Genomic DNA, 57,671 nt, shown 5'->3' with positions numbered 1-57,671 from the left:
AGCACGGTCAAAAATCAACTTCAAAAACAACCCGATAAAACAGAAAATAGGCAGTAGGAACCACCATTTAAAGTAGTACGGTGTGTCAATTTTGAAAGCATATTTTGCAGCAGGGCTTTTTACGTTTCCGAGTTTATCAACTAATCGGACCTGAAAGGTATAATCACCGTATTTTAAATTGGAGTAGGTCACTTCAGTCGATTCGGACGGTGGCGACCAATTTTCATCGGCTCCTTTTAAGAGGAACGAATAAAGGGTTTCTCCGTCTGCAGCAAAATTAAGTACACCAAAACTGAAAGTAAGCTGGTTTTCCTGGGGATTAAAAACATAACCCTGTCTGGGAATATTGAACCAGTAATCGTCTGAAGCTTCCGGGGTGTTCCAATCTTTTGATTGCTTGAAGACATCGATATTGGTGATCATCAATATCGGATCGGACTTTCTTTTTGGCGTGTAATTGGTCAGGTAGATGTAAAGCCCGTTAGCGGTTCCGAAAAATAGATTTCCGTCCTGATCTTTAGTTTGTGCTCTCGCATTAGTTTCCAATCCACTGAATCCATTGTCTGAATTGTAGTTCAGAATGTTCTTTAGTAATCCGTTTTCGTCTACCGTGATCTTTGAGATTCCAAGATTATGTCCGAGATAGATAGCTGATTTTTTATCAGCTGAAAGCGTAAAGATAAAGGTGGATGCAAGACCATTTTTTTTATTGTATCTTTTTATTAGCTTTTTGTTGATGTAATAAAGTCCGTCACCGGTAGCGAACCAGAAATTGCCGTAGCTGTCTGTACAGGAGGTGTTTATCGTTGCATCAATGACTTTGACAGTGGAAAAAATATTCGTGCCGGTTTCTGAAAGTTTGTATAGCCCCGAATTTGTGCCAATGTACCATTGCTTGTCGTTTATCCGCTCTATGGTGGTAACATTGTGACCTTCGAATTCGTTAAAGGTTTTTATAAACTTTTCGTTCTCGTCTAAAAGTACTAGTCCTTTTGAATAGCCTATGAAGTAGCGCTTTTGACTGTCCTGAAAAAAGAACCGCACTGATTTTTCTTCAGGAAGTTTACTGTTTACGGATAACGGAATGAGTTGGCGGTTTTTGATTTTGAATAGGCCTTCACGCGCTCCTACGAACACTTCCTTCTTGTGATTTTCAAAAAGAGCCGTCACCCGTTCCAGGTTTGGGTATTTTTGCTTTAACTGCAGATCGCCGTTTGCATTGGATTCAAAATAAAATAAACCGTCATTAACCGTTCCGGTATAAATCCCTTTTTCAGTGGTTACGATGGAAAATATGTAAGGCGTGTTAAGTTCAGGGATATTATTATAACTGTAGAAGCTCTGGGAGCGTGTTCGGTACAGTCCATTCCCGTAGGTGCCTAAATAAAGCTGTCCGTTTTTGTCCTGAAACATGCACAGAACATTTTCACCGGTGAACCCATTGGCACTATTGATGAAACTGAGGTTGTTGGTCTTGTACATCGCCAGCCCCTGCTTTTTGTTTCCGGCCATCCAGACAAACCCACTTCTTCCGTGAAGCATCTTTTTGATGAAAAACGGTTCTTTGTTGGGCAGCACAATTTTGGTTTCCAGATGAGCATTGCAGTCTGTCGCTGTGGGACATACAAGCCGCCATACTTCGCCTTTGTAGTTACCGATCAGTGCTTCATCTTTAGTAATGGATACAATGGAAGTGTACCCTGAAAACTGGCCCGGACTGAATTTGGTGACCGTATTTTCTTCAATTTTCAAAAGACCTTCATCGGTCCCCACATACAGGCAGGAACGACTGTCCGAAAAGACTGAGTTTACATTGGTTGTTTTATCGAATTTGGCAAAAGGTATGACTGTATAGTCTTTTTTTAAAAGGAAGACCCCTTGGTCCGTAAAGCAGTAGACGCCGTTTTCGGTTGCGAAAAGACGCTGTACATAATCCCCTTTTATTGGAGAATTACGACCGTTGAGATCTTTAATGAAATCTTTTCCATTATAAACTAATAAGCCGCTGTATTTTGTTGCAATAACGATATTTCCATTACTGTCTTCCGCTAAATCGGTTACGAAAAATCCTTCAGTTTTGTTGGATTTGTCAATAATTGTAAAATTTTTGCCATCATAACGAACCAAACCGGCGCCGTCTGTCCCAATCCAAATCAGGTTGCGACTGTCCTGAATTACAGAAAAAATCGTAGACGAAGGCAGGCCGTTTTTTTGATTAAGTATTTCATAATCAAAAACTTGCCCAAAGGAAAGTTGGAGGGTAAACAGAAGAAAAATGCAAAACGCCGCTTTTTTAATCATAATCCCAAATAAGGTTTGTGGTTCGAAGGTTTAATTTAAGAATAAAATGATTAAGTTAGGATAAATCCTGTTTCTAATTTTCTGATAGGATTTTTTTGTCGATGAAACGTTAAAATAATCGGTTAACAACAAAGGGCTAAAAAGTGTTATTTTTTCCTTTTAACAAAATAAATTGTACTCAATTGACAAATTTTCACTAAAATTGGGAGTTTTTTTACCATCAAATTTATGAAAAATACTTTTAAATGCTTGTTTTTGTTGGTGTTAACGTCGTTTACAGCGATGGCACAGCAAAAAGTAACCCTTGAAGAAATTTGGGGCGGGGCTTTCAGAACGCAGGGAATGACTGCCTTGGAAGCAATGAAGAATACCAACCAGTACACGGTGCTTAATTTTGATCGTGCAACAAAGTCATCACAGATTGATTTGTATGATTTTGCTACGCTGGAAAAGGTGTCCACATTACTTGACTCAAAAAATTTCAAGGAATTGGAAGGGATTGACAGTTATACCTTCAGTAAAGACGAAAAGAAAATTCTGATTGCGAATCATTCCAACCCAATTTTCCGTCATTCTTTTGTTGCAGATTATTTCATCTACGACATCGCAACTAAATCACTTACAAAATTAGCAGATTATAAAGTACAAGAGCCGACTTTTTCTCCTGACGGTAGTAAAATCGGATACGTGTATCAGAATAACTTATATGTATATGACCTGACTGGAAAGAAACACACTCAGGTTACTACAGACGGAAAGAAAAATGCCGTAATTAACGGGGTTACCGATTGGGTTTACGAAGAAGAGTTCTCTTTCGTACGCGCTTTCGACTGGAATGCATCCGGTGATAAATTAGCATTTATCCGTTTTGACGAATCTCAGGTTCCGGAATTTTCAATGGATATGTACCTTCAGGGATTATACCCAGCTCAAAATGTTTTTAAATACCCGAAAGCAGGTGAGAAAAATGCTTTGGTTTCATTGCATGTGTACGACTTGAAATCAGCAGCTACCAAAAAAATCAACTTAGATAAATACAATGATTTTTATATCGCAAGAATCCAGTGGACTAACGATGCGAACACTTTAAGTGCTCAGGTACTGAACCGCCATCAGGATAATTTGGATTTATTGTTCGTTGATGGAAATTCAGGTACGACTAAAGTGGTTTTGAATGAAAAAGACAAAGCATATGTTGATGTGACGGATAATTTAACATTCTTAAACGACAACAGTTTTATCTGGACCAGCGAAAAAGACGGTTTCAACCATATTTATCATTACGATAAAAACGGTAAACTGAAAAACCAGATTACAAAAGGTAAATGGGAAGTAACACATTACTATGGTTTTGACCAGAAAAATGGAGTGATCTTCTTCCAATCTACAGAAAACGGTTCCATTAACCGTGACGTATACAGTGTTAAATTAAACGGATCTTCAAAAACACGTTTGACTACACAAACAGGTACTAACGGAGCTACTTTCAGCCCGAATTTCCAATATTTTATCAATTCGTTTTCAAGTGCAAAAAATGCGCCTAAGCACACACTTTGCGAAGTGAAAACAGGGAAAGTGATCAAAACCATTGTGTCAAACGAAGCTTTGGAGACGAAACTGGCGAAATACGATTTGCCTTCAAAAGAGTTCTTTGAATTGACGACTGAAAAAGGGCATAAGTTAAATGCCTGGATGATTAAACCGAAAGATTTCGATGCAACTAAAAAATATCCGGTATTCATGTATCAGTATTCGGGTCCCGGGTCTCAGCAGGTGAATAACGACTGGAACGGTTCGGATGACTATTGGTTTATGATGTTGGCGCAACAAGGCTACATCGTTGCTTGTGTGGACGGTCGCGGAACAGGTTTTAAAGGTGCGGAATTCAAAAAATGTACTCAGAAAGAATTAGGGAAATTTGAAGTAGAAGATCAAATCGACGCAGCTAAGGTTTTTGGATCTTATGCTTATGTTGACAAATCAAGAATCGGTATTTTTGGCTGGTCCTACGGAGGTTTTATGGCTTCTAACTGTATTTTCCAAGGGGCAGATGTGTTCAAAACAGCTATTGCTGTAGCGCCGGTAACAAGCTGGAGAAATTACGACTCTATCTACACAGAAAGATACATGCAGACACCTCAGGAAAATGCAAGTGGTTATGACAATAATTCACCGATTACTCACGTAAGTAAATTGAAAGGTAATTTACTTTTAGTTCACGGAACAGGAGACGATAACGTTCACGTTCAGAATACCATGAAGATGATCGAAGCACTGGTACAGGCAAACAAACAATTTGATTTGATGCTTTACCCGGACAAAAATCACGGAATCTACGGTGGAAAAACTCGTTTACAATTGTACACGAAAATGACCAACTTTATCAAAGAGAAACTATAAACAGTAAATATTAAGCTAAAATACCAAAAACAAAAATGAGCGAAATTACAGCTAAACAAGGACATCCTAAAGGGCTTTGGGTATTATTTGGAACCGAGATGTGGGAGCGTTTCAATTTCTACGGAATGCGGGCGTTATTGACACTTTTCATGGTGAATTCACTATTGATTAAAGAGGCTGATGCGGCTATTATTTATGGAGGATTCTTGGCATTGTGCTATTTAACACCACTTTTGGGTGGATTTATTTCCGATAAGTACTTAGGAAACAGAAATTGTATTTTAGTTGGGGGTACCTTAATGGCAATTGGTCAGTTTTTGTTGTTCCTTAGCGCTTCAACATTTACTTCAAATATGGGGGGGGCTAAAACAATTATGTGGTTGGCTTTATTCATCATCATTTTTGGGAATGGGTTTTTTAAACCGAATATTTCTTCCATGGTTGGGAGTTTGTATCCTAAGCAAGAGAAAAGTAAATTGGATTCGGCCTTTACTATTTTCTATATGGGAATCAATATGGGCGCCTTTTTAGGGCAGTTTATTTGTCCTTTTTTAGGAGATGTTAAAAATGATGAAGGAGTTAGGGATATTTTCGCTTTCAAGTGGGGTTTTTTAGCAGCTTCGATTGCGATGATTATAGGAACGATTACATTCTTTGTTCTTAAAAATAAGTATGTTGTTACTCCGGAAGGAAGGCCAATTGGAGGTCTGCCAAAACACAATACACACCATGATTTTGAAGAAGGTGAAACGCAAACTGCGAATTTCACAGGAAAATCAATAGGTATTGCTATCGGAATATTTGCGGTATTATTTTTTGTGTTTCGATTTTTATTAGTGGGTGAATTTGGTTTTACTTCAGTAGAAATGGGGCAATTAATTAAAGGAATCATTTATCCGTTTATTTATTCTGCGGGCATTTCATTAGCATTCTTAATTATGAGTTCTGCAGAGAATAAAATAGAAAGACAAAGAATTTGGGTGATTTATATTGTTTCTTTCTTTATTATCTTCTTCTGGGCAGCCTTTGAACAAGCAGGATCATCCTTGACGTTCATTGCGGATAATCAAACGGACAGACATATTTTTGGTTGGGATATGCCACCATCAATGGTTCAGATTTTCAACGGTCTTTTTGTAGTGGCATTGGCTTTACCGTTCAGTTTGCTTTGGGATAAATTAAGATCTAAAGGAAAAGAGCCGGTTTCACCAATGAAACAAGCTATTGGTTTGGCTTTAATTGCGTTGAGTTATTTTATTATTGCTCACAATGTAAAAGATTTAGGTAATTCGGGTTTATTAGCCATCAAATGGTTAATGTTATTATACTTAATTCAAACTATGGGAGAGCTTTGTTTATCTCCAATTGGGCTATCTTTAGTTGGTAAATTAGCGCCAAAGAGATTTGCGTCATTATTGTATGGAGTTTTCTTTATTGCTAATGCTGCCGGGTATGCTTTAGCAGGTTCGTTAGGGGCAATTATGCCAGCAACTGGTGATAAATTCGTAATTGCTAATGAGCAAAATATAGATTTACAAAAAGTATTAGATAAAACGTATCAACCAAATTCAAAAGAATTATTCTTGTTAGCGCAATCAAACTTAGCAGTAGCTGATTTTGGTAAAAATGTAGAATTGAAAAAAGAATTTGAAAAATTACAATCTGAAAATGCAAAAATAATTGATTCTCAAAGGAAAGAATTTAATACTAAACAAGAAGAATTAAAAAAATTAAAACAAGAATCAAAAGAGAAATTTAAAATTGACATATCGAAATTAAAATTTCTTTCTGATGAAAATTTAAGTAAAATTGAAAATGAAAACTTAATCAAATGTGAACACAAAACATTTGCTGGATTTACAATTCATAACTTATTTGAATTCTTCATGGTGTTTGTGATACTTTGTGGTATTGCGGCAGTTATTTTAGCTTTTTTATCACCGAGTTTAAAGAAAATGATGCACGGCGTGTAATAAGCCAATTCAAAAATATTTTATACCTTTCAAGCCCGTAGGAAAACCTGCGGGCTTTTTTTAATATAACTTCTATGAGAAATAAACATCCGAAAGGATTGCTCTTTTTGTTTTTTACCGAAATGTGGGAACGTTTCGGATACTATTTAATCATCGGGATTTTTGTTTTATACATGATTGACCCTGCCGCAACCGGCGGTTTGGCTTTTTCTGATAAATACGCCGATGACATCTTCGGAACCTACATCGCCTTAACTTATCTGACTCCGTTTTTGGGCGGTTATCTGGCGGACCGCGTACTCGGTTATTTTAAAGCAATTTATCTGGGAGGTTTCCTGATGGGATTGGGCTACATCGGATTAGGATTTCATGATATCACTGCCTTTTATGTTTCAATGGCACTGATAATCATCGGTAACGGATTCTTTAAGCCGAGTATTTCAACGCTGGTTGGGAATTTATATTCAACCGAAGAATACAAAGCCAATAAAGATGCCGGGTACAATATTTTCTATATGGGAATCAATATCGGTGCCTTCATTTGTAATATCATCGCTGCTTTTATGCGTAACCAATACGGCTGGAGTGCTGCGTTTATAACGGCAGGTGTGGGAATGTTCATTGGTCTGATCATTTTTACTTTAGGCAGAAAACATCTGCAGAGTGCCAATGTGATGAAGCCGGTGCAGGAAGGGGATATCAGTTTAGGCCGAATTCTTGGAATGGTTTTTTTACCTGCGATCATTTGCGGAGCCATAGGATGGATGATTCCGGACAATATTTTCAAAAGTGACTCTACTGATGCATTCATTTTTGCCTGTATCCCGATTATCGTTTTTTATGTTCGCCTGTATCTGAAAGCGAATCACGAAGACAAACGTCCCTTGGGAGCGCTTTTGGCTATTTTTGCGGTCGGGATGTTGTTTTGGGCGGTCTTCAAACAAAACGGGACGGCTTTAACCCGTTGGGCTAATTATTACACCGACAGACAGGTAACAGGATCTACTGAAAAAGCTTTGACCGGAATTTATCTGGTGGATCAAAAAGATTTTCAGACCAAGGAAGTTCAGAAATATGATAACCAGTTCCAAGCCGTAAAAGATGATGCAGGTGAGCCGGTTAAGGAGCAGGGGAAAGATGTGTATTTTACCAATGTCTCTGACAAACAACGCGCCGAACTGGAAAAAAATCCGGAACAGACCGTTTCTTTAATTAACACTGAATTATTCCAATCGGTGAATCCGGGCTGGATCATTTTACTGACTCCTGTGGTGGTGGGCTTCTTTATGTTTATGCGAAAGAGAGGCAAAGAACCAACCACCCCTTCTAAAATTGTTTTGGGTCTTTTCATATCAGCGTTATCCTGTTTAGTTATGGTCGCAGCGGTTTATATAGGAAGTAACGGAGCTGTTAAGGTATCACCACTTTGGCTAGTGGGAACCTACGGAGTAATTACCATAGGGGAATTGTGTTTGTCGCCAATGGGACTTTCCATCGTTTCGAAACTTAGTCCGCCGCGATTAACGGCCCTGATGATGGGAGGGTTCTTCCTGTCGATTTCCATAGGAAACAAATTGTCTGGAGTATTGGCGAGTATGTGGTATGATTATGAAAATAAAGCGAACTTTTTCCTAGTAAATTGTTTACTTCTATTGTTTGCCACGTTATTGGGATTGTCAATCCTGAAACGATTGAATGCAGTTATGAAAGAAAAGGGATTAAATTAAAAATAACAATAAATTACAATGAGTTCAACTATAGATGAAATTCAGGATTTCAAGGGAATAAAGATAAACGATATCCAGAATTTTGAAGGGAAATACCCGAAACAGCTTTGGTATTTATTTTTTAGCGAGATGTGGGAGCGTTTCAGTTTCTACGGTATGCGCGGGATGCTGTACTTTTTTATGGTGCATCAGCTGATGATGGACGATACCATTGCAAATTTACAATACGGCGCTACACAGGCATGGGTTTACGCATTCACTTTTATTGGCGGACTTTTCGCAGATAAGATTTTTGGTTTTAGAAAGTCACTTTTTTGGGGTGGACTTTTGATGATCGTAGGAAGTGTAATCTTGTCAATCGATCCCAAGCAGTTTTTCTTTATTGGGGTTAGTTTTACTATAGTGGGAACCGGTTTTTTTAAACCGAACATTTCATCTATGGTAGGTAAACTTTATAGAGATGATGATAACAGAAGGGATGCCGGATTTTCTTTGTTTTATGCCGGTGTTAATTTAGGAGCGCTTATTGGAGGTTACATTTGCGTGGCTGTTGGAAAAGGCGAATTATGGAGTGGTTTGGTCCCTGAAGGTTTACGATGGAACGCTGCTTTTGGGTTTGCGGCAATAGTAATGATCATTAGTTTGTTAACATTTACACAGACGCAGAAGAGTTTGGGCGCGATAGGTTTATCACCATTGGCTCATATTGATAAGTCGAAACGACGACTGTATGAAATTTTGACTTATGTCGGCTCAATTCTAATCATTCCCATAATAATGGTCATGGTTTCAAATACGGTATATACGGATTGGTTCATGTACATCATTGGTCCGGTTTCAATATTGTACTTGTTTTATGAAATGAAGGATTTCTCCGCTTCACAAAACAAAAAATTGATAGCAGCTGTGATTTTTATGTTGTTTTCCATTGTGTTTTGGGCCTTTTTTGAACAGAGTGGAGGTTCATTAAGTGCATTCGCCGCAAATAATTTGGATAACCGTTTATTAGGTGTAAGGTTAGATCCTAACGGAGTTAACAATGCGGTGAACTCTTTATTCGTAATCGCTTTTGCTGCTTTGATCGGAATGGTTTGGTTATGGATGCACAAAAGAAAAATTGAACCTAATACCGTGGTGAAATTCGGTTTAGGATTCTTATTCCTGGCTGGTGGTTTCTGGGTTTTCTACTATACTAAATTCTTTGCCGATGCGTCTGGTAAAACATCTTTGGACTTGTTTACCTTCGGTTGGTTCATCATCACATTCGGTGAATTATGTCTTTCGCCAATCGGAATGAGCGCGATGACCAAATTATCGCCTCAGAAAACGCAGGCGGTAATTATGGGAATGTGGTTCCTCGCAAGTGCTTACGGACAGTACTTTGCCGGTTTGTTAGGGGCTAATATCGCAGAAGCTTCCGAAAATGCCACTAATCTTGAAAAATTAAATGTATACGCCGATGGCTACGAGCAATTAGCTATCTATGCTTTGGTTGCTGGAATCGCATTAATAGCCATTTCTCCAATGGTGAAAAAATTAATGCAGGACGTTAAGTAATAATCGGCATTATTTTTGTTATTTAGTAGCTGATTAAAAAGAAAATAAGATGAAGAAATTACTTTTAGGATTGTTCATTTGTTTGAACTCTTTGGTGCTTTCTGCTCAGGAAGGGGAGTTGACATGGCATACAAGTATCGATAAAGCCATGGAAATTTCGAAAAAAGAACACAAACCGCTGATGTTGTTTTTTACCGGAAGTGATTGGTGCGGCTGGTGCATTCGTTTGCAGAAAGAAGTTTTTTTCAAAGAAGAATTTGTCAAATGGGCCAAAGATAATGTGGTACTTGTAGAATTGGATTTTCCAAGAAAGAAACAATTGGATCCGACATTGCAACAACAAAATTACTCTTTGCAAAGTGCATTTAAAATTCAGGGGTATCCTACCATTTGGTTTGTAAATGCAGACACGAAAGACGGAAAAACCAATTTCACGCAATTGGGCAGCACGGGATATGTTGCCGGTGGACCGGAAGCCTGGATTTCAGGAGCTAATCAAATTTTGAATAATAATAAAAAAGGATAATAAGATGAAAAAGATACTATTTGCCGTATTGTTTGTTTTAGGAAATCTGGCAGTACAAGCGCAACAGACAGATGCTAAAGAAATCAAATGGATGACATTGGATGAGGCTTTGAAACTTCAGAAAGATAAGCCGAAAAAGGCAAAACCAATTTTCATGGATGTATACACGGATTGGTGTGGCCCTTGCAAAATGCTGGACAAAAACACCTTTCATGATCCTAAATTTGTAGAGTACATCAGCGCAAATTACTATCCGGTTAAATTTAACGGAGAAGGTAATTTTGAAGTGACTTATAAGGATAAAAAATATGCGAATCCAGGATATGACCCGAATAGAAAAGGGCGTAATTCGGCTCATGAGTTTACCAATTTCTTACAGGTTCAGGGCTATCCTTCGATGTATGTTTTTGATAAAACAGGTGAAGTGAAAGCGCCAATAGTCGGATACATGACCGCCGATCAGGTAATCGAAGAACTTAAAAAAATGAATTAATTTTCAATCCTATAGAATCCCTTTTCCGAAGTAGCGTGAAAAGGGATTTTTTCTTTTTCGCAAGTCGTCTCCCATCGCTTTACGTAACTTTTGTAATTCGTTCCGTCGGCAATTATCAGTTTTGGATGAATCATTGTGATCGCCCGGACCAGATTTATTTTTGGAGATTGGGTTAATAACAGGATGTCTGGCTTTTGTTTGAGGGAGTAAATGCCGAGACTGTCAATAATCAATATTTTTTCTTGCTTGTAGTAAATGACATTTTGCAAAGGACGAATTTCAAAATCCTGATTGAAATTGCCGAGATTGTAAGTTTTCAGATTTGCATTTTCACGAGGTAAAGTGTCGTTGGTGTAGACTTTTACTTTGCCATTCCGTTTTTCTGTCAGCAGGGTGTTTTTTCTACTGTTGAAAATGACAAACTCACTCCCTTGTTTGGTTTCCCATATCGCAAATAGAAGCATAACTTCAAAAGTCAGCGCACTGCTTAAAAACAGAACAAGTTTCGAATATTTTTTTTCATAAAACCAAAGCACCAAAGCCGTTAGAACAAGATAGGAAATCAGCAATAGAGAGAATGAGAAGGGAATATCTTTGATCGCAAATTTTTCAAAAGAAGCAATCCACGCAATGTATTGATTCATCAGGTCAATTGAGATTTCCAACACTTTTCCAAACACGATTGCAATTGTGGGGGTGATGAAATTTAAGGCGAGCACAATGATCCCCAAAATCAGTACAAAACTTGAAAGCGGAATGACCACTAAGTTCGCCAAAAAAAACAATAAAGGAATCTGGTGGAAATAGTACAGGCTCAGCGGTAAAACCCCAATTTGTGCTACAAATGAAATCGTAAGGATGTCTGCAAAATAATTGATCGATCTGTATTTTGAAAGTCGCAACGAACTGTAAAAAGGTTGCAGCCATACAATTGAAAAGACGGCGATATAACTCAATTGGAATCCTACATCAAAAAGAAAGTTTGGATTAAACAGTAAGATGATCGTCATTGAAACGGCTAAGGTGTTATAAATGTTTCCCGATTTATTAAGGTACCTGCCAAAACTGATAATGCTGAACATTACTACCGAACGCACTACCGATGCCGACAGTCCAGACAGTATTGCAAAGAGCCAAAGAAAAGCTATGATAATTATAAACTGTATTAGTTTTCCGTTTTTCAGACGGTCTAACGGTTTTAAGAAAAAGAGTAAAAGGGCATACAGTATGGCAATGTGCAGACCCGAAATCGCCAATATATGAATTACCCCGGCATTGGTGTAATCGGCATTGGTCTGAAGATCCATGTCCTGTCGCTGTCCGAGCAATAAAGCATAGAGTACATGGTTTGTACTTTCTGAAAACCGATGCTGTCGGAAACTGTTCAGTAAAGCACTTCGATAGTTTTCGACGTAGTAATCAAAGTTTTTTGCTATGCCGATTTCTCGATAAGTACCCGATTGCAAGTAAAGTTGATGATAAACATCCTGCTTTTCTAGGTAGGCAGCATAATCAAACTGGTTGGGATTGAAGGATTTTGGAACCAAACAGGGTAATCCTTTTATCAGCAATTTGTCGCCTGCATGAAATTGTTCCTTTCTTTCTTTTTTAGAAACCGACAGCAATATTTTTCCAAAGACCTTTTTGCCGTTTATATTGTGGATTTTGAAATAATATTTTTCTGCAAAGGCATTTGGTTTTAATCTTTCGGAAACGGTTCCGCGGATTGTAGTATCTTCGATTAAATGATGACTGTAATGGTTTTTGTAGTCGGGTTGATAATGAAGTGAATGGGTTGACATTCCCACGCAAAAAGAAAGCAGATACGCAGAAAGAGCGAAATTATTTTTCTGTAAGAAGTGTTTGTTCGAAAGTCGGAACTGAATGCCGAAAAGTACTAATGCAATCAGACTGCTAACTATTATCCATGTCATGTTGGGTCGCAAATAAAAATTTGCGACAATGCCAAACAGAAAAAATACGGTAAGTAGTATTATAGGAAATTTTGTCATTTTCATAATATCAAAGATATACAGAAAATAATAAAATTAAAGAAAATTCCTACTTTTTATAAATACGATTTATTTTATGGAAGCATAAATCAACTGTGCTGTCTTTGCACTCGCACCTTCACCGCCTAATTTTTCTTCAAGTAGATCGTAATTTTCCAAAACTGTCTTGCGGTATTCCGGACGCAACAATTTTTCCAGTTCGATTTTTATCTTTTTCGGATTACAATCGTCCTGAATCAATTCGGTTACGACTTCTTTATCCATGATCAGATTAACAAGCGAAATGTATTTCAGGGTAATGATGCGTTTGGCGATCTGATAGGAGATCCAATTGCCTTTATATAGTACGACTTCCGGAACTTTAAATAAGGCAGTCTCCAGCGTCGCTGTACCGGAAGTAACCAAAGCAGCATATGCCACGCTTAGCAAATCGTAGGTTTTGTTGGAAATGAAATGTACCTGATCGTTGGTCAGAAACTGTTGATAAAAAGAATATTCCTGACTGGGAGCACCGGCAATCACAAACTGGTAATCCGGGAAGTCTTTCATAACAGATAGCATTTCGGACAGCATTTTGGAAATTTCCTGTTTTCGGCTCCCGGGTAAAAGAGCGATTATAGGTCGGTCGTCTAATTTGTTTGCTTTTTTAAATTCGGCGGCATCGGTTTTCGGGCGGTTATGAATTGCGTCAATCAGCGGATGACCTACAAATTCCACCGGAAAATGATGTTTCTTTTCGTAAAAATCCTTTTCGAAAGGAAGAATCACATACATTTTGTCGACATCGCGTTTAATGGCTTTGATTCGGTTTTCCTTCCATGCCCAGATTTGCGGGGAAATGTAGTAATGGTTTTTTATGCCCAGTTTTTTGGCCCATTCGGCTATTCGCATATTAAAACCAGGATAATCAATGTAAATAATCACATCAGGTTTGAAATTCAGAATGTCGGCTTTACAAATTTTGATATTGTTGAGAATGGTCTTCAGATTTGCAATTACTTCGGCAAAGCCCATGAAAGCCAAATCACGGTAATGTTTGACCAGAGTGCCGCCGGCCTGCTGCATAAGGTCGCCACCCCAGAAACGGATTTCAGCAGTTGGATCTTCTTTCAAAATGTTCTTCATCAAATTAGAACCGTGCAAATCGCCGGATGCTTCACCCGCTATGATGTAGTATTTCATTGTTATAGGATTACCGTTAGAACTGCGAAAACTATCGTCGCTAAAATAACGCCTTTGGCCATTAATTCTTTGTTCAGTTTTAATAAAATTGCAAAAACGATCAGATTAATAATAGCGCCAAGGGTGATTAATTTTCCCAATAGGCCCTGCGCACGAACTATTTGAATATCTTCCAGGGAACGGGCGTGGGCAAAAAAATATAAAATTAACATGCACCCGAAAGTGGCTGTTATTATTCCAACAATAAAACCGATAAATAGATCTTTTTTATCCATTTTGTAATTTCTGATTCGTAATTATTTTAGATCCCAGCTGTTTAATTGCTGAATGGCATGATGAGCGGTCAGGTCAAACTGAACGGGAACAACTGAAATATAATTGTGTTTCAGCGCCCATTCGTCGGTGTCTTCGCCTTTGTCAAGGTTGACAAATTCTCCGGTCAGCCAGTAATATTCCTTTCCCTGTGGGTTAGTTCGCTTGTCAAATCGTTCTTCCCACACGGCTTTGGCCTGTCGGCAGACTTTAATTCCTTTTATGGGTTTTTTAGGAAGGTTGACATTTAAAACCACGCCTTCGGGTAAACCTCTTTCCAAAACTTCCTCCACTATTTTCTTCACATAAGGCTTTACCGGTTCAAAATCGGCGCTCCAGCTGTAATCCAAAAGGGAGAATCCGATAGCAGGAATTCCCTCGATACCGGCTTCCACGGCGGCCGACATAGTTCCGGAATAAATTACGTTGATGGATGAATTCGAACCGTGATTGATTCCTGATACGCACAAATCGGGTTTGCGTTTCAGGATTTCATGCACTGCTATTTTAACACAATCAACCGGCGTTCCGGAACAACTGTATTCATTTTCAAGTTCTTTATCGATTACGACTTTTTCAATATGCAACGTATTGTTGATGGTAATGGCATGTCCCATGGCCGATTGCGGACTGTCGGGCGCCACAACTATCACCTCGCCTAATTCTTTCATCACTTCAATCAGTGCGCGGATTCCCGGTGCTGTAATGCTGTCGTCGTTGGTGACTAATATCAAAGGTTTTTGTGCCATTCCGCCATTATTTTTTTACTTTCGCTAAAGTAAGCAATTTCTAAATGTGTGTTGGTACAATTTTTGATTTTGAATAGGAAGGTGAAAAGAAACCTTTAACAAAAAATTATTGGAACATTAAGAAAGAGGCTTTCTTTTTTATGTAATTTAGTGAAAAATAGTAATGAATACTTTTTGGCAATTTATGAAGAGAAATTATAAGATTGTATTGTTGATAATGGCTTTATCTGCAGTACTATGGAGTTTTATGCCTACCAAAAAAGAAGATCCGGAAAAAGATAAGCTTTTACTGGAATTATTGACTTTTGTTTTGGAGAAGGGGCATTACGATCCGATAGCAATGGACGATACATTTTCAAAAAGTGTTTATAAGGAATATATTGACGCATTAGATCCTTCAAGACGTTTCTTTGTACAATCCGATATTGACGAATTTAAGAAATATGAAACGCAGATTGATGACCAGATCAAAAACAAGGATCTGAAATTCTTTGAATTGACGTATGGTCGTTTAATGGAGCGTATGAAAGAGTCTGAAAAAATCTACAAAGAGATTCTGGATAAACCGTTTGATTTCAACAAAGAAGACAATATCAATACGGATTATGAGAAAATGCCTTTCTCGAAAAATAAAACAGAATTGAGAGACCGTTGGGAGAAACAGCTTAAACTGTCCGTACTTTCGTCGATTACTGATAAATTGAAATTAGAGGAAGACAAAAAGAAAAAAGATCCGAAGTATACCGAAAAAACGTTTGGTAAATTAGAGGAAGATTCGCGTGAAACCACTTTAAAATCACTGAATGAATATTTTGAATTTGTGGGTGAGTTGGATAGAAGTGATTGGTTTTCAGTATACTTGAATTCAATTGTAGAGCGATTTGATCCGCACACTTTCTATTTTGCTCCTGAAGAAAAGGATAAATTCGACATCAGCATGAGCGGAACCTTGGAAGGAATCGGAGCTCGTTTAGTTAAGAAAAATGACATTACTGAAATATCCGAGTTGATTCCGGGTGGACCGGCGTGGAGAGGTAAAGAGTTGGAGCAAGGTGATTTAATTCTGAAAGTTGCCCAAGGCGACGGAGAACCGGTTGATGTTGTAGGTATGCGAATCGACGATGTTGTTAAAAAGATCAAAGGTAAAAAAGGAACTGAAGTTCGCCTAACCGTGAAGAAAGTTGACGGTACCATAAAAATTATCAAAATCATTCGTGAAGTGGTGGAATTGGAAGAAACGTATGCGAAATCAAGCGTCGTTAAAGACGGTGACAAAACATATGGTGTTATCTATTTGCCTAAATTCTACATTGATTTTGAAAATAAAGATAAAAGAGATGCCTACAAAGATGTGGCTCAGGAAATTGAAAGATTGAAAGCACAAGGAGTAGAAGGTATTGTGATGGATTTAAGAGATAACGGTGGAGGTTCACTTCAGACCGTTGTGGATATGGTCGGTTTGTTTATCGAAGACGGACCGGTAGTGCAGGTGAAATCATCAGGTAGAAAAAAAGAGGTTCTGTATGATAAAGATTCTCGTGTACAATGGGATGGTCCATTGGTAGTAATGGTGAATAATTTCTCAGCTTCCGCTTCTGAAATTTTCGCTGCAGCTATTCAGGATTACAAACGCGGAATTGTGATCGGAAGTAAACATACCTACGGAAAAGGAACCGTGCAAAATGTGATTGATCTGAATCAGTTTGTGAGAAGCAGTTCTTTCGGAGATTTAGGTGCTTTGAAAACAACAACGCAGAAATTCTATAGAATTAACGGAGGTTCAACCCAAAGAGAAGGTGTATTGAGTGATATCGTAATGCCGGACCGATATTCTTATATCGAAATGGGCGAGCGCGATGTTGATAATGCCATGCCTTGGGATAAAATTGACGAGGCATCCTATAAAGTAAGTAAAACAGCTAGTTTTGATGATGTAATTGCTAAAAGCAAAGCCAGAATGGCAGCTAGTCCGCAATTCAAATTAATCGACGAGAATGCTAAATGGATTAACGAACGTAAAGACATTAATACTTACAGTCTGAATTTCAAAAAGTTCAAAGCTGATGAAGACGCTGTAGAAGTAACCGCTAAGAAATTTAAAGCATTGACTGACTACAAAAGTACTTTGAAATTTAGTTCATTAGCGTATGAGCAAGAAATGTTTAAAAAGGATTCTGTACTTGCACAGAAAAGAGAAAGATGGCATGAAAGTTTAGCCAATGATGTTTATGTAGAGGAAGCCATGAAGATTCTTTCGGATATGAAATCCAATACAATTGCAAAAGGAACGATCAATTTGAAAGAGAAGAAAAGTAAATTAGTGGAGGTTAAATAAATAAAACCGCTCAAGCAATAAAAAAAAGCCATTCACATTGTGAATGGCTTTTTTTTATTTCATTAATTTATCTAATGTTTTTTGTTTTTTCTGAAGTTGTTCTTCACATTTTTGTTGTTTTTCAAGAAGTTTCAAAAGTCTTTTTCTCGCTTTCAGTTCCTGATCCGTGTCTAATTTGCCTTTTTCCATTTTTCGGTCAAATTTTTTCTGCTCTTTTTCGAGTTCTTCTTTAGCGTCTTTCAGTTTGTCCTTGGCTTTTTCAACATCTTTTTTTGCGTCATCGAGCTTTTCTTTTTCTTTTTCCGCTTTCTTTATCTCTTTCTCCATTTTAGCCTTTTCCTTTTCAGCCAGTTCTTTTTCTTTTGCTACGTCAATTGAGGATTTTTCCGTAGCAGGAATCGGATTTTCGACTGGTTTTGCGGGCTCCTGTGAGAATCCGATTTGGAATCCCATGATAGTAATTATTACGATTAAATTTGTTTTTATTTTCATAGGGGCTTCTTTTGAATTAATATCTTTACAAATTTATTAAATATTGAAGCATAAATCAATAGTTTGCGATAAATCTTATAGAATCAATCCATGAAAATACTTGCTTTATTTCTACTGTTTTCAATGTATTCCTGCCGAGAAAAGACAATTGGACCCGTATCTGATAATGTGGATTCTTTGGTGGAAAAAACAACCAAAGTGCAAGAAACGAAGCCGGAAACGAAGCCGTTATCGATTGTCTCTCCGTTTGATTTCTATCCAACAGGTACTGACGGTAGTATAATCCATCGTGACGGTTACTCTTTTTCTTATGTGGAAAAATTTGAACAGTCCCAGTGGGTGGCTTATGAACTAACAGCTGCTGATTTTTCAAACCGTGATTTCAAACGGCCTTTTTTTGTTCAGGATCCGAAAGTAAAAACACATTCCGCTGATTGGAGAAATTATAAAAATTCGGGGTATGACAAGGGACATTTGTGCCCGGCCGCTGACAGAAAGAGTTCCTATAAAGCGTTTGAAGAAACTTTTTTCACCTCTAATATATCACCTCAAAAGCATGATTTTAATGAGGGTGTCTGGAACCGTTTGGAGCAAAAAACTAGATATTGGGCGAAGAAATACAACGGACTTTACGTAGTAACCGGTGGTGTACTCAAAGGTAATCTGAAAACCATTGGAAAAGAAAAAGTAGCGGTGCCAAATTATTTTTATAAAATACTAATGACCAAGGACGGAAAGAAGATGATCGGATTTTTAGTTCCGCATAAAAGTTCAGATCTTCCTTTGTATAAATTCGCAATTTCTGTGGATACTATAGAAAAAATGACCGGAATCGATTTTTTTCCGAAACTGTCTGATGAAAAAGAAAGCAAATTGGAAAAAGTATCTGAATATAAAAACTGGAGTTTTTAATTACCACTCATTAACTTTATTGGCATCCATTTTAATGAAGATGTAAAGCATGATCGTAAATGCCCACAAACTCGAACCTCCATACGAAAAGAAAGGAAGCGGTACTCCGATAGTCGGGAATAATTTAATAAGCATGGATATGTTTACCATGAAGTGCGTAAAGAGATAGGTCGCTACACAATAACCATAAATGCGGCTGAATTTGGTTTTTTGCCGCTCTGCGAGATAAATTATACGCAGAAAAAGACAGACGAACAGGAAAATAACTACGGCTGCACCGACAAAGCCCCATTCTTCTCCTACTGTGGTGAAAATATAATCCGTATGTTGTTCCGGAACGAAACCTCCTTTGGTCTGGGTGCCTTCGAGATACCCTTTTCCTAACCAGCTTCCCGAACCGATCGCAATCATGGACTGATTAAGATTGTAACCTTCTTTTTGCATGTTAACGTCTTCCCCAATCAAGACGTTAATACGGTCTTTCTGATGGGGCTCTAACACGTTTTCATAGACATAATCCACCGATAAAACCATTCCTGTAATCGTCATAAAAACGATAGCGTATATAAGCGGATTGCGGGTAATTCGAGTATTGAAAATGAAGTGGATAATCATTACCAAAAGCACAAAACCAATTAAGAATGTAGGTTTTACGATCAGTGCCAGAATGAACAAAGCAATACCTATGAAACCCGTCCATAAATACCAGCTTGGTAAACCCTCTCGATGCAATACAAATATTAAAGAGAGGAATATCATCGCACTACCGGCATCGGGTTGAAGTAAGATCAAAAATACCGGAAAACCGAAAATGGCTAAAGCTATTACCTGGTGTTTGAATAATTTCAGGTTGATTTGTGTGTCACTGACAAGCTTAGCCAGAAGCAAAGCTGTGGCAGTTTTTACGAATTCGGAAGGCTGAAAACCAAATCCTCCGAACTGATACCAGTTGGTTTGCCCTTTAATGGTTTTACCAAAAGCGAAGAGGCCCAGTAACAAAAAAATGCCGAGAATGTAAAAGACAGTCGAGTATTTTTCAAATATTTTGGCGTCCATGGAAAGGATCACAAAAATCAATGGAATGGCCATGATTATGAAAAGCATTTGTTTTCCATAAATCTGTGTCAAATCGAAAAAGGATGTCTCTTCAAGGGGTAGAGAAGCAGAATAGATGTTCATCCAACCCATGATCACAAGGATAGCGTAGATAAGCACAGTAATCCAATCGATGTTATTTACAACGCTTTGATTTTTCATTTCGTTTCTGCCTTCTGTTTTTTCTCGGTTTCTGTTTTACCAGTAGCCGCTGTTTTTCTGTTAGGATCGGTCGTTTTTACGTTCGCGTTGTTTTTTTGCTGACTTTCCTTTTTTTCCTCTTTTTTCTCGCCGGATTTTGTGTCTGTTTTTAAATCTTCTTTAGCTTTAGTTTCGGCCTCTTTTTTCTTCTCCCAATTAGGGTCAACATAAAAACCGTTGATAACTTTATCGTATTCGGCCTGAAGACTTCCTTCCATCATGCGACGTTCAAGGTCAACTCGGGTAATAGTATCTTTTTTGATGTATTTTTCAATCATCAAACTGCTGATCGGCGCTGCCCAAGTTGCGCCATAGTGCCCGTTTTCAACTAATACGGCGATGGCAATTTTTGGATCGTGTCGTGGCGCGAAAGCAACGAAAACAGAGTGGTCCTGAAGCTGAACTCTTTGGCCGTTAATTTTGGTGAAGTTTTCCGCGGTACCTGTTTTTCCGCATATTTCTATTCCTTCCACGCGCACTCCGGCGGCGGTACCAAAGTTGAATACATCATGCAAACCGTTTATGATGGGTGTGAAATATTGCTTGTCGATCGTAGTGATGTGTTTGGTTCGGAACTTTTTGTCGATTTGCTGCCCTTTGATCTTTTTAATGATATGAGGGGTATAGTAATAACCTTCATTGGCAACGGTAGCCATCATGTTGGCCAATTGAATCGGGGTCATCAATACCTCTCCCTGACCAATTGAATTTGATATAATGGTTGTGCTTCTCCAGCCACCATTAGGGTACCAGCGGTCGTAATAGTTTGAGGTTGGTATATGTCCTTTTCTTCCCGGTGGCAAATCATAGCCCATGAAATTTCCAAGCCCGAAACTTTTCAGGTGACCACTCCATGCATTTACGCCATAACGTGGTTTTTGGAATTTGTCGATAGTCAATTTGTAAACATTGCCAAAGTATGCATTACATGATTTATAGATTCCTACATTCAAATTACGCACACCGCCACCACAGTGACATTTCATAAAAGAACCTCGCCCGTACGACCAACCATGGTTACATACGAATTGGGTGTTTTCATCAATGACGTCTTCCTGTAGCGCAACTAAAGCGGTCAAGATCTTGAATGGGGATCCGGGTGGATACTCGGCTAACAAACCTCTGTCGAACAAAGGTTTAGCGATGGAGTCGTTATATAATGCCGTGTAGTTTTTAGAACGTTCTCTTCCCACTAAAATAGCGGGATCATACGATGGTGCCGTAACTAAAGCTAAAATCTCGCCTGTTTTTGGTTCGATTGCCACGATTCCTCCGCGTTTGTTTTTCATTAATGCTTCTCCATACGCCTGAAGTTCAGCATCGAGTGTCAATGTGATATCTTTTCCCTGAACGGCAATCGTATCGTAAATCCCCTCTTTGTAGGGGCCGATGTCTTTATTGAATCGATCGCGCTGACGGTATTTTACGCCTTTTACTCCACGCAAAACTTCTTCATAAGTTTGTTCCACGCCCTGCATACCGATCAAGTCACCGCTTTTGTAATAAGGGTATTTTTTTATGATGGCATCGTTTACCTGGGTGATATAACCGAAAACGTTTGCGCCGACATTCACCTGATAATCACGCAACGAACGTTTCTGGATGTAAAAACCTTCGTATTTTCTGATTTTTTCCTGGAAAGCAGCGTACTCGTTTTTATTCAGCTGTGCAAGGAAAACAGAAGGAAGTCGTGGACTGTAGACCTTCGCTTTCTCGATTTTTTTTATAAAATCTTCTTTAGTGACGTTTAGGATGGTGCAGAACTCTAAGGTGTCAAGATTTTTGATCTCCTTAGGGATTACCATGATGTCATAAGAAGGCTGATTGGCAACCAGAAGTTTTCCGTGACGGTCATAGATATAGCCGCGTTCCGGATAATCATATACGATCTTAATTGCATTGTTATCCGATTTCTTAATATAAGAATCGTCTAAAATCTGCAAATAGAAAAGCCTTGCTATTAATACTAGTGCAATAACAACAATGAAACTGGGCAAGAATAATTTTCTCATCGTTTACTCGGCTTAATTAAGTATATAATTATAATGCAAAGTAGTAGTGTAAAGATTGTGGCTAGTAAAGTTCGCAATAAAATTTCCCAAACGAAATTAAATCGGAAGATTTCTAACAGGTATAATACCAAATGATGCAGTAAAACTGCAATGAGAATAAATGAAAAGCGTTCCGGAGAAAGTTTGTCCGCAATTTTAACAGTTTGGTATTCGTAACTGATACCAAAAGCAAATTTAAAAATGGACGGTCTGAAGTACGCCAAAACCAAACAGGCAGTTGCGTGAACGCCTCCGGAATTGCAGAACATGTCCATGGTCAGACCAAGTAAGAAACTTGACAGCAGGAGTCCGGCTCTGTTTGCGTTAACCGGGTATAGGATGATGAATAAAATGTAAGGAAAAGGGTTTACATATCCTAAGAAGTTGATGTTGTTAAACAGCACTATCTGAAGGGCAAGCAAAGCCACAAACCGAAAAATATTTAGGAGAAAAGTGCTATTCATTAGGTTTTGTTTCTTCTTCTAATTTAATGATTTCCTTGCGTTTTACATTTTCAATCACATACACGTGACCTAAATTTGTCATGTCATTGAACAGACGGATATTGATCGTATAGTAATTCGTCGTCTTGTCAATGAATATTCTGTCGATTTTTCCAATCGGAATATTTTCCGGGAAGATTACCGAACGTCCTCCGGTAACAATAGTATCTCCTTTGCGGACCGATGCTAACCTTGGTACATCAATTAACTGTGCATAACCAACGTTTTTCGCATTCCAAATCAACGAACCAAAGTGATTCGATTTCTTGATCTTGGCGTTAATTTGCGATTTGATGTTCAGGATACTCTGAACCGTAGCGTAATTTTTGGAAGTCTTTTCTACAATTCCGACAATTCCCAAACTGTTTACTACACCCATGTCGGCTTTAATACCGTCTTTGCTTCCGCTGTTGATGGTCAGATAGTTTTCGGGAACGTTGAATGAATTGTTGATTACCTTCGACTGAATTACCTTAATGTCTTCATAACCTCTCGGAATCAATTCGGTGGAAGCGATAACCGTATCGGGTTTATTGTACAGTAATTCTTTTAGATAAGCATTCTCTTTGGCAAGATCGTTATTCTGCTTTCTCAAATGGAAATACTCTTTCACATTGTTGATGCGCTGATAAACCCCTCCGGTCACATCGTTAGCGGAACTTACAAATTGGCTTCTGTGATAGGAATGCGATTGAATGGTAAGTGTTAACGATGTTATCAAAAGCAGCAAAAACAGCAATCGGATGCTGTTTTTAAGTATAAAATTAATTATTTGCTGCATTTATTATTTCGTTATTTGATAAGAATACTTCTGAATTTCTGTAGGTTCTTAAGTGCCATCCCGGTGCCTCGTACAACTGCTCTCAGGGGGTCTTCAGCAATGTAAACCGGAAGGTCTGTTTTTTGTGATATTCGTTTGTCCAATCCTCTTAACATCGAACCTCCACCTGCAAGGTAAATACCTGTATTATAGATGTCTGCTGCTAATTCCGGTGGCGTTTGGGATAAAGTTTCCATTACCGCATCTTCAATACGCTGAATCGATTTGTCAAGCGCTTTGGCAATCTCCCGGTAGGAAACGTTAACCTGTTTTGGTTTACCCGTTAAAAGGTCACGACCTTGTACTTCCATGTCATCCGGTGGCGTATCCAAATCTTCGGTCGCTGCTCCGATGGCAATTTTAATTTTTTCAGCAGTGGTTTCTCCAACGAAAAGGTTATGCTGCGTTCTCATGTAGTAGATGATGTCGTTGGTGAAAACGTCACCGGCAATTTTAACCGATTTGTCACACACGATACCTCCTAAAGCGATAACTGCAATTTCCGTGGTTCCTCCACCTATATCCACGATCATGTTTCCTTTCGGCTGCATGATGTCAACCCCGATACCGATAGCTGCAGCCATCGGTTCGTGGATCAGGTATACTTCTTTTCCGTTTACACGCTCACATGATTCTTTTACGGCACGCATCTCCACCTCGGTAATACCTGACGGGATACAAACCACCATACGAAGTGCCGGTGTAAACATTCTTTTCTTTAAGGCCGGGATGCTTTTTATAAACATGCTGATCATTTTCTCCGAAGCGTCGAAGTCAGCAATAACCCCGTCTTTTAACGGACGGATGGTCTTGATGTTCTCGTGAGTTTTACCCTGCATCATGTTTGCTTCCTTACCCACAGCAATGATTTTGCCGGTGATACGGTCGCGGGCCACGATAGACGGGCTGTCAATAACAACCTTGTCATTATGGATGATTAAGGTATTTGCGGTTCCAAGGTCAATCGCGATGTCCTCGGTCATGAAATCAAAAAATCCCATACTCAAAAGAGGGTTTAATTTATTTATAAATAATTAGCCTACAAAAATAATAAAATTAATGTTTAAAATGGCGAATTCCGGTAAATACCATTGAAACTTTGTTCTCGTTGCAATAGTTGATACTCAATTCGTCTTTGATCGAACCACCCGGTTGGATAACCGCTGTGATTCCTGCATTTTTCGCCAATTCCACACAATCCGGGAATGGGAAGAATGCGTCGCTTGCCATAACAGCACCATTTAAATCGAATCCGAATGAATTTGCTTTTTCAACAGCGTGACGCAACGCATCTACTCTTGAAGTCTGTCCGGTTCCTGAAGCCAATAACTGACCGTTTTTAGCAAAAACGATAGTGTTCGATTTTGTGTGTTTACAGATTTTGGAAGCAAACAGTAAATCAGCTACTTCCTGTTCTGTTGGAGACGTTACTGTAACGGTTTTTAAAAGCTCTTTATTGTCTGTAATATTGTCTTTATCCTGAATTAACAAACCGTTAAGACAAGTTCTCACTTGTTTTGTAGGTAATGTCACCTCATTCTGAATAAGGATGATTCTGTTTTTCTTTTCTTCTAAAATTGCAATCGCTTTTTCGTCATAAGCCGGAGCGATTACCACTTCACAAAACAACTTGTTGATTTCTTCAGCAGCAGCTTCATCAATTTTTGCATTAGAGATCAAAACGCCACCGAAAGCTGAAGTCGGGTCACCTGCCAGGGCGTCCAAATACGCTTCTTTAACAGTATTTCTTGTCGCCAAACCACATGCGTTGTTGTGTTTTAAGATCGCAAACGTTGGATTGTTGTTTTTGAATTCTGAAATCAGGTTCACCGCAGCATCTACATCCAGTAAATTGTTGTAAGATAGCTCTTTTCCGTGAACTTTGTTGAACATTTTGTCAAATTCTCCAAAGAAAAATCCTTTTTGGTGTGGGTTTTCTCCGTAACGTAAAACCTGACCGCCTGCTATACTTGCTTTATAAACGGTTTCGTCTGTGTTAAAGTAGTTGAAAATAGCCCCATCATAGTGAGAAGAAACATGGAACGCTTTGGTTGCCAAATGTTTTCTTTCTTCCAAAGTCGTTGCTCCGTTTCCGTTCGTGATCATGTCAAGGAACAATGCATATTCGTTCACAGAGGCTACGATAACGGTATCTTTAAAGTTTTTAGCGGCTGCACGGATCAATGAAATCCCGCCGATATCTATTTTTTCGATGATGTCTGCTTCACTTGCGCCGGATGCAACCGTTTTTTCAAACGGATACAAATCCACAATCACTAAGTCAATCTGGGGAATCTGAAATTCTTCCATCTGCGCCACGTCACCTGCATGATCCTGACGGTTTAAGATTCCGCCGAAAATTTTCGGGTGCAAGGTTTTAACGCGTCCGCCAAGGATTGAAGGATAAGAAGTTACGTCTTCTACCGCTACAACAGGAATGCCGAAACTTTTAATGAATTCTTCCGTTCCTCCGGTAGAATAAATCGTTACGTTGTGCTCGTGTAATTTTTTTACAATTGGCTCTAAACCTTCTTTGTCGAATACCGAAATCAGGGCTGACTGGATTGTTTTTGCAGTGTTCATTGTGTCGTTGTTTTTTAGAGGTGCAAAAGTAGTTATTGTAATGTAAACATTAAAACATTATAACATAGTTTTTTATATTTTTTTGAAGCGTCCTGGTAGCTGTCAGGAGAAGGACTTTTTTGTTATCCATTTTCCTGCCGGTCGTTCTATTTTAATGGCTGACAGGTTTTTATTGCCTGTGAGTCATAAAAGATGCCACTACCATCAGGACTGGGAAGGATTTGTCTCGCAATTCTGTAACATTTTTGTTGTTTTTTATACCTATTTAGATATTGTCCAAAGGCAATTTTAAAATTTTCGATTCATGAGTGAGCATAACAACGCTGTTTTATATATCCGACTTCTAAAGGAGAGTTTGAGTTTCGCCCTTAACGCACTTAGAAATAATAAGTTGCGAACATTGCTTTCGTTGTTGGGTGTGACCGTAGGGATTTTTTCCATCATCGCGGTACTTACGGCGGTGGACTCCATGGACCGAAAAATTAAAAGCGACCTGAGCGGACTGGATAAAAACACGATCTATCTTTTCAAATACTCGTTTGGACCAACCGATGTTCCCGATTGGAAAATCGGACAGTTTCCAAATGTAAGTTATGATGAATATCTGTATTTAAGACGTTCCCTGACCAATCTGGACAAAAGCTGTTTTGCTTATTTCACCAAAAGGGAAAATATTAAATTCGAAAAACAAACCGCCAGCGATATCGAAATTGTGCCTTCTACCAATGAAATTGAAACTATTGATGATGTGAAAGTAGGTGATGGGCGATTTTTCTCGGAAGCCGAATCAAATGCGGGCCTTGGCGTTATCGTTTTAGGTAGTGAAGTAGCCACGACACTTTTTGGCGACATGAACCCGATTGGAAAATCGGTTCGTTTATACGGTCAGCGTTACGATGTGGTAGGGATCCTGAAGAAGCAAGGGGAATCTATTTTCGGTAGTAACGATACCAGAGCCTATATTCCGAGTAATAATTTCAGAAGAATTTTTGGAGATAATAACGATGCGCTGACCCCGGTAATCGAATTAAAACCCGAAAAAGGAACCGATATCGAAGAGTTTAAAGGGGAGTTGACTTATAAATTGCGCAATTTCAGAGGTTTGAAAACCAGCGAGCCAGATAATTTCTTCGTAAATATTCTTTCCGGATTTACCGAAATGATCGATAATATTGTCGGGCAAATGAATATGGTAGGTTGGATCATCAGCGGATTCTCTCTGTTGGTTGGTGGTTTCGGAATAGCCAATATCATGTTCGTTTCCGTAAAAGAACGTACCAATCTCATCGGAATTCAAAAAGCCTTAGGTGCGAAAAACCGTTTCATCATGTTCCAGTTTTTGTTTGAAGCAATTATCCTGTCCGTAATTGGAGGGATAGTAGGAATGTTGTTGGTTTGGGGCATCGCGGCCGGGCTGTCCAAGGCGCTGGATTTTGAATTTGTGCTCGGTTTCTGGAATATCGTGATCGGAACTTCTCTGGCAGCCTTTATCGGATTGATTTCCGGAATTGTGCCGGCTATTGCAGCTTCTAAATTAGATCCTGTTGAAGCGATCCGAAGCGGAATGTAAATTAGTGTTCAGTTGATAGTAATCAGTTGACAGATGGAACGCGGGTATACCGATAGCTATCGGGACGGACCTTTACAATGCGTGTTTAGTTTTCTTTTCTGAACTTTATTCTGTTTTTATCCCATTTAATGTCTTCAGGAAAATAATCTGTATCTTTCTTTTTGTACTGCAAGACTGTGTCTTCTTCTTGGGTGGTTTGTCTGACGACATATACGTCTCTATCACTGCGGAAAGCATTTTTATCAACGCTTTGCATTAATTCCACGCTATTTTTTGAATTCAAAGTGTCAAGCTGAGAAGCTATGTGGATAGAATTTCTAACACCTTTTCTTAAATTTAATTTAATGAAGTCAGTTATGGCATTGTTAGGTACTTGAATTATGTCTTTTGGATGTAAGTCTATAAAATAAGGAATCGTGTCATTTTTTCTTCCTGTTGCGCAAAATTCGACGACATAGCGAGTTTGATAGTAATAGATGTCGCCTTTTTGGTCAATGATAAAATTGTTAGAACCATAATCAAACATTCTAATGGGTTCCGGCGGGAATTCTGGATTACGAGGTTCTTTATATAATTTATCAATCCTTCTTTTTATTTCGGAAATAATATAAGGTTTCGTTTCCTTTGCAGGAGTCTCTTTCTTTGTGCAGCCAAAAGCAAAAATCAGTAGTACAATTAAAAGTAGAGGTCGCATTTATAATGATTTCCTGTAAAAATAAAAAATCCCGAGAAATTCCCGGGATTTTGTTTTATCTGATTTGGTTGTTTTGAATCAAATCGATGTATAAATTCAATTTGTCTTTCAGCTCTTTTCTCGGCGTAATGAAATCAAGGAATCCGTGCTCTAATACGAATTCTGAAGTCTGGAAACCTTCCGGTAGATCTTTTCCGGTTGTGTCTTTTACTACACGAGGTCCTGCAAATCCAATCAATGCTCCAGGCTCTGCAATATTGATATCACCTAACATAGCATAAGATGCCGTAGTTCCTCCTGTTGTAGGATCCGTACACAATGAAATGTATGGGATTTTAGCATCGGCTAATTGTGCTAATTTTGCAGATGTTTTTGCTAACTGCATTAGTGAGTAAGCGGCTTCCATCATACGTGCACCTCCTGATTTTGAAATCATAAGGAACGGGATTTTGTTTTTAATCGCGTGATCGATACCACGTGCGATTTTCTCTCCCACTACAGCTCCCATGGAACCTCCGATGAAAGCGAAATCCATACAGCAAACCACAAGGTCTTTACCTTTTGATTTACCAACCGCTGTACGAACAGCATCTTTCAGTTTGGTTTTATCCATAGCGTCTTTCAAACGCTCGCTGTATTTTTTTGAATCGATAAATCCTAAAGTGTCTTTAGAAGTCATGTTGGCATCCAACTCGATGAACTCGTTGTTGTCGAATAAAATCTCGAAATATTCTTTACTTCCGATACGAACGTGGAATCCATCTTCCGGGCTTACCCAAAGGTTTTTTGCTAACTCATCTGCATCAACAATTTTCCCTGTCGGTGATTTATACCATAACCCTTTAGGAACGTCTTTCTTATCTTCTGTTGCGGTTTGTATCCCTTTTTCTGTTCTTTTAAACCAAGCCATAATTTTAAATTTAGAATTATGAATTTAGAATTATGAATTTAGAATTGCGAATTAAGAATCAAGAATTAGACAATTTCTAATTTCTAATTTCAAACTTCTGACTTCTAATTTCTAACTTCTAACTTCTAATTAAAGTGTATTTACGTTATTTAAATCGGCAAAAGCCTGCTCTAATCGTTTGTTGAATGTTACTTCTCCCTCACGCATCCATTTTCTCGGATCGTAATGCTTTTTATTTGGAGAATCCGGACCTTCAGGACTTCCGATCTGTGTTTTAAGGTAATCGATCTTAGCTGTGATGTAGTCGCGAACTCCTTCTGTGAATGCAAACTGTAAATCGGTATCGATATTCATTTTGATTACACCATAAGAGATAGCTTCTCTGATTTCTTCCAAAGTTGAACCTGAACCTCCGTGGAAAACGAAGTCAACCGGGTTGCTTTCTGTGTTGAATTTTTGCTGAACGAATTCCTGAGAATTTTTAAGGATCTTCGGAGTTAATTTTACGTTACCTGGTTTGTAAACCCCGTGTACGTTTCCGAACGCGGCTGCTATAGTGAAACGCGGACTGATTTTCATCAATTCCTCATAAGCATAAGCTACTTCCTCCGGTTGTGTATATAATTTTGAACTGTCTACATGCGTATTGTCAACACCGTCTTCTTCACCGCCGGTAATTCCTAATTCAATTTCAAGTGTCATCCCCATTTTGCTCATACGTGTTAGGTATTCTTTGCAAAGTTCGATGTTTTCTGTGATTGGCTCCTCAGATAAATCGATCATGTGGGAACTGTACAATGGTTTTCCTGTCTCAGCAAAGTGTTTTTCACTCGCGTCCAATAAACCGTCGATCCAAGGCAATAATTTTTTTGCACAATGGTCAGTGTGAAGGATTACGGTTGCACCGTATGCTTCTGCTAAAGTGTGAACATGTTTTGCTCCGGCAATACCACCTAAAATAGCTGCTTTTTCATTTTCATTTGACAATCCTTTTCCGGCGTTGTATAAACATCCTCCATTTGAAAATTGAATAATCACAGGGGCATTTAGCTTAGCGGCAGTTTCCATAACACCGTTTAAAGTGCTTGATCCTGTTACGTTTACAGCGGGTAATGCAAAACCTTTTTCCTTCGCATATCTAAAGATTTCCTGAACCTGATCTCCGGTAGCTACTCCGGGTTTAATATTGTGAGCCATTGTGTTGTAATTTTATTATAGGTGACAAAAGTAATAATTTCTATAGTTAGAACGGATAATTAATTCCAATATTTACAACCGACTTGTCAAAACGCATGTCTTTGAACCATCGTTCGCTGTCGGGTTTGGCCGGATTATAGGTTTTAAATCCTAAATCCAATCGGCCGATGAAAAAGTTGAAATCATAACGGATTCCCATTCCGGTTCCCAAAGCAATGTCTTTCAGGGATTGCCATCCGTTAAAAGTGTATCGTTTATCTTCCACGTTATCCCAGATGTTCCAGATGTTCCCGGCATCGGCAAATAAGGCGGCATTCCATTTTCCGAAAAGATTAACACGATATTCGGCACTGAAGGCCAGTTTCATGTTGGCTTCATTAAAGTCGTTGATTCCTCCGCTGGTACCCGGTCCTAAACCATAGGATTCCCACGCTCTGTTGTCATTTGAACCCCCTCCGTAATAACTTCGCGAGAATGGTACGTTGTCGGCATTTCCGTAAGGGATGGCGATTCCGAAGAAACCTCTCGTGGCGAAGACCTTTTTTCTTCCCAGATCCCAATGTTTGATGAAGTCAAACTCGGTTTTTACATATTGGGAAAATTCCACGTCCAGGAAGGTTTTTTTTCCGTTTACTCCAAGGCTTTCGTGGCCCAGGTTGGAAATCAGGTTCAGAAAAGCACCGGCAGATTCAATTTTTGTTCTGAAAATGTTGAAAGAATTGTCCAGAAGATCCGTTTTTGTCGATTTCGTATATGTGAAATTCGTGGCGAATATTAAGTTGTTTTCGGTCAATCGGTTTTGTCTTTCGTCAATGCTTCGGATGTCCTGATAAGCTTCGTCTGACGGTGTCAAAGTGGTTTGTCCGGTTAAAACATCGTTGATGAAGTTGTCCGCTCCTCCCTCTTCAATGGTCAGATTTCCATTTTGATCCACGTTGTCGGGATTGGTATTGTACACCTGAGCATAGTCATTTAACGACTCATAGGACGATTCATATACATTGAAATAATTTTGAGGATTCAGGTTTCGCACGAACTGAATGTTGAGCAGGTCAAGACGTGCCGAATTGGTTTTTTTCGGGAGCCAGTTGTAGTTGATAATTCCTGAGAAATTTTCCTTATCCAAACCGATATTTCTCTGTCTTGAAAAACCAATGGTAGCGGTTGTGGTAGGAAACATGGATCTCGGGATTATCCTTTCCGTTTTGATTGGGAACAGTATTCTCGGAATTGTTAGTTTGACATCGGCACCATATTCGGAGATGTTGAAAAATACGCCTTTAGGATTTGCCATGTCTTTGGATGAACCTATGCTTCCCCGCGTTGATACATCTAAAATTTCAGCGCCTCTGAAAACATTTCGCCAGGAAAAGGTCATATTTCCTGAGATTCCGAAATCCTGAATATTGGAATGCATGAAATCCACAGCGGGAGTCCAGCTGTATTTTTTTCGAGGTCGTAAGATGATGTTGGTTATCAGGGAATTTCCTGTTGAATCCCTTTCATCTTCCACATATTCAATGGTTGGATAATTGAAAATACGAAGGTTGTTGAGGGATCTTGATGTCAGTGTTCGTTTAGTGTCGCTGAAGGTACTTCCTTTAGTGATGAAAATTGCATCCGTGATCGCTTTAGGACGATAGGCTAATTTATCGGAACTGTAAAGGTTGAAATCTTTATACGTAACGCTGTCGGATACTTTTAATTTTTCTTTTCCGGCATTGGTGTCCGTGAATATGTTTACCTCGCTTATTTTGTACAGTTTGAAAGGAACAGTGATTAATGAATCGCCTTCTTTGATGGTTTGGTTTTCAATGTCTAGTTCTACGTTGGCGGTATAACCTGTTTTAATGGTGTCGACTTTGTAGGAAATGTTGGGTTCCTGAAATTTGTACGCGCCATTGTCCCTGAAATAGGTTGTGATGCGTTTTCTTTCGTCAATTAAATCTTTGGAATCATATTGTTTTCCCCTTTTGATAAAAGATAAATGTTTTGTTTTTTGGTACAGTGAATCCAGTGCCGGAGTTTCAACATTGGAACTGATAGTATCTATGGTGTAAGGTTTTCCCGTTTCAATAGTGTATGTTATGTGACCACGCTTGTTTTTTAAGGTGTCGATCTGGTATTTGACTTTTGTTTTGAAATATCCTTTATTGAAATAATAGCTCAGTAAACGATTGGATGTTTTTTGTGTTTTCTTTTCGTCGATGATTACCGGAGCTTCTCCGTTTTTTTTCAGGAAATTGCTTAGACCGGAAACAAGAAAAGACTGTCCGAGGCGTTCCACCTGTTTCTCAGAAAGTATAGCAGCCAGGTTTTTGTGACGGTTGGGCTTTCGTTCCAGCCAGACATGATAAGAAGAATCCGGATTTTTTTTAGCCACATTGTACATCTGAAGGCGTAATGGAAATCCGAATAACGAACTGTTGCGTTTTTGATATTGTTGGTTAACAACGATTTCTTCGTTTACTTTTTTGTTGTTAACTGAAATTTTGCTGTCGGTTAAAAGGAGTTTGCCTTCCGGGACTCTTTTAACGACGGAACAGGAGTATATGAATGCACCTAATACAAATAATAGTGCTATTTTTGGAAAAATCTTTTTCAAATCAAAATAAAAGGTAGGTCAAAAATACGTTTTTTATGCTTAGTAAAAACCAAATAAAAATAATAACCAGTTTACAGCAAAAAAAGTTCCGAAAACAGCATCAGTTGTTTTTTGCTGAGGGGATAAAGGTAATACAGGAATTGCTGAATTCCAATTTTGAACTAGAGCATCTTTTTAGTACTTCGGAAGATTTTTCTGAAATTCCACCGCGGAAATTTTCGCTTATAACGGAAGCGGAGTTGAAAAAGATATCGGCATTGACCACACCTAATTCCTGTTTGGCTTTGTTTAAGATTCCAAATGAAAAACCAATCGTTGAAGAAGGATTAATAGTCGCTCTTGACGACCTTCGTGACCCTGGCAATATGGGGACTATTGTCCGTTTGTGTGATTGGTTCGGCGTTAAGGAGATCGTCTGTTCGACGGAGACCGTTGATGTGTATAATCCGAAAGTTGTTCAGGCTACTATGGGTTCCATAACAAGAGTGAATATTGTTTACACCGATCTTGAAAAATTTTTGAGCCAAACCAGACTTCCTGTTTTCGGAACATATATGGGCGGGGATTCCATTTATAAAACCGAACTTCCAAAACAGGGGGTTCTTATAATGGGTAATGAAGCCAACGGGATTTCACCATCGATAGAAAGCATAAATCAAAAGAGACTTTCCATACCGCGTTTCGGTGATCTGCAACAAACCGAGAGTTTAAATGTCGCCACCGCTACCGCAATCATACTGAGCGAATTCAAACGACTTGAATAGTTTAGAAAAATGAATTTTCTTAATGGAAGGCAAAGTTGATAAAAATGCCGCGCGTTTTCATGGATTCCACGTTTCCGGTCCATGGACTGTCCGGATTGTTGTCACGGATCAACTCGTCGTTAATGCCAAAAACGCCTCGGATGGAAGGTGAAAATTTGAAGTATTCAAAATAAAGGTCTACTCCGAATCCAAGTTCGTAATTCGAAGTCATTTTTTCCATTCGGAATTTATTGTTGTAATTGTCGTCTTTCGATTTTGAATTACTTCCCATGTTCAACGATTTTGAATAACCTCCGATAAGGTACGGCCGGAAGTTACCAATTCTTTTAGAGGAGAACTTTAATAACAACGGGAAATTGATATATGTCGATTTTACTTCGCGAAGCCTGTCAAAAGCGTCTTCAATATTTGGATAAACTAAATTTCGTTGGGTGTATGATAAACCCGGTTCGAAACGCAAATCAATATATTCCATAAGACGTAGGTTTCCGATAAGTCCGACGTTAAAACCTGTTGTGCTCTGGACCTCAATATCTTTGTCCGGTTCAATGTAGTCAAATTTGAAATCATAGGAGTTGAATCCCAGATAATATCCCCAATGAACGCGTTGTTTGTCGAAATTCTCAAGATTGATAATAGGGTTTTTACCAAACATACCTATCCCTTTCTGACCAAAACTGTTTGTCGAGATGATAAGTATAAGTAAAACAAATAATTTTCTCATATTATTTTTTTGAAGCCGAATAAATGGTTGCTACTCCAAAGGTTTGAGGCATGTCTTTAACATCTATAAACCCAACTTTTCGCAAAATATTGTTTAAGGCTTCCCCGTAAGGAAAATGTGAGGCAGATTCTGATAGGTAAGAATAGGCCACTTTGTCTTTTGAAAAGAGTTTTCCGATAAGCGGAAGGATGTTTTTGGTATAAAAATGATACCCTTGTTTGAAAGGGAATTTAGTAGGTACGGATGTTTCAAGGATTACGAAGCGGCCATTGGGTTTCAGTACGCGCAATATTTCGGATAAGCCTAATTCAAGATCTTCAAAATTGCGGACACCGAAAGCTACCGTAATGGCGTCGAAATAGTTGTCTTCGAAAGGGATTTTTTCGGAATCGCCCAAGACCATTTCGATTTTGTCCGTAAGTTGTCGCTGGGCCACTTTCTGTTTTCCGATTTCCAGCATTCCGGCTGAAATATCTAATCCGATTATTTTCTCGGCACTCGTGTCGGACATTAGAATCGCTAAATCTCCGGTTCCGGTCGCGATGTCAAGAATGTTCTTCGGTTTTTTTTCATCGATAAGCTTTAAAACCTTCTTTCTCCACTTTACATCAATCCCGAAAGAAATGACACGATTAAGATTATCGTAATTGCCTGATATGGTGTCAAACATTTGGGTAACTTGTTGTTTCTTACCGAGTTGTGATGATTTGTATGGAGTGATGTTGTCGTTCATCGATTAAATTAATTTGTACAAAGATAATACAATCTTTATCATATCCATCTAATGAAATAATTGTAAATTTATTTCACTAACAAGAAGGTGTTCATATACATAATGAGAGAGAAAAACTAAAGCATCACTAAATTTAGTGAGGCGCAAAATACACCATTTTGGTGATTGTTTGGTGTCAAAATTCGTCGCAATTTTACATATATGATACAAACAAACCGATATGTTGTCTAAGCTTTTGTCATCGGAAGTAAAATGGGTATTACTGGCACTGGTAATCTCATTTGTTCTTGAAGAAAGCATCAACAGTAATGTCTTTTTAGATAATGCTGGTTCAGGGGTGCCGCAAACGTTCTTTGGGTTAAATTTGTTTTTGGAAATTTTAGTTTTTTTTGTCTTTAGTACTTTTGTGGTATTTGGTATTAAAGGCTTTTTTGAGATGTATTCTCAGAAATTCGCCAATGTTATATTATTCATAACAGGTTTATTATTGACAGTGGTGATTTTTATTTTATGTTATCAGGTGCTTTCACTTGGATAAATCCGAAACGTTAAAAGTTAGATACATTTTAGTTTGTTAGTTTGAACATCCCGGTATTTTATATCGGGATGTTTTTTTATGCGCGAATGTAAGTCTGAAACGAAAAATCAAAGGCGTGTTTTTCGTCTTTTGGATGGAACTCTTCAAATGTCAGTTTCCATTCATCCGGGTTTATTTCGGGAAAGAAGGTGTCCGCTTCCAAAGTGGCAAAAACTCGGGTAAGTTCTATTTTATCAGCGATTTTCATCGATTGTTTGAAGATTTCTCCTCCGCCGATGATAAAAATATCGTCTTCTTTTGGGCAAACACTTATGGCTTCTTCCAGGGATTTTACAATTATACAGCCTTCGGGGGCTTGGTAATTTTCCTGTCTGGTGATGATGACATGCGTTCGGTTGGGTAAGGGTCTGGGAAAACTCTCAAAGGTTTTTCGACCCATAACTATGTAATGGCCGGTCGTTATTTGTTTGAAATGTTTAAAATCATCGGGAAGATGCCAAGGTAAATCATTGTCTTTTCCCAAGGCATTGTTTTCTGCAGCTGCTGCGACTAATACAATCATTATTGTGAAGGGTTGTTTTTCTGATTAAGGTCTTTTTCGATCTGTTCCAATTTGCGTTCCTGTTTCATAATCAGTTTGTCAATCTGAGCCCGTTCCCATTTTTTGTTCATGAAACTGTCGGTGATGAATACTCGGATGAAATGGAGTGCGAATATAAATCCCCAGATGGTAATTCCCCATTGGTACCAGTCAATTTCCGGTTTGACATTGAGTAGTTTGTTGGCTATAATCATAAAAATGCTGCCAACAAAAAACAAGACAAAATGAAAATACAGGTGTTTCTTTTGTTTTAAACGCTGTCTTGCATATTCGTACAATTCATGTTGATTGTTATCCATAAATAATGATTTATGGTATTAAAGATAAAGATTTATTTATTACTTTAAATGACCGAGATTATTAATTTGCTACCGTAAAGCTGATTGGTAAATAAAATAGTGATCGAACAGCTCGCCCCCGTTGTAAGGCCGGACTCCACGTGGGATATCTTAATAATATTTCTTTAAATGATTCATCGACAGTGGAATCTACGCTTTTCATTATGTGTATGTCGGAAATACTGCCGTCTTTGTTTACAATAAAGCGGGCTATTAATTTTACAGTACCTTGGAAATTCTCGTCTGCAGGTTTTTTAATCTTTTTGGAAACAAATTTGTAAAAATGGGGAAGTCCTTTTTTTGGCCCTGCCTGTACTTCAAGTTGCGAGTACGAAATCGGTGCGCCGTTTTCGTCATATGAAGTGCCTGAAACCAGTTTTCTGTTATCGTACAATTCGGAATAATTCTTGTGTTTTATTCCTAAAACTGCTACTTGTGATTCCCAAACGCCATGTTTGTAGCCATTTTTTATAGCACCGGTCGATGATTCCATTCGGTTTGTCTCGGTGTAGACACCATTCCCGTTCGTCACCATTTGGTTCCCGTTTTCATCCCAGCAATTGTTAATTGCTAGCTCGGATTGAGGTGTTTTTGAGGTATTATCCAGCACATATTCTCCCTCTAATTTTTTTATCCCATTTTCGTGCCATAAAACAAACTTGTCCTGCCTGATGCCATTTTTGTAGATAGCTTCAGATTCTTTGCTTCCGTTTTCGTAGTACGTGACATAGATCCCTTTTTTTGTGCGATACCATTTGTCAATGTAGAAGCCTTCTCCTTTTAATTTGCCGGATTTATAATATTCAGAAAATTTATATTCATCCTTTTCGTTGTCAAAATCTTCAATTGTGATGGATGTTTTATGGTTAGGAAATTGAGTTTCCAGTCCAAGAGAATCCAGATAGATTGTTTTGTCTTTTTGCGCGTAAAAACAGGTTGAAAAAAAGCATAGGAGTACGGACAATAAAAAGTGTTTCATTGTAAAGGGTAAGTGTTTATGTGGTTGATTAAATAGCGACCTGTCCTTTAATATGAGGATGCGGATCATAATCCACTAAAGTAAAGTCTTCAAATTTGAAATCGAAGATGTTTTTCACCTGGGGATTCAAAATCATTTTAGGCAGCGGTTTCGGCTCACGGGTAAGTTGTAATTCCAGCTGTTCAATGTGATTGTTGTATATGTGCGCGTCTCCAAAAGTGTGGATGAATTCTCCCGGCTGTAAATCACAAGCCTGCGCAACCATCATTGTAAACAGGGCATAAGAGGCAATATTAAAAGGAACGCCCAAGAAAATATCTGCGCTTCTTTGGTACAGCTGGCACGATAATTTCCCGTCGGCTACATAGAACTGGAAAAAGGCGTGACAAGGAGGTAAGGCCGCTTTTCCATTGGCCACATTTTCTGAAAACGATTTTTTGTCATCCGGTAAAACAGAGGGGTTCCAGGCTGAAACCAGCATGCGTCGGCTGTTCGGATTTCTTTTTAACGTGTCGATAAGTTCCTGGATCTGGTCGATTTCCTCGCTGTTCCAGTTGCGCCATTGATGGCCATATACCGGTCCTAAATCACCGTTTTCATCCGCCCATTCGTCCCAGATTCTTACGCCGTTTTCTTTTAGATAAGCAATATTGGTGTCGCCTTTCAAAAACCAAAGCAATTCATAAATGATCGATTTCAAGTGAAGTTTTTTAGTGGTTACCATCGGGAAACCTTCGCTTAAATCAAAACGCATCTGATAACCGAAAACACTTTTTGTTCCGGTTCCTGTTCGGTCTCCTTTCTGATTTCCGTTTTCTAAAACGTGCTTTACTAAATCTAAATACTGCTTCATTGTTACTTGATCGTTGATGCGATTGTCTGGTTATTTGGATTGTTTTGACTGCGTACTGCTGTGTGAGCACTGCCAACGGACTAAGATTCTCTTTTCGAAATTTCGTCTCTGATTTTAGCCGCTTTTTCGTAGTCTTCATTCTGAACAGCTCCTTCCAGAAGTTCATACAGTTCGGCCAAAGAGTATTGGGTATAGGATTCGCCGGTTACTTTTTCTTCCCCTACCAGACCGAAAGTTTCCGGATGTTCCAGTGGATCGTCGCTTTCTTCAGGTGATTTGCCTTCTTCGGTTGGGTTTATTTTCAGGTAAATTCCGGCTTTGTCCAAAATGTTTTTGTAGGTGAAAATCGGTGCGTTAAAGCGTAATGCTAATGCGATCGCGTCCGAAGTTCTTGCGTCGATTATTTCTTCGATACGGTCTCTTTCGCAGATAATGCTGGAGAAGAAAACACCGTCAACTAATTTGTGAATGATGACCTGTTTTACCACAATGTCAAAACGGTCGGCAAAATTTTTGAATAAATCGTGTGTTAAAGGTCTTGGCGGACGAATTTCTTTTTCCAGGGCAATAGCAATGGACTGCGCTTCAAACGCGCCAATGACGATGGGAAGTTTTCTTTCCCCATCCACCTCATTTAAGATTAGTGCATAAGCGCCATTCTGAGTCTGGCTGTACGAAATTCCCTTTATAGTTAGTTTTACTAAGCTCATATGTTTAGCCACTATGGCACTGAGGCACAAAGTTCTTTGTTTGTTAATAGCTATGGATAGTACTAATTTACGGCAATTATATCAATAAATTATAAAAATACGATATAATTGTGTTCTTCCCCTGACTGAAATAATAGATCTGTACCGAAAGTAAGAAATAAGCGTCAGAAATGAAAAAGCTGTTTGCAAAGTAACGAAAAACTTTTGCTCTGTAAAATAAAAAAGCCACCTGTTTTTTCAGATGGCTTTATATAATTATAGGGTGCGGAATTTTAGTGTTGAGCCGCTTTGAATGCTTTTAATTTCTCAATTAATTGAGGAACTACCGTAAACGCATCTCCAACTACTCCGTAATCAGCTACTTTGAAGAAAGGGGCTTCCGGATCCGTGTTGATGGCTACTTTTACTTTAGAAGAGTTGATTCCTGCAATGTGCTGGATCGCTCCGGAAATTCCAATCGCAATGTACAAGTTAGCAGCAACCGGTTTTCCTGTTTGTCCAACGTGCTCACTGTGTGGTCTCCAATCTAAATCAGAAACTGGCTTAGAACAAGCAGTTGCCGCTCCAAGAACCGAAGCTAATTCTTCGATCATTCCCCAGTTTTCAGGACCTTTCAATCCACGGCCTGCGGATACTACGATTTCAGCATCAGCAATCGTTACTTTTCCGGTAACTTTTTCTACTGATTCGATTTTTACTGAGAAATCAGCATCGTTTAATGAAGGAGTAAAATCTTCTTCGCTTAATGATGAAGCTGATTCTTTAACTCCGTATGAATTTTTAGCAACACCCAATACTTTTACATCTGTAGTGATTTCAGTGATGTTGAAAGCTTTGTTTGAGAATGCGTTTCTTTTTACTGTGAAAGGCGAAGTGCTCTCCGGTAATGCAACTACGTTAGAAGCGTAGCCTGCATTTAAACCAACAGCAACTAGCGGAGCAAGGTATAATGAATCTGTAGTAGAAGATAAGATTACAACTTTAGTTCCTTCTTTCTGAGCAGCCTGTTTAACAACGTCAGCGTAAGCTTTAGCGTTGAAAGTAGCCAATTTGTCATTGGTCACTTTTAAAACTTTGTCCACTCCGTATTTTGATAAATCGGAAACATTACCTGCATTTACAGTCACAGCTGTAACGGTTGTTCCCATCATTTCCGCAACTTTCTTAGCATAAGAAGCCAACTCGAAAGCTACTTTTTTAAATTTTCCTTCTGCTGATTCAGCGTATATTAAAATTGACATGTTTTCAGTATTTAATGATTGAAAAATTGAAAGATTTTAGAATTGAAAAATTTCGTAATTCGTAATTTTTAATTCGTAATTAAATTACTTTCGCTTCGTTATGTAATAAGTTGATTAATTCGTCTAAGTTGTCCGGGCTAACCAATTTCACTGCTGATTTAGCAGCCGGTTTTTCGAATTTCACCGCTTTTGTAGTATTGTCTGCTGCAACCGGTTCCAAAATTGTCAACGCTTTTGTTCTCGCTGTCATGATACCTCTCATATTCGGGATACGTAAGTCTTTCTCTTCCACTAAACCTTTCTGACCACCAATAACCAATGGTAAGTTAGCTGAAATGGTTTCTTTACCACCATCGATTTCTCTAACCGCTTTAGCAGTCGTTCCGTTGATGTCCAAACCGATACAAGAGTTTACGAAATCGTTTCCTGTCAATGCAGCAAGCATTCCCGGAACCATTCCACCGTTATAATCCAATGATTCTTTACCGGCAATTACTAGATCGTAACCACCATTTTTCACTACTTCAGCAAGTTGTTTTGCAACGAAGAAACCGTCAGTGGGATTAGCATTTACACGGATTGCCTCATCAGCACCGATTGCCAATGCTTTTCTTAAAGTAGCTTCTGCATCAGCACCTCCAACGTTCACCACGGTTACGTTAGCGCCTTGTTGTTCTTTGAACCAGATGGCTCTTGTTAAACCGAATTCATCGTTAGGGTTGATTACAAACTGTACGCCGTTAGTATCAAATTCAGAATCTCCATTAATGAAGTTAATTTTGGAAGTAGTATCAGGCACGTGGCTGATGCAAACTAATATTTTCATTTTTATAAAGGTATAAAGTTGATTATTTCAAGCGACGAATTTAAGCAAATATTTCAAATAAAATAGTATGCACGCATAATAAATGTAAAATTATCAGTAATTTGAAAAAATATTCCGATAAAATGTAAAAAGAACGATTTGTTTGTGGCTTTGGCTGAAGATTTTTTATTTTAATTGAAGATGCAAACCTTTCGTGAAAGTAGGTTTTCCGCCGTTTTTGTTTCTGCAAAAAATGTTTTTTCGAATTAATTCACCTTAATTATATATATCGTAACCGATAAGTAACATAAAATTTTTATTTTTGCTCTTCAATTTTACAGAGATACACATAATATTTATGAGAACGATACAGTTTAGAGAAGCGATTTGTGAGGCGATGAGCGAAGAAATGCGTCGCGACGAATCGGTTTATTTAATGGGTGAAGAAGTTGCGGAATATAACGGTGCTTACAAAGCATCAAAAGGAATGTTGGATGAATTCGGTGAAAAAAGAGTCATCGACACGCCAATCGCCGAGTTAGGTTTCGCAGGAATTGCAGTAGGTTCAACGATGAACGGTTGCCGACCGATCGTGGAATTCATGACATTCAACTTCTCATTGGTTGGTATCGACCAGATCATCAATAACGCTGCAAAGATGCGTCAGATGTCGGCCGGACAATTCCCAATGCCGATGGTATTCCGTGGACCTACTGCTTCAGCAGGTCAGTTAGCGGCAACCCACTCTCAGGCTTTCGAAAACTGGTTCGCTAATACACCGGGATTGAAAGTTGTTGTTCCGTCGAATCCTTATGATGCAAAAGGATTATTGAAATCAGCTATCCGTGACAACGATCCGGTAATCTTCATGGAATCGGAACAAATGTATGGCGATAAAGGTGAAGTGCCTGATGGAGAATACACTATTCCTCTTGGCGTTGCTGATATCAAAAGAGAAGGAACGGATGTAACTATTGTTTCTTTCGGAAAAATCATCAAAGAAGCATACATCGCAGCTGACGAACTGGCTAAAGAAAATATTTCTTGTGAGATCATCGATTTGAGAACTGTACGTCCAATGGATTATGATGCAATCATTGCTTCGGTTAAGAAAACCAACCGTTTGGTGGTTCTGGAAGAAGCCTGGCCATTTGCTTCGGTAGCTTCTGAAATTACGTATATGGTTCAGGAAAGAGCGTTTGATTTCCTTGATGCTCCGGTTCAGCGAATCACTACTGCTGATACTCCGGCTCCCTATTCGCCAACTTTATTGAAAGAATGGTTGCCTAATTCAGAAGATGTGATCAAGGCGGTTAAAAAAGTAATGTATAGATAATCAGTCGTATCAGACAGCATGTAAACGCTGACTTTTTTATATTTTCCGAAATGTGGGAAAATATGATTTTCAGATTATAAAAAAAACTATATTTGAAACTTCATCAGTAATTTACTGGTGAAGTTTTTTTTTGACGGTATATGAGGAAATTTTTACTTGTTTTAAGTTTTTGTGTTTTTTATATCAGCATGTCGGCGCAAACTAAGGTTGGGGGATTGGTTTATGATGAAACCAATCAGCCTATGAGTTATGCCAATGTTTATTTTAAAGGATCTAATGAAGGAATCGTTGCGGATGAGAACGGACGCTTTTACCTTCAGTCCGATAAAACATACAAAACACTTGTGGTTTCTTTTGTGGGCTTCAAGACTGTAGAAATCACGCTGACGAAATCGGTGGATCTGGATATGAAAATTATCATCAAACCGGACAGCCAGCTACAGGAGGTTAAAATTTACACCGGCAAAACCTCTAAAAAGAACAATCCCGCCATAGATATTCTTCGAAAAATATGGGAACGTAAGCGGAAAAATGGTCTGCATATGTTCGATCAGTACCAATACGAAAAGTATGAAAAAGTCGAATTTGACCTGAACTCCATTGACAGTGCTTTCAAAGCCAATAAGATTTTTAAAGGAATGGAATTCATTTGGGACCGTATTGATACTTCGAAAGTAACCGGAAAGGCTTTCCTGCCCATATTCATAAATGAAACGTTAAGTGATGTTTACGGAGATAATGTCAAAAATAAAAAGAAAGAAATTGTTACAGCGAATAAGAATTCCGGCTTAGGAAGTGGAGACGGTGTAAGTACTTTTATAAAAGATCTTTATGCCGAGTATGATATCTATAATAATTACCTTAAATTCTTCGACAAGGATTTTGTAAGTCCGCTTTCGCGCACGGGAATCAACGTGTATAATTACGTGTTGACCGATAGTGCATATATTGACAATAAGTGGTGTTATAACATTATCTTTTATCCGAGAAGAAAGAACGAACTGACTTTCAAAGGGGATTTTTGGGTGAATGATACTACGTTCGCTATCAAGAAAATCAACATGGAGGCCAGTAAAAGTGCTAACATCAACTGGGTAAAGGAAATTTATATCGAACAGGAATTTGACGTGCTTAACGATTCCGTCTTTTTATTGACAAGGGATCATATGATGTCGGATTTCAGTTTCTCTAAAAAAGAAAAATCAAAAGGGGTATACGGAAAACGTACCACATTGGTAAAAAATCACAAATTCAATATTCCGAAGGACGATAAATTCTATAAAACGGAAGTAGATGCTTTCGACAGTGAGGCATATAATAAATCGGATGAATTCTGGGAAGAAAACAGGTTTGAGAACTTAAGTAAAAATGAGAAGGGAATCTACGGGCTCTTAGATACCTTAAACACAATTCCGAAATTCAAACGGATCTATAATCTGGCAACAATTCTGGCCAGCGGATACGTAAATATACCCAAATATAAATTTGACTACGGACCTATTTTTTCCTCGTTCGGGTATAATGATGTGGAAGGTCTGCGTCTGCGTGCCGGTGGACGAACTTATTTTGGTCCGAATGATCCTTGGCGTGTTGAAGGATTTGTGGCTTATGGTTTAAGAGATGATCAGTTTAAATATGGTATCTCAGGGAAATGGCTGGTAAATAAAAAGAACCGACTGATCTTATCTGCAGGACATCGAAGAGACGTCGAACAGATTGGTGTAAGTTTGACCACCACGAATGATGTTCTGGGACGAAGTTTTGCGTCCAGTTCATTGTTTTCCAGCGGGACTAATAATAAGCTAACCTCCATTAATCTGACAATGCTGTCGGCGGAAATGGAAGTGGCTAAGAATTTAACGGTTGAAGCCGGACTTACCTACAGGACATTAAAATCCGCTTCAGATCAGTTCAGTTTGGATTATTATGATGCAGCAGGAAATATACAAAGTGAAGTAAAACAATCTGAAGTTGAATTCAGGGTTGATTATACGCCAGGCCGCAAAACTATCGGACACGGTGTGGAGCGTTTGTTGGTGGATTACAATTTTGCCCGTGTTTTTGCCAATTACAGTCACGGGTTCAAAGGAGTTCTGGATAGTGATTTTGATTACAGAAAACTTCAGTTTTATTACCGCCAGCCGGTTCTGATCGGTGGATTTGGACGATTGTTCACCACCATGGAGCTCGGAAAAATATTTAATGAAGTTCCGTTAGGGTTGATGGGTGTTGTTCCGGGTAACCAATCGTGGTTCCAGATCGAGAATACATTCAGTAACCTGCAGTATTATGAGTTTTTGGTTGACAGGTATGCTTCGTTTCATTTGGAGCATCATTTTAACGGAAGACTTTTCTCAAGAGTACCTTTGCTGCGAAAACTAAACTGGCGTGAGATTGTCGGTATTAAAGGAATAATTGGTACTGTTTCCGATGAAAATGTTGCTATCAATGCTTCTGGTTTGACCTACCGCGCTCCGGAAAACGGGTACTGGGAATACCATGCCGGAATCGGAAATATCTTTAAATGCTTCCGTCTGGATTTTTGCTGGAGAGGAAATTATTTAGATGTGCCGGATGCCAACAAATTTGCGGTTAAAGGCTCTTTCGGGTTCTACTTCTAATGAAAAATGCGATTGCCCATCTTCTTAAAAATGAAGATAAATTCCAAAAAATAGTCGCCTTATATGGTGAGCCTACTTTTGTGCAGCGACCGCCCGGTTTCGAAACGCTTTGTCTGCTGATTCTGGAGCAACAGGTTTCTATTGATTCGGCTAAGGCCACCTTCAATAAAATCAAAAATGCGCTTCCTGATTTTTTGCCTGAAACACTATTGGGTTTTTCGGATGAAGCGTACAGAACTTGTGGCGTAAGTCGGCAGAAGACCAGTTATTTAAAAGCACTTTCTCAAGCGGTTTCAGATAAAACACTGGACGTGGAAGGTCTTGCGTTAAAAGATCCGGAAGAAATAAGATCGGAACTGATAAAAATCAAAGGTATCGGTCATTGGACTATTGATGTGTATCTGATGTTTTGCCTTCAATCGCCGGATATTATTCCGCTTGGCGATATCGCAGTTGTCAATACCATAAAGGAATTATTCGACATCCACGAGAAAGAAGCTATGGCTGCGTATGCCGAAAATTGGAAACCTTATCGGTCGGCTGCAACTTTTTTTCTGTGGCATTATTACCTTAAAAAACGCGGCAGACAACAACCTTATTGAGGCTTTGTTATATTATCACTAAATCTGCTTTATAATTGTCCGAATTTCTTGTACGAGAGTTGTTTTTATGCTACTTTTGCACCCTCAAAATACGTAAAAGTTAATATAATGACAGCTGATAAAATTAAAACTTTCGATGTTTTAATCGAAATCCCAAGAGGAAGCAGAAACAAATACGAATATGATTTCGAATTGAAAAGAATGCGTTTCGACAGAATGTTATTCTCGTCGATGATGTATCCTGCAGATTACGGTTTTATTCCTGAAACATTAGCGTTGGACGGTGATCCGTTGGACGTATTGGTTTTGGTAAATGAGCCAACTTTCCCCGGATGTGTGATGGAAGTGAAGCCAATCGGTGTTTTCCACATGGCAGATGATAAAGGACCGGATGAGAAAATTATCTGTGTACCGGTATCGGATCCTATCTGGAACAAATTGGACGATTTGTCGGATATGAACCCGCACTTAGTGAAAGAAATTGAGCACTTCTTCCAGGTTTATAAAGATTTGGAGCACAAACAGGTTGATGTTGAAGGTTGGGGCGATGTAAACGACGCTAAACGTATTCTTAAAGAATGTGTAGACCGTTTCAACGCCTTGGAAAATAAACCGGCTGGCTTATTCAGTATCAAATAATAAAGGTTTCTTAAAATTTTATATAAAAAGCAATATTCTGCAAAGAATATTGCTTTTTTATTTGTTTTTGTTTCTATATATTTACTAATATATTAACTTAACTAAATACCAAAAACAAATTTTATGGAATCAATGATGATTTACGTGCCGGTTTTTATGGCATTGTTGGGACTTGTCTTTATGTGGGTCAAAAGGAGTTGGGTTTTGAAGCAGGATGCTGGAGATGGGAAAATGAAAGAGATTTCAGATCACATCTACGAAGGTGCCTTAGCTTTTCTTAAAGCAGAATACAGATTACTGGGACTTTTTGTTATCGGTGCAGGAGCCGCTCTGGCAAGTATTTCTTTTATAGTTCCCACCACACATATTTTAATTGTTGTTGCCTTTGTTTTTGGCGCCTTTTTTTCAGCTTTGGCCGGAAACATGGGAATGAAAATCGCCACCAAAACAAATGTTCGTACCACGCAGGCAGCGCGTAGCAGTCTGCCACAGGCGTTAAAAGTTTCTTTTGGAGGCGGAACTGTAATGGGACTTGGTGTAGCAGGTTTAGCCGTGTTAGGACTAACGTCTTTCTTTATTTTCTTCTTTAATTATTTTATGCACGGGACGTGGACTTCCACTCAGGACATGACCGTAGTATTGGAAACATTAGCCGGTTTTTCTCTTGGTGCTGAATCCATCGCTTTATTCGCCCGTGTAGGAGGTGGGATTTATACAAAAGCAGCCGATGTAGGCGCCGATCTAGTAGGTAAAGTAGAAGCTGGTATTCCGGAGGATGATCCGCGAAATCCTGCGACCATTGCAGATAACGTTGGGGATAACGTTGGGGACGTGGCCGGAATGGGCGCCGATTTATTTGGTTCCTACGTGGCAACGGTTTTGGCGGCCATGGTGCTTGGGAACTATGTTATCAAGGACATGGGTGGAAATATCAATGATGCGTTCGGTGGAATCGGACCTATTTTATTACCAATGGCAATAGCTGGTTTCGGAATCCTTTTCTCCATTATCGGAACGATGATGGTTAAAATTTCAAGTAACGATGCTAAAGAAAAACAAGTACAGAGCGCTTTAAATGTCGGTAACTGGGTAGCTATTGGTCTTACATTGGTAGCTTGTTTTTTCTTAGTTCAGCATATGTTACCCGCCACCATGAAAATGGAATTCTACGGTGAAGGCCTAAAGGAAATTTCCTCTATGCGGGTATTTTATGCGACGATTGTCGGACTGACGGTCGGAGGAGTAATTTCTTCGGTAACGGAATATTACACCGGATTAGGAACAAAACCGGTTTTGGCTATCGTGCAAAAATCGGCCACAGGTGCCGGAACCAATGTAATTGCAGGTTTGGCAACCGGAATGATCTCCACGTTCCCGACAGTATTGCTATTTGCTGCGGCTATCTGGACATCATACGCTTTGGCAGGATTCTACGGAGTGGCTTTGGCAGCTTCAGCAATGATGGCCACTACGGCTATGCAATTAGCTATTGATGCCTTCGGACCTATTTCGGATAATGCGGGAGGAATCGCTGAAATGAGCGAATTGCCAAAAGAAGTACGTACAAGAACCGATATTCTGGATTCGGTAGGAAATACAACGGCAGCAACCGGAAAAGGTTTTGCGATCGCTTCGGCTGCATTAACCTCATTGGCTTTATTTGCGGCTTATGTAACATTTACGGGAATTGATGGAATCAACATCTTTAAAGCACCTGTTTTGGCGATGTTATTTGTGGGTGGAATGATTCCTGTGGTTTTCTCTGCTTTGGCAATGAATTCGGTAGGAAAAGCGGCCATGGATATGGTATACGAGGTACGCCGTCAGTTCAGGGAGATTCCTGGGATTATGGAAGGAACCGGAAAACCTGAATACGGAAAATGTGTGGAAATCTCCACAAAAGCAGCGCTACGCGAGATGATGTTGCCGGGTATCTTAACCATCGGCTTCCCAATCGCAATTGTGTTGTTAGGTAAATTAGTATATTCAAATAATAACCAATTAATCGCTGAAATGTTAGGGGGTTATATGGCAGGAGTTACGGTTTCAGGGGTGCTTTGGGCGATCTTCCAAAACAATGCCGGAGGGGCTTGGGATAATGCCAAAAAATCGTTTGAAGCGGGTGTAATGATCAACGGTGAAATGACATACAAAGGTTCTGACGCACACAAAGCGGCTGTTACCGGTGATACCATTGGAGATCCATTCAAAGATACTTCAGGGCCTTCGATGAATATCCTAATCAAATTAACGTGTTTGATCGGACTGGTGACGGCGCCGATTTTAGGTGACGGACATTCGGCAGCAAATAAAGGTGCTTGCTGTGACGGAACAGAAATGCACGCAGGACACAAAACAAAATGTGATATGTCAAAAATGGCATCCATGAGCAAAGAAGAATGTGCTAAAATGTGCGAAGAAATGGGGTGTTCCGAAGAGGAAAAGGCTATGTGTATGTCGCATTATGACGAAAACGGAAAGTTCATCGGTGAAAAAGGGATGATGAAAAAAGAAGTGATGAAACGAATTTCCGTTGAAAAAGAAATCAACGACAGTAAAGCTAAAGCAACCATTAAAACAACGACGGTTGAAAACGGAAAAGAAACGGAAAAAGTAGAAACTTTTGAAGGAACCGAAGCCGAAGTTAACGCTAAAATAGAAGCTTCAAAAAAGAAATGAACGGTTTGATAAGAAATAAAAGCCTCACAATTTGTGGGGCTTTTATTTTTACATCAAAAATTGCTTTACCTTAGTTTTTTATTAACTACCATACCTATTGCCTATGAAATATTATTTTTACTTCCCTGTATTGTTGTTATTTATTACTATAGCTAAAGCACAAGAGCCCAATGATTGTGTCAATGCCATTACAATTAGTGCAAGTGGTGTTTTTACCTCGAATGCCTCAGGTATTGGTACCGTTCAGGAAGTTAATGCTTGTGGAGGATCTGAGCATAGTTCTATCTGGCTGAAAATTATTGTCGCGCAAAGTGGGACATTAGGTTTTGATCTTAGGCCATTGAATACAGATATTAATGTGGATTATGATTTTTGGGTCTATGGCCCAAACAGGAGTTGTTCTAATTTGGGAGCACCTATACGTTGTTGTACCACAAATTCAGTTCAGGCAGGTTTGGCAACGAATCATACCGGAATGAACGGAACATCCTTAATGACTTCTTCGGGACCTGGAGCCAATGGATATGGTTATGTGCGCTGGCTAGATGTAACTGCAGGACAAACGTTCTATATCGCTATTGATAGGCCAATTGGCGAGGGAGGATTTAGTTTGCAGTGGACAGGTTCTGCAGGTTTGTTGGCGGGGCCAATAGTAAATCCCACTAGCGATAGCGTGATTTTTAGCGATGCTACACCAGCTGTAGGCCTTTTTAACTTAGATGCTAAACGAAGTGAAATAAATTCGGATTTGATTGCGAATACTGTTAATTTTTTTACAACACTTGCCAATGCTGTTGATAATGTTTCGGCACTGCCAAATACTATAACAAACACCAGTAACCCGCAACCAATATATGTACGGGTCACCAACAACGCAACAGGTTGTTTTAGCCTCACGCAATTTAATTTAGTTGTGTCTGGTACTCTAAGTGTTAATCCTGTTTCAGCAAATGGTTACTGGGTTATGGCTAATCCAAACCCTTTTAAGGAAAACTTCAGCCTCGACTTAACAGTTTCCAATGAAGAGACAGTTTGTATTTCTGTGTATGATATGTTGGGAAAATTAGTCGACGAAAGACAAATTTTGCCAAATGCCATTTCCGATTGGCAAATCGGAGGTAAATACCCTTCAGGAATTTATAATATTGTTGTAACTCAGGGGGATAAAATGAAAACGCTTCGAGTAATAAAAAAATAATTCTTTGATAAATAAATAAACAAAAGTCTCATATCGTTATTAAAACGGGATGGGGCTTTTTTATTTTACTAAATTTACCAAAACAACAACATAAATAACAATGTCTAAAATAGTTGCGCTTTTTCTGGTTTTATTGGTTAATATTGGTTTTGCCCAAAACACTTTACCTCTAATTCCACAACCCAAAGAAGTGATTCAGAAACAAGGGAATTTTGTTTTAAACCGGGGAACGCTAATTCTAATTGGAAATTCCCAAAGCGATACTGAAATTAAATTTTTCAATCAGTTCCTGAAATCCACCTATGGTTTCGAACTGATGACAACGGCCAATTCCAAAAGTCCCTTAAATACAATTCAGATTCAGGTCGAAAATCCAAAAGACAAGCAATCCGGAGCATACCAATTGAAGGTAAATAATTCGCAAATTCTGATTTCCTCCAAAGGAAATATCGGACTTTTTTACGCCTTTCAAACACTGCAGCAATTATTTCCAACAGAAAAAAAGAATGAAATTAAGATACCTTGTCTCGAAATCGAAGACCAACCGAAATATGCCTGGCGTGGCATGCATCTCGATGTTTGCAGACATTTTTTTCCAAAGGAATTCATAAAAAAATATATAGATTATCTGGCTATGTACAAGATGAATACATTTCACTGGCATTTAACGGATGATCAGGGATGGCGCATCGAAATCAAAAAATATCCGAAGTTAACGGAAGTCGCTGCCTGGAGAAAAGGTTCTATGGTCGGCCATTATAACGATCAGAAGTTCGATGACAAACGATACGGTGGATTTTATACGCAGGAAGAAATCAAGGAAATTGTGGACTACGCCAATGAACGCCACATCACGATAGTTCCCGAAATCGAAATGCCCGGACACGCTCAGGCGGCTTTAGCGGCATACCCGGAATTGTCCTGTACCGGAGGTCCGTTTGAAGTGGCACTGCAATGGGGTGTTTTAGATGACGTTTTCTGTACAAAAGAAAATACGTTTGAATTTTTACAAAATGTTTTGGCGGAAGTAATTACACTATTTCCTTCGCAGTACATCCATATTGGAGGAGATGAAAGTCCGAAGACCCGTTGGAAAAACTGTCCGCATTGTCAGGCGCTGATTAAAAAAGAAGGTCTCAAAGACGAGCACGAACTTCAGAGTTATTTCATAAAACGCATCGAAAAATTCGTGAATGCCAAAGGAAGACAAATCATCGGTTGGGATGAAATCTTAGAAGGCGGATTGGCACCAAACGCCGCTGTTATGAGCTGGCGGGGTACAGAAGGAGGAATTGCAGCAGCAAAGCAAAAACACAATGTGGTGATGACGCCGGGATCTCATTGCTATTTCGATCATTATCAGGGCGAACCGAAAAACGAACCGGTAGCCATCGGAGGTTACACCACGGTTGAAAAAGTATATTCATTCCAGCCAACACCTAAAGAACTGTCAGCTGACGAAGCAAAGTATATTTTAGGAGCGCAAGGGAATGTCTGGACGGAATACATCAATACGCCCGAACATGTGGAATATATGATCATGCCCCGAATGGCCGCTCTGGCAGAAGTGGTTTGGGGAACTTCAGACCCGGAAAAATACCAGAATTTTCAAAACCGACTGATTCAGCATTTTTCGTTTTATGATGCAAAAGGGATAAACTACAGTCGCGCGTTGTTTGAAGTGACTTCAAAAGTGGGTCCGTCAGACAGTGGCAGGGGCGTGCTTTTTGCACTTAAATCAGCCAATAGCGGAATTCGTTTTACGACCGACGGAAGTACGCCGACAGCCACTTCTAAAAAGTACGGCCAACCTATTTTGGTAACGGAAAGCCAAACAGTAAAAGCGGCATATTTCGAAAACGGTAAACAGAAAAGCGCGATAATCGAACAGCCTTTTACTATTTCGAAATCCACAGGAAAGAAAATAAATTTACTTAACCAGCCGCATGAAAATTACGGAATAGGAGGCTCGTTTACTTTAGTGGACGGAATGCGCGGGAATATGGAAAAATACGGCCGGGATTGGATCGGTTTCTGGGGTAAAGATATGGAAGCCACAATCGATCTGGAAAAAGAACAGGATATTTCAAAAGTGACGATCGATGTTTTCACGAGTGAAGGAAGCTGGATCTATTATCCGAAATATATTGAAATTCTGGTTTCAAAAGACGGGAAAGAATTTCAGTCAGTAAAAAAAGTGGATACCGAAGAAATCAGTCAGATGAAAGGAATTGTAGCCGCCGACTTAGGTAAACAAAAAGCAAAATACATAAAAGTGATCGCTCCAAACGCAGGAACAGTCCCAGAAGGAAAACCGGGCGCAGGCTCGTCTTGCTGGTTGTTTGTGGATGAAATCGTTGTGGAGTAACTTCAAAAAAAATCAAAAAAGATATGGCAAACCGCAGGAATTTTTTAAAAACCACCGCCATCGCTTCAGTAGCGGTAGCTTTAAATTCCTTCCGTGGAAAATCGGAAGAGGATGAAGTGATTGTTCCTTCAGGCACAGTAAAGAAACCGATTGTGCTTTCTACCTGGAATTTCGGAATCCCGGCCAATGAAGCAGCTTGGGAAGTCCTGAAAGAGAACGGACGCGCGCTCGATGCTGTGGAAGCCGGAGTAAAAATACCTGAAGGTGACCCAAACGAACGTAGTGTTGGTTATGGCGGAAGACCCGATCGTGATGGAAGAGTGACTTTGGATGCATGCATCATGGATGAGTTTTCCAATATTGGTTCAGTGGCCTGTCTGGAATATATAAAACACCCTATCATGGTGGCTCGCGCCGTAATGGAAAAAACACCTCATGTAATGCTGGTTGGTGAAGGTGCTCTGCAATTTGCTTTGTCACAAGGGTTCAAAAAAGAAAATCTGTTGGTGGAGGCCTCAGAAAAAGAATGGAAGGAATGGCTGAAAACCAGTAATTACCAGCCAAAAGTCAATATCGAAAATCACGATACCATCGGAATGATTGCTTTGGATGCGTACGGAAATCTGTCAGGAGCATGCACAACAAGCGGAATGGCTTACAAAATGCACGGTCGTGTGGGCGATTCGCCTATTATCGGAGCCGGATTGTATGTGGATAACGAAATCGGAGCGGCGACGGCAACGGGTCATGGCGAGGAAGTGATCCGGATTGCAGGCTGTCACTTAGTGGTGGAGCTGATGCGTCAGGGGAAATCACCTCAAAAAGCCTGTGAAGAAGCAGTAGCGAGAATTGTGAAACTGACTAAAAACAGAAACAAAAATCTGAAGGATATTCAAGTCGGCTTTATTGCTTTGAATAAAAAGGGAGAACATGGCGCGTATTGCGTTCAGGGCGGATTCAATTATGCGAAGTACGACAATACGGGAAATAAATTAATAGATGCTGATTATTTTCTGAAATCATAAGACATTATTAGAATGTCTTCAAAATTTGTAAATGGTTAAAATTAAGTAGGAGTAGAAAAAATGCAAAAACTGGAAATAGCCTGTTTCAATCCGGAATCGGCGCTAATTGCACAGCAAGGCGGAGCGGACCGAGTGGAGCTCTGTGATAATATTAAAGAGGGCGGTACTACGCCTGATTTCGATATTACAGCACAAACGCGCAAAGAATTGGAAATAGATTTATACGTGATGATCCGTCCTAGAGGTGGGAATTTTGTGTATACCGAAGATGAAGTAGACCAAATGAAAAATGAAATCCGACAGTTCAAAAAACTTGGAGTAAACGGATTTGTTTTTGGGGTTTTAAATGAAGACCGAACCGTAAATGAATACCGCAATTCTGCATTAGTGGAAATAGCGAAACCACTTCCCTGTACCTTCCATCGCGCTTTTGATGAAGTATCCGATGTGTTTCAATCGCTGGAGGCTGTTATCCAATGCGGATTTTCAACAATACTTACCTCGGGTGCGATGCCTAATGTGACAGAAGGTATTTCGGTTTTGCAGCATCTGGTAGAAAGGGCAAATAACCGTATCACTATTATGCCGGGTGGCGGATTACGTTCGTCCAATATAAAAGTAGTAAAGGAGCATACCAATACCGGTTTCTTTCATTCTTCAGCCATAACGGATGGAGGAGAAATTGCCAATATCGATGAGGTTAAAGCTTTAAAATCGGTCCTTTTGTAATGCGAATGATTTTACGGTTTTTGATTGTTTTCTGTTTGCCGATAGTGGCATTGGCGCAAAACCTCCATCGGGATTTGGGAAAAGAAAACTGGGATTTCAGAAAAAAAGGTGATGAAAACTGGAAACCAGCAGTTGTCCCGGGCACGGTCCATACCGATTTGTTCAACAATAAACTGATTCCTGATCCTTTTTTCGGAGTCAATGAAAAGCAATTGCAGTGGATTGAAAATGAAGATTGGGAATATGAAACATCATTTAGCATTTCCGCTAAAGAATTAGAAAACCAAAATATCGATTTGCAATTTGACGGTCTGGATACGTATGCGGAAGTTTTTCTGAACGGAGTATCGGTTTTAAAAGCTGATAATATGTTCCGAAAGTGGAAATTGTCCATAAAAAAACAACTGAAAGTCGGACCCAACAACTTAAAGGTTGTTTTTCAGTCTGCAGTCAAAGAAGGGAAAGCGCAAGCAAAGAAACTCAAATACACCTTACCGGGCGACGAAAAAATATTTACCCGAAAAGCGCAGTATCAGTACGGTTGGGATTGGGGCCCAAGGTTTGTAACGGCCGGAATCTGGAAAAAAGTGCAATTGCATTTGTGGAATTCGGCTCAAATCGAAAATGTAAAATACGAACAGAAGTCGCTTTCGGATTCCAAGGCAGAATTGCTTTTTGTTGCTGATATCAATTGTCAGAAGGCCGGAAACTATCTGTTGAAAATCAATGATAAAATTGAATCCCATTCACTTAGAAAAGGGAAAAATCAGCTGAAAATCAGTTATGAAATCAACAATCCGAAACGCTGGTGGAGTAATGGTTTAGGTGAAGCGTATCTGTATCCTTTTATTATTTCTCTTTCGGAGGATAAAAAAAATCTCGACACCAAGGAATTGCATATCGGCTTGCGAACTATCGAGTTAATTCAGGAAAAGGATAATGTAGGGAAAAGTTTTTACTTTAAACTTAACGGCATTCCGGTGTTTATGAAAGGAGCCAATTACATTCCGCCCGACAGTTTCTTACCGCGAGCCAAGGATTCGGTATACAAAAGTATCGTGAAAAATGCCGTAGATGCCAATATGAACATGCTGCGTGTTTGGGGCGGTGGCATCTATGCGGATGATGCGTTTTATAACGAGTGCGATAAAAACGGAATTTTGGTCTGGCAGGATTTTATGTTTGCCTGCGCGATGTATCCGGGGGATAAAAACTTTCGGAATTCGGTCAAAGAGGAAGTGGTCGATAATGTAAACCGCCTTCAGAATCACCCAAGTCTTGCCATCTGGTGCGGAAATAACGAAAACGATGAAGGCTGGCACAATTGGGGTTGGCAAAAACAGTATAAGTATTCCAAAAAAGATTCTACGGCCATTTGGAACGACTATAAAAAACTGTTTCATGAACTGATTCCGAAGACGCTTGACAGTCTGTTATCAAAAGAAAAGAATTTGTATTGGCCGTCGTCACCCTCCATCGGTTGGGGAAGAAAAGAGAGCTTGCTTCAGGGTGATTCGCATTACTGGGGCGTTTGGTGGGGGATGGAACCTTTTGAAGTTTATAAAAAGAAAGTCGGACGTTTCATGAGCGAATACGGTTTTCAGGGAATGCCAAATCCGGAAACATTCAAGGTTTTTGCCAATGAAAATGATTTGAATCTTACATCGGATGCGGTAAAAAATCATCAGAAACATCCAACAGGCTATCAGACGATTCAAACGTATATGGAACGCAATTTTAAAGTTCCGACAAAGTTTGAGGATTTTATTTACGTGTCACAACTTTTGCAGGCGGAAGGAATGAAAACCGCAATAGAGGCGCATCGCAGAGCAAAAGCGTATTGCATGGGAACGTTGTACTGGCAACTTAACGATTGCTGGCCGGTGACATCGTGGAGCTCGGTGGATTATCTTGGGCATTGGAAAGCTTTTCATTATCAGGCCAAGCGGAGTTTTGAGACTATTTTGGTTTCCGTGGATGACGAACAGAATCAGTATAAAGTTTACGTGATCAGTGATGAATTAAATGCGAAAAAAGGAAATCTTCAGTTGGAACTCATGGATTTTAAGGGGTCGGTTATGTGGAAGTCGTCTTCTGAAATTCAGGTAGAAGCCAATACAAGTAAGGTGTATTTTTCCATCGATAAAAAAGAATTTTCGAAATTCAATCTGATGCAGGCCGTACTTTCAGTGAAACTGGTTTTATCAGATGGGAACGTGAAATCGACATTGTTTTATTTTGGAAAACCGAAAGAGTTACAACTCATGATGCCTAAAATCACTATCACTAAAAAAGACGGTAATAGTTTTGAAGTGACAACGGATGTTTTGGCTAAAAATGTTTATCTCTTTGCCGATAGTGGACATTTGAGCGACAATTATTTTGATTTGCTACCGGGCGAAAGAAAAATCATAAGGGTGTCAAAACCAATAGAACAAATTAAAGTGAAATCCTTGTTCGATAGTTATAAATAATAAAAAAAGCCTTGTGAATACAAGGCTTTTCCGTTTAAAATAATCCGTTTATTTCGGCATCGATGCGGTTGATTACGTTTCCTAAGTGTTCAGGGTTGTTAACGAAATCGGTGGTGTCGACATCAATAATCAGTAATTTTCCTTTGTTGTACGTCTGGGCCCAGGCTTCGTAACGCTCGTTCAGACGACTCAGGTAATCAATGGAAATCGTGTTTTCATATTCGCGCCCTCGCTTGTGGATCTGTGCCACAAGATTAGGGATGGAACTTCTCAGGTAAATAAGTAAGTCGGGTGCGCCTACAAGATTCTCCATCAGTTCAAATAAAGTGGAATAATTCTCGAAATCACGATTGCTCATTAGTCCCATGGTATGAAGATTGGGGGCAAAAATATGAGCGTCCTCGTAAATGGTTCGGTCCTGAATGATTTTCTTTCCGCTTTCACGGATTTGCAATACCTGACGAAAACGGCTGTTCAGGAAGTAAATCTGCAGATTAAACGACCATCGATCCAT

The 57,671-nt window shown here is 39.2% G+C and carries 47 protein-coding genes (2 of these 47 cut by a window edge); 21 read left to right on the top strand and 26 right to left on the bottom strand.

Annotated elements, in window-relative coordinates; all coding sequences use genetic code 11:
- On the bottom strand, positions 1-2,301 hold the 5' portion of the coding sequence (locus AC3E9U_RS07220; RefSeq protein WP_488746237.1) for a PAS domain S-box protein. Its footprint begins 4,206 nt before the window's first position; 2,301 of the gene's 6,507 nt are visible here — the first part of the coding sequence; it begins with the start codon at positions 2,299-2,301; the stop codon falls past the left edge of the window.
- 228 nt (positions 2,302-2,529) lie between these two features.
- Between AC3E9U_RS07220 and AC3E9U_RS07215 the strand changes: the two genes are divergently transcribed.
- From AC3E9U_RS07215 to AC3E9U_RS07190, 6 genes are all read left to right on the top strand, one after another.
- Positions 2,530-4,701: a S9 family peptidase gene (locus tag AC3E9U_RS07215; protein ID WP_488746236.1), complete on the top strand. Its 2,172-nt coding sequence runs from the start codon at positions 2,530-2,532 to the stop codon at positions 4,699-4,701.
- A 35-nt stretch (positions 4,702-4,736) separates the two neighbouring features.
- Positions 4,737-6,674, top strand: a complete 1,938-nt coding sequence (locus AC3E9U_RS07210) for an oligopeptide:H+ symporter (RefSeq protein ID WP_488746235.1) — start codon at positions 4,737-4,739, stop codon at positions 6,672-6,674.
- A 74-nt stretch (positions 6,675-6,748) separates the two neighbouring features.
- Positions 6,749-8,401, top strand: coding sequence for a peptide MFS transporter (locus tag AC3E9U_RS07205; protein WP_488746234.1), 1,653 nt, complete (start codon positions 6,749-6,751; stop codon positions 8,399-8,401).
- A gap of 18 nt (positions 8,402-8,419) precedes the next feature.
- Positions 8,420-9,958, top strand: a complete 1,539-nt coding sequence (locus AC3E9U_RS07200) for a peptide MFS transporter (RefSeq protein WP_488746233.1) — start codon at positions 8,420-8,422, stop codon at positions 9,956-9,958.
- A gap of 49 nt (positions 9,959-10,007) precedes the next feature.
- A complete protein-coding gene (locus tag AC3E9U_RS07195; RefSeq protein WP_488746232.1) occupies positions 10,008-10,484 on the top strand; it encodes a thioredoxin family protein in 477 nt (158 codons plus the stop codon).
- A gap of 4 nt (positions 10,485-10,488) precedes the next feature.
- Entirely contained in the window at positions 10,489-10,977 is a 489-nt protein-coding gene (locus AC3E9U_RS07190) for a thioredoxin family protein (protein ID WP_488746231.1), read from the top strand.
- Here AC3E9U_RS07190 and AC3E9U_RS07185 read toward each other — a convergent pair.
- The 4 genes from AC3E9U_RS07185 to surE all read right to left on the bottom strand — a co-directional run bounded on the left by AC3E9U_RS07185 (position 10,974) and on the right by surE (position 15,232).
- Positions 10,974-12,911, bottom strand: a complete 1,938-nt coding sequence (locus AC3E9U_RS07185; RefSeq protein ID WP_488746230.1) for a ComEC/Rec2 family competence protein — start codon at positions 12,909-12,911, stop codon at positions 10,974-10,976. The two genes, AC3E9U_RS07190 and AC3E9U_RS07185, sit on opposite strands and share 4 nt — an antisense overlap.
- A 147-nt stretch (positions 12,912-13,058) precedes the next feature.
- Complete coding sequence (gene lpxB, locus AC3E9U_RS07180; protein ID WP_488746229.1) at positions 13,059-14,171, bottom strand: lipid-A-disaccharide synthase; 1,113 nt, start codon at positions 14,169-14,171, stop codon at positions 13,059-13,061.
- A 2-nt stretch (positions 14,172-14,173) separates the two neighbouring features.
- Positions 14,174-14,446 (bottom strand): hypothetical protein, encoded by a 273-nt coding sequence (locus AC3E9U_RS07175; RefSeq protein ID WP_488746228.1) that lies wholly within the window; start codon positions 14,444-14,446, stop codon positions 14,174-14,176.
- A gap of 21 nt (positions 14,447-14,467) precedes the next feature.
- Entirely contained in the window at positions 14,468-15,232 is a 765-nt protein-coding gene (gene surE / locus AC3E9U_RS07170) for a 5'/3'-nucleotidase SurE (protein ID WP_488746227.1), read from the bottom strand.
- Between the two features lie 163 nt (positions 15,233-15,395).
- Here surE and AC3E9U_RS07165 point away from each other — a divergent pair, with 163 nt between their 5' ends.
- A complete protein-coding gene (locus tag AC3E9U_RS07165) occupies positions 15,396-17,567 on the top strand; it encodes a carboxy terminal-processing peptidase (RefSeq protein WP_488746226.1) in 2,172 nt (723 codons plus the stop codon).
- 54 nt (positions 17,568-17,621) lie between these two features.
- On the opposite strand, the gene AC3E9U_RS07160 is transcribed toward AC3E9U_RS07165, so the two are convergent.
- Complete coding sequence (locus tag AC3E9U_RS07160; protein ID WP_488746225.1) at positions 17,622-18,059, bottom strand: hypothetical protein; 438 nt, start codon at positions 18,057-18,059, stop codon at positions 17,622-17,624.
- 198 nt (positions 18,060-18,257) lie between these two features.
- Between AC3E9U_RS07160 and AC3E9U_RS07155 the strand changes: the two genes are divergently transcribed.
- The gene (locus tag AC3E9U_RS07155; RefSeq protein WP_488746224.1) at positions 18,258-18,971 is read left to right on the top strand and encodes a DNA/RNA non-specific endonuclease; all 714 of its coding nucleotides are present in this window, start codon (positions 18,258-18,260) and stop codon (positions 18,969-18,971) included.
- On the opposite strand, the gene rodA is transcribed toward AC3E9U_RS07155, so the two are convergent.
- The 6 genes from rodA to purH are packed head-to-tail and all read right to left on the bottom strand — an operon-like array spanning position 18,972 to position 26,224.
- Positions 18,972-20,228 (bottom strand): rod shape-determining protein RodA, encoded by a 1,257-nt coding sequence (rodA, locus tag AC3E9U_RS07150; RefSeq protein WP_488746223.1) that lies wholly within the window; start codon positions 20,226-20,228, stop codon positions 18,972-18,974.
- On the bottom strand, positions 20,225-22,279 hold the full coding sequence (gene mrdA, locus AC3E9U_RS07145; RefSeq protein WP_488746222.1) for a penicillin-binding protein 2: 2,055 nt from the start codon (positions 22,277-22,279) through the stop codon (positions 20,225-20,227). Before mrdA ends, rodA begins: the two co-directional genes overlap by 4 nt.
- On the bottom strand, positions 22,276-22,782 hold the full coding sequence (locus AC3E9U_RS07140) for a rod shape-determining protein MreD (protein ID WP_488746221.1): 507 nt from the start codon (positions 22,780-22,782) through the stop codon (positions 22,276-22,278). The genes mrdA and AC3E9U_RS07140 overlap by 4 nt, the downstream gene beginning before the upstream one ends.
- On the bottom strand, positions 22,775-23,602 hold the full coding sequence (gene mreC, locus AC3E9U_RS07135; protein WP_488746220.1) for a rod shape-determining protein MreC: 828 nt from the start codon (positions 23,600-23,602) through the stop codon (positions 22,775-22,777). The genes AC3E9U_RS07140 and mreC overlap by 8 nt, the downstream gene beginning before the upstream one ends.
- Before the next feature lie 11 nt (positions 23,603-23,613).
- Positions 23,614-24,642, bottom strand: a complete 1,029-nt coding sequence (locus AC3E9U_RS07130; RefSeq protein WP_023577802.1) for a rod shape-determining protein — start codon at positions 24,640-24,642, stop codon at positions 23,614-23,616.
- A gap of 55 nt (positions 24,643-24,697) precedes the next feature.
- Positions 24,698-26,224: a bifunctional phosphoribosylaminoimidazolecarboxamide formyltransferase/IMP cyclohydrolase gene (gene purH / locus AC3E9U_RS07125; protein ID WP_488746219.1), complete on the bottom strand. Its 1,527-nt coding sequence runs from the start codon at positions 26,222-26,224 to the stop codon at positions 24,698-24,700.
- Between the two features lie 304 nt (positions 26,225-26,528).
- Here purH and AC3E9U_RS07120 point away from each other — a divergent pair, with 304 nt between their 5' ends.
- Complete coding sequence (locus tag AC3E9U_RS07120) at positions 26,529-27,794, top strand: ABC transporter permease (protein WP_488746218.1); 1,266 nt, start codon at positions 26,529-26,531, stop codon at positions 27,792-27,794.
- 85 nt (positions 27,795-27,879) lie between these two features.
- Here AC3E9U_RS07120 and AC3E9U_RS07115 read toward each other — a convergent pair whose 3' ends face one another.
- The 4 genes from AC3E9U_RS07115 to tamL all read right to left on the bottom strand — a co-directional run bounded on the left by AC3E9U_RS07115 (position 27,880) and on the right by tamL (position 33,200).
- Positions 27,880-28,488 carry a hypothetical protein gene (locus AC3E9U_RS07115; protein WP_488746217.1) on the bottom strand — a complete coding sequence of 203 codons (609 nt, stop codon included), beginning with the start codon at positions 28,486-28,488 and terminating at the stop codon, positions 27,880-27,882.
- Between the two features lie 55 nt (positions 28,489-28,543).
- Positions 28,544-29,398 carry an acetyl-CoA carboxylase, carboxyltransferase subunit beta gene (accD, locus tag AC3E9U_RS07110; RefSeq protein ID WP_488746216.1) on the bottom strand — a complete coding sequence of 285 codons (855 nt, stop codon included), beginning with the start codon at positions 29,396-29,398 and terminating at the stop codon, positions 28,544-28,546.
- A 129-nt stretch (positions 29,399-29,527) separates the two neighbouring features.
- The gene (gene fbaA / locus AC3E9U_RS07105; protein ID WP_488746215.1) at positions 29,528-30,595 is read right to left on the bottom strand and encodes a class II fructose-bisphosphate aldolase; all 1,068 of its coding nucleotides are present in this window, start codon (positions 30,593-30,595) and stop codon (positions 29,528-29,530) included.
- A gap of 46 nt (positions 30,596-30,641) precedes the next feature.
- Positions 30,642-33,200 (bottom strand): translocation and assembly module lipoprotein TamL, encoded by a 2,559-nt coding sequence (gene tamL / locus AC3E9U_RS07100; protein WP_488746214.1) that lies wholly within the window; start codon positions 33,198-33,200, stop codon positions 30,642-30,644.
- 35 nt (positions 33,201-33,235) lie between these two features.
- Between tamL and AC3E9U_RS07095 the strand changes: the two genes are divergently transcribed.
- A complete protein-coding gene (locus tag AC3E9U_RS07095; RefSeq protein WP_488746213.1) occupies positions 33,236-33,964 on the top strand; it encodes a TrmH family RNA methyltransferase in 729 nt (242 codons plus the stop codon).
- Between the two features lie 19 nt (positions 33,965-33,983).
- Here AC3E9U_RS07095 and porT read toward each other — a convergent pair whose 3' ends face one another.
- Complete coding sequence (gene porT, locus AC3E9U_RS07090) at positions 33,984-34,688, bottom strand: type IX secretion/gliding motility protein PorT/SprT (protein WP_488746212.1); 705 nt, start codon at positions 34,686-34,688, stop codon at positions 33,984-33,986.
- A gap of 1 nt (position 34,689) precedes the next feature.
- A complete protein-coding gene (ubiE, locus tag AC3E9U_RS07085; RefSeq protein WP_488746211.1) occupies positions 34,690-35,421 on the bottom strand; it encodes a bifunctional demethylmenaquinone methyltransferase/2-methoxy-6-polyprenyl-1,4-benzoquinol methylase UbiE in 732 nt (243 codons plus the stop codon).
- Positions 35,422-35,641: 220 nt separating this feature from the next.
- Here ubiE and AC3E9U_RS07080 point away from each other — a divergent pair, with 220 nt between their 5' ends.
- Complete coding sequence (locus AC3E9U_RS07080) at positions 35,642-35,959, top strand: hypothetical protein (protein ID WP_488746210.1); 318 nt, start codon at positions 35,642-35,644, stop codon at positions 35,957-35,959.
- Between the two features lie 76 nt (positions 35,960-36,035).
- Here the strand turns inward: AC3E9U_RS07080 and AC3E9U_RS07075 are convergent, their stop codons facing one another.
- The 7 genes from AC3E9U_RS07075 to AC3E9U_RS07045 form a co-directional block, all read right to left on the bottom strand.
- Positions 36,036-36,521, bottom strand: a complete 486-nt coding sequence (locus AC3E9U_RS07075) for a dihydrofolate reductase (RefSeq protein WP_488746209.1) — start codon at positions 36,519-36,521, stop codon at positions 36,036-36,038.
- Entirely contained in the window at positions 36,521-36,859 is a 339-nt protein-coding gene (locus tag AC3E9U_RS07070) for a 2TM domain-containing protein (protein WP_488746208.1), read from the bottom strand. Before AC3E9U_RS07070 ends, AC3E9U_RS07075 begins: the two co-directional genes overlap by 1 nt.
- A 61-nt stretch (positions 36,860-36,920) precedes the next feature.
- The gene (locus AC3E9U_RS07065) at positions 36,921-37,877 is read right to left on the bottom strand and encodes an energy transducer TonB (RefSeq protein ID WP_488746207.1); all 957 of its coding nucleotides are present in this window, start codon (positions 37,875-37,877) and stop codon (positions 36,921-36,923) included.
- Positions 37,878-37,905: 28 nt separating this feature from the next.
- Positions 37,906-38,730: a thymidylate synthase gene (locus AC3E9U_RS07060; protein WP_488746206.1), complete on the bottom strand. Its 825-nt coding sequence runs from the start codon at positions 38,728-38,730 to the stop codon at positions 37,906-37,908.
- 80 nt (positions 38,731-38,810) lie between these two features.
- Positions 38,811-39,440, bottom strand: coding sequence for a bifunctional nuclease family protein (locus AC3E9U_RS07055; protein WP_488746205.1), 630 nt, complete (start codon positions 39,438-39,440; stop codon positions 38,811-38,813).
- 272 nt (positions 39,441-39,712) lie between these two features.
- The gene (locus tag AC3E9U_RS07050) at positions 39,713-40,681 is read right to left on the bottom strand and encodes an electron transfer flavoprotein subunit alpha/FixB family protein (protein ID WP_488746204.1); all 969 of its coding nucleotides are present in this window, start codon (positions 40,679-40,681) and stop codon (positions 39,713-39,715) included.
- Between the two features lie 79 nt (positions 40,682-40,760).
- The gene (locus AC3E9U_RS07045; protein WP_488746203.1) at positions 40,761-41,507 is read right to left on the bottom strand and encodes an electron transfer flavoprotein subunit beta/FixA family protein; all 747 of its coding nucleotides are present in this window, start codon (positions 41,505-41,507) and stop codon (positions 40,761-40,763) included.
- A gap of 337 nt (positions 41,508-41,844) precedes the next feature.
- On the opposite strand from AC3E9U_RS07045, the gene AC3E9U_RS07040 reads away from it, so the two are divergent.
- The 10 genes from AC3E9U_RS07040 (at position 41,845) to AC3E9U_RS06995 (ending at position 57,157) form a co-directional block, all read left to right on the top strand.
- On the top strand, positions 41,845-42,822 hold the full coding sequence (locus AC3E9U_RS07040) for a pyruvate dehydrogenase complex E1 component subunit beta (RefSeq protein ID WP_488746202.1): 978 nt from the start codon (positions 41,845-41,847) through the stop codon (positions 42,820-42,822).
- A gap of 140 nt (positions 42,823-42,962) precedes the next feature.
- A complete protein-coding gene (locus tag AC3E9U_RS07035; protein WP_488746201.1) occupies positions 42,963-45,443 on the top strand; it encodes a DUF5686 and carboxypeptidase-like regulatory domain-containing protein in 2,481 nt (826 codons plus the stop codon).
- Positions 45,443-46,045 (top strand): DNA-3-methyladenine glycosylase family protein, encoded by a 603-nt coding sequence (locus tag AC3E9U_RS07030; RefSeq protein ID WP_488746200.1) that lies wholly within the window; start codon positions 45,443-45,445, stop codon positions 46,043-46,045. The genes AC3E9U_RS07035 and AC3E9U_RS07030 overlap by 1 nt, the downstream gene beginning before the upstream one ends.
- Before the next feature lie 108 nt (positions 46,046-46,153).
- Positions 46,154-46,684, top strand: coding sequence for an inorganic diphosphatase (locus AC3E9U_RS07025; RefSeq protein WP_488746199.1), 531 nt, complete (start codon positions 46,154-46,156; stop codon positions 46,682-46,684).
- 123 nt (positions 46,685-46,807) lie between these two features.
- The gene (locus tag AC3E9U_RS07020; RefSeq protein ID WP_488746198.1) at positions 46,808-49,363 is read left to right on the top strand and encodes a sodium-translocating pyrophosphatase; all 2,556 of its coding nucleotides are present in this window, start codon (positions 46,808-46,810) and stop codon (positions 49,361-49,363) included.
- Positions 49,364-49,466: 103 nt separating this feature from the next.
- Positions 49,467-50,561: a T9SS type A sorting domain-containing protein gene (locus tag AC3E9U_RS07015; RefSeq protein WP_488746669.1), complete on the top strand. Its 1,095-nt coding sequence runs from the start codon at positions 49,467-49,469 to the stop codon at positions 50,559-50,561.
- Positions 50,562-50,661: 100 nt separating this feature from the next.
- Positions 50,662-52,929, top strand: a complete 2,268-nt coding sequence (locus AC3E9U_RS07010; protein ID WP_488746197.1) for a glycoside hydrolase family 20 protein — start codon at positions 50,662-50,664, stop codon at positions 52,927-52,929.
- A 23-nt stretch (positions 52,930-52,952) separates the two neighbouring features.
- A complete protein-coding gene (locus AC3E9U_RS07005; RefSeq protein WP_488746196.1) occupies positions 52,953-53,954 on the top strand; it encodes an isoaspartyl peptidase/L-asparaginase family protein in 1,002 nt (333 codons plus the stop codon).
- A 60-nt stretch (positions 53,955-54,014) separates the two neighbouring features.
- Entirely contained in the window at positions 54,015-54,683 is a 669-nt protein-coding gene (locus tag AC3E9U_RS07000; RefSeq protein ID WP_488746195.1) for a copper homeostasis protein CutC, read from the top strand.
- On the top strand, positions 54,683-57,157 hold the full coding sequence (locus AC3E9U_RS06995; RefSeq protein WP_488746194.1) for a beta-mannosidase: 2,475 nt from the start codon (positions 54,683-54,685) through the stop codon (positions 57,155-57,157). Before AC3E9U_RS07000 ends, AC3E9U_RS06995 begins: the two co-directional genes overlap by 1 nt.
- A gap of 34 nt (positions 57,158-57,191) precedes the next feature.
- Here AC3E9U_RS06995 and AC3E9U_RS06990 read toward each other — a convergent pair whose 3' ends face one another.
- Positions 57,192-57,671 carry the 3' portion of a deoxynucleoside kinase gene (locus tag AC3E9U_RS06990; protein ID WP_325201461.1) on the bottom strand. 135 nt of this gene lie beyond the right edge of the window, so only the last 480 of its 615 coding nucleotides appear in the window; its start codon lies beyond the right edge, outside the window; its stop codon occupies positions 57,192-57,194.

This window comes from Flavobacterium sp. 21.1 (assembly GCF_057801535.1).
The sequence above is the reverse complement of the archived record's forward strand: the minus strand, read 5'-3'. Positions and strand labels throughout refer to the sequence as shown.

Bases quoted from the DNA above. Each gene is read 5' to 3' on its own strand.
- lpxB (WP_488746229.1), bottom strand. From the start codon at position 14,171: ATGAAATACTACATCATAGCGGGTGAAGCATCCGGCGATTTGCACGGT.
- AC3E9U_RS07200 (WP_488746233.1), top strand. From the start codon at position 8,420: ATGAGTTCAACTATAGATGAAATTCAGGATTTCAAGGGAATAAAGATA.
- AC3E9U_RS07050 (WP_488746204.1), bottom strand. From the start codon at position 40,681: ATGTCAATTTTAATATACGCTGAATCAGCAGAAGGAAAATTTAAAAAA.
- AC3E9U_RS07005 (WP_488746196.1), top strand. From the start codon at position 52,953: ATGGCAAACCGCAGGAATTTTTTAAAAACCACCGCCATCGCTTCAGTA.
- AC3E9U_RS07165 (WP_488746226.1), top strand. From the start codon at position 15,396: ATGAATACTTTTTGGCAATTTATGAAGAGAAATTATAAGATTGTATTG.
- ubiE (WP_488746211.1), bottom strand. From the start codon at position 35,421: ATGAACGACAACATCACTCCATACAAATCATCACAACTCGGTAAGAAA.
- AC3E9U_RS07190 (WP_488746231.1), top strand. From the start codon at position 10,489: ATGAAAAAGATACTATTTGCCGTATTGTTTGTTTTAGGAAATCTGGCA.
- AC3E9U_RS07055 (WP_488746205.1), bottom strand. From the start codon at position 39,440: ATGAGCTTAGTAAAACTAACTATAAAGGGAATTTCGTACAGCCAGACT.
- AC3E9U_RS07175 (WP_488746228.1), bottom strand. From the start codon at position 14,446: ATGGATAAAAAAGATCTATTTATCGGTTTTATTGTTGGAATAATAACA.
- surE (WP_488746227.1), bottom strand. From the start codon at position 15,232: ATGGCACAAAAACCTTTGATATTAGTCACCAACGACGACAGCATTACA.
- AC3E9U_RS07185 (WP_488746230.1), bottom strand. From the start codon at position 12,911: ATGACATGGATAATAGTTAGCAGTCTGATTGCATTAGTACTTTTCGGC.
- AC3E9U_RS07195 (WP_488746232.1), top strand. From the start codon at position 10,008: ATGAAGAAATTACTTTTAGGATTGTTCATTTGTTTGAACTCTTTGGTG.
- AC3E9U_RS07120 (WP_488746218.1), top strand. From the start codon at position 26,529: ATGAGTGAGCATAACAACGCTGTTTTATATATCCGACTTCTAAAGGAG.
- mrdA (WP_488746222.1), bottom strand. From the start codon at position 22,279: ATGAGAAAATTATTCTTGCCCAGTTTCATTGTTGTTATTGCACTAGTA.
- mreC (WP_488746220.1), bottom strand. From the start codon at position 23,602: ATGCAGCAAATAATTAATTTTATACTTAAAAACAGCATCCGATTGCTG.
- porT (WP_488746212.1), bottom strand. From the start codon at position 34,688: ATGAGAAAATTATTTGTTTTACTTATACTTATCATCTCGACAAACAGT.
- purH (WP_488746219.1), bottom strand. From the start codon at position 26,224: ATGAACACTGCAAAAACAATCCAGTCAGCCCTGATTTCGGTATTCGAC.
- AC3E9U_RS07075 (WP_488746209.1), bottom strand. From the start codon at position 36,521: ATGATTGTATTAGTCGCAGCAGCTGCAGAAAACAATGCCTTGGGAAAA.
- AC3E9U_RS07015 (WP_488746669.1), top strand. From the start codon at position 49,467: ATGAAATATTATTTTTACTTCCCTGTATTGTTGTTATTTATTACTATA.
- AC3E9U_RS07210 (WP_488746235.1), top strand. From the start codon at position 4,737: ATGAGCGAAATTACAGCTAAACAAGGACATCCTAAAGGGCTTTGGGTA.
- AC3E9U_RS07215 (WP_488746236.1), top strand. From the start codon at position 2,530: ATGAAAAATACTTTTAAATGCTTGTTTTTGTTGGTGTTAACGTCGTTT.
- AC3E9U_RS07080 (WP_488746210.1), top strand. From the start codon at position 35,642: ATGTTGTCTAAGCTTTTGTCATCGGAAGTAAAATGGGTATTACTGGCA.
- fbaA (WP_488746215.1), bottom strand. From the start codon at position 30,595: ATGGCTCACAATATTAAACCCGGAGTAGCTACCGGAGATCAGGTTCAG.
- AC3E9U_RS07140 (WP_488746221.1), bottom strand. From the start codon at position 22,782: ATGAATAGCACTTTTCTCCTAAATATTTTTCGGTTTGTGGCTTTGCTT.
- rodA (WP_488746223.1), bottom strand. From the start codon at position 20,228: ATGAAAAATCAAAGCGTTGTAAATAACATCGATTGGATTACTGTGCTT.
- AC3E9U_RS06995 (WP_488746194.1), top strand. From the start codon at position 54,683: ATGCGAATGATTTTACGGTTTTTGATTGTTTTCTGTTTGCCGATAGTG.
- AC3E9U_RS07095 (WP_488746213.1), top strand. From the start codon at position 33,236: ATGCTTAGTAAAAACCAAATAAAAATAATAACCAGTTTACAGCAAAAA.
- AC3E9U_RS07205 (WP_488746234.1), top strand. From the start codon at position 6,749: ATGAGAAATAAACATCCGAAAGGATTGCTCTTTTTGTTTTTTACCGAA.
- AC3E9U_RS07025 (WP_488746199.1), top strand. From the start codon at position 46,154: ATGACAGCTGATAAAATTAAAACTTTCGATGTTTTAATCGAAATCCCA.
- AC3E9U_RS07010 (WP_488746197.1), top strand. From the start codon at position 50,662: ATGTCTAAAATAGTTGCGCTTTTTCTGGTTTTATTGGTTAATATTGGT.
- AC3E9U_RS07020 (WP_488746198.1), top strand. From the start codon at position 46,808: ATGGAATCAATGATGATTTACGTGCCGGTTTTTATGGCATTGTTGGGA.
- AC3E9U_RS07160 (WP_488746225.1), bottom strand. From the start codon at position 18,059: ATGAAAATAAAAACAAATTTAATCGTAATAATTACTATCATGGGATTC.
- AC3E9U_RS07115 (WP_488746217.1), bottom strand. From the start codon at position 28,488: ATGCGACCTCTACTTTTAATTGTACTACTGATTTTTGCTTTTGGCTGC.
- AC3E9U_RS07130 (WP_023577802.1), bottom strand. From the start codon at position 24,642: ATGGGATTTTTTGATTTCATGACCGAGGACATCGCGATTGACCTTGGA.
- AC3E9U_RS07000 (WP_488746195.1), top strand. From the start codon at position 54,015: ATGCAAAAACTGGAAATAGCCTGTTTCAATCCGGAATCGGCGCTAATT.
- AC3E9U_RS07035 (WP_488746201.1), top strand. From the start codon at position 42,963: ATGAGGAAATTTTTACTTGTTTTAAGTTTTTGTGTTTTTTATATCAGC.
- AC3E9U_RS07060 (WP_488746206.1), bottom strand. From the start codon at position 38,730: ATGAAGCAGTATTTAGATTTAGTAAAGCACGTTTTAGAAAACGGAAAT.
- AC3E9U_RS07065 (WP_488746207.1), bottom strand. From the start codon at position 37,877: ATGAAACACTTTTTATTGTCCGTACTCCTATGCTTTTTTTCAACCTGT.
- AC3E9U_RS07070 (WP_488746208.1), bottom strand. From the start codon at position 36,859: ATGGATAACAATCAACATGAATTGTACGAATATGCAAGACAGCGTTTA.
- accD (WP_488746216.1), bottom strand. From the start codon at position 29,398: ATGGCTTGGTTTAAAAGAACAGAAAAAGGGATACAAACCGCAACAGAA.
- AC3E9U_RS07045 (WP_488746203.1), bottom strand. From the start codon at position 41,507: ATGAAAATATTAGTTTGCATCAGCCACGTGCCTGATACTACTTCCAAA.
- AC3E9U_RS07030 (WP_488746200.1), top strand. From the start codon at position 45,443: ATGAAAAATGCGATTGCCCATCTTCTTAAAAATGAAGATAAATTCCAA.
- AC3E9U_RS07040 (WP_488746202.1), top strand. From the start codon at position 41,845: ATGAGAACGATACAGTTTAGAGAAGCGATTTGTGAGGCGATGAGCGAA.